Source organism: Roseateles sp. GW835-FHT13E02 (assembly GCF_058794035.1).
Genome location: NZ_JBXAGJ010000003.1, coordinates 279,500 through 334,225 on the forward strand (window position 1 = coordinate 279,500; position 54,726 = coordinate 334,225).

The following is a 54,726-nucleotide window of genomic DNA, read 5'->3' on the forward strand; positions in this document are numbered from 1 at the left end:
TCACCCCTTCACCTTTTCACTTGTTCACGACTCACCGCCGCCCGCCCCGTGTCTGCCACAGCGGCTTCTTGCCCTTCAAGTGGCGCTCGATGCCGTCGTTCAGGCGGCTGCGCAGGTCCACCACCTCGGCCACCTGGCCGTAGACGCCGGGGAAGCGCAGGTCCAGCCAGAGCCAGAGTGTGCAGCTGCGCAGGGCCTGCTCCATGCGGTCGAGGCGGCTGTGTTCGTCCACGTCCTGCAGGAACCAGGGCGAGCCGGCCTTGCCGTTGAGGGCGTGGCGGTGGGCCCAGTCCAGGTACTCCTGCACCTGGGCATCGGTGCGGCTGTCCACCGGCGCTTGCGCGTAGATGAAGCGTTGCTTGAGCGTCAGGCCGCCCGCGGCCTGGTCGAGCTGGGCGGCCAGGTCCAGCATCTGCTCCAGCTCGGCCACGGCGAAGTGGGCGTCGTCCAGGCGCAGCTGTTCCATGAAGACATTGAGCACCTCGCGCAAGCGCTTCAGGCCCAGGCGGCTGGCGATGGTGTTGACATGCCACCAGTTCGGCGCCACCGCGGCCTTGAAGTCGCGCGGTGCCCGTGGCTGCTTGGGCAGCAGCTCCTTCAGCACTTTGGCGGCCTGCGGTTCGGCCTCGCGCAGCACGCCGCAGAAGCCTTCGTCGTGCATGCCATAACGGCCGGCTCGACCGGCGATCTGGTGCACCTCGGAGACGGTCAGCGCGCGGTCGCCCTGGCCGTCGAACTTGCTCATGGTGCTGAACAGCACGCGCCGGATCGGCAGGTTCAGGCCCATGCCGATGGCATCGGTGGCGACCAGGATGTGGGCCGCGCCATTGGCAAAGCGCTCGGCCTCGCGCCGCCGCACCTCGGGCGGCAAGGCGCCGTAGATCACCGAGACCGGGTGACCGGCCTGGGCGATCTGGTCGCGCAGCATCAGCACCTCGCGGCGGCTGAAGGCCACCACGGCGTCGCCTTTTTTCAGCGCGGCGATGGGCACGGGGGCGGGCAGCAGCTGCACCTCCTGCTTGCGCTCGAAATGCCTGACCGTGCAGCGCTCGCCGCACAGGCCCAGCAGGCTCTCGATCGCCGGCACGGCATAGGCGGAACAGATGATGATCACCTCATTGGCCGGCACCGCGACGATGGCCTGGGTCCAGGCCCAGCCGCGGTAGAGGTCGAAGAGCATCTGCGCTTCGTCGATCACCGCCACATCGATGGGCTTGTTGGTGTTGACCATCTCGATGGTGCTGGAGACGACGCGGGCGCCATCGGCCGGCACGTTCTCCTCGCCCGTCAGCAGCGAGCAGGGCACGCCGCGGCCGACCAGACGGTCCCGCCCTTCCAGGGCCAGCAGGCGCAGCGGCGCCAGGTAGGCGCCCTCGTGGGCTTGCGCCAGGCGCTCGAAGGCGGCGTAGGTCTTGCCACTGTTGGGCGGGCCCACGTAGAGCGTGACCGTGCGCTGCAGGCGGCGCGCGGCATCGAAGGTGTCGGGGTAGCCCTGGAAGGCCAGCTCGCTGTTCAGACCGGCCAGGGTGTTGAGCTCGGCAACGCGGTGCTCCCAGCGGTCCTGGGCGCGGGTGCAGCCGGCCTTGAGCAGCTCGAAAGCCTGGGGCATGGCGCACTCGGCCTGCAGGCGCGGCAGCAGGGAATCGAGATGCTCAGGGTGGCCGGCCTCGCTGCGCGCCAGCAGCTGGGCCAGATGGGCTTGCAGCTCGGCCGCGTGGGCATAGGGCGGCTGCTGGCCCAGGGCGGCCTTGAGCGCGTGCAGGTCGCCGTCGCGGTAGAAGGCCCAGACCGGGCCGTCGTCCTCCAGCGGCACGCGGAAGGCCACCGGGATCTGCCAGCCCGGCAGAGCCAGCTTGAGGTTCAAGCGGCAGAGCCGGCTCCAGCCCTGGCCTTCACGGCTCAGGCCCAGGCCGTCCAGGAGCACGGTGCGCTGCTGCATCAGCGCGCGCACGGTGGGCGCGGTGCCGACGACGTCGAGATGCGCCAGGGCCACCGCCATCAGGCGCGGCGCGATCCAGCGGCTGGGGCGTGCACCGGCCACGGCTTTCTGCAGCAGCACCAGGCCAGCGCGGTCCAGCGCCGCCTCCTGGGCGCTGGCCTCGCCACTGGCGGCGCCGAAATCAGCCGGCGTCAGCACCTGGGGCAGTTGGTAGGCCGCCTGGCGGATGCGCAAGAGCTGCTCGGGCCCGATGCCGGCTGGCAGGCGGCTGGCGTGCTGCGGCCGGGGCAGGTTCAGGGGCACAGGCTTGCCGGCAGAGGCCGCCGGCTCGGGCCTGGCGGGCATAGCGGTCGGCGAATCGGCCGGCGAACCGGCGGAAGAAGAAGTCGTAGAAAAAGGATCACTCACCCCGGGAGTTGACCACATGTTCAAGCCGCCCTGGCCGCTCCACAATGCGCGCCAAGCGAGCTTTGCAAGGAACCCCGTGCCATGTCGACCCCGAATCCCGTCTCCGCCACCGTACTCGAGGGCGCGCCGCCCGCCGCTTCGGCCAGTGCCGCCCCGGCCGATTCGTCCTACATGCTCCTGATCGTGGAGCCCCTGGGCCAGCGTCAGGCGCGCGGCCGCGCCGGGGGCGAAGAGGCCTATGCCCGCATGATGGCGTTTGGCGCCGATCTGCAGGCGCGCGGCCTGCTGGAGGCGGCCAACTCCCTGGCCTCCACCCGCCATGCGACGCGACTGCAGGTGCGCGGGGGCCAGACCCAGCTGACCGACGGCCCCTTCGCCGAGGCCAAGGAAATGATCGGCGGCTTCTTCCTGCTCAAGAACTGCAGCCGCGCCCTGGCTCTGGAGATGGCGGCCCGCTGCCCGGCGGCCGAGTGGGCCACGGTGGAGGTGCGCCAGGTCGGCCCCTGTTTCGAGGACGCAGAGCCGGCCTGATCCTCAGCGCTGAGGAGGGAAAGACGAACGGACGCAAGGACAGTTCGTGCGAGCTCCGCCCCGGTGATGTCGAAAGCGCGGGGCCTGCTTCGTCGTGTGGGCAAGGGCGGCCTGAGGGCACGCCTCTGGCCACACGGCCTCATCGCCCAAACCCAGCTCGGAGAAAGAAGCGCTTTATGGTCCTCACCCTGTTCAAACTGATCGGCGGCCTTCTGGTCCTGTTGCTGCTGGTCTTGCTGTTCCAGGCCTCGCGCCAGCCGGACCATTTCAAGGTCGAACGTCAGCTGCGCATCCAGGCCTCGCCCGAGACCTTGTTTGCCCTGATTCAAGACCTGCGCCAGTTCAACCGCTGGAACCCCTACGAGAAGAAAGACCCGCAGATCCAGGGCCAGTACAGCGCCCAGACCGCCGGCCCCGGGGCGCGCTACGCCTGGCAAAGCAAGGAAGTGGGCGAAGGCAGTCTGGAGATCACCGAGCTGCAAGCCCCGCAGCGCGTGGCCATGCGTCTGGATTTCATCAAGCCCTTTGAGGCCCACAACCAGGCCGAGTTCCGCATCGAGGCCCTGCCCGGCGGCGCCTCGCAGGTGAGCTGGTCCATGACGGGCCCCTCGCCCTTTGTCAGCAAGCTGATGGGGGTGATCTTCAATATGGACCGCATGATCGGCCGTGATTTCGAGGCCGGGCTTCACAAGCTCAAGGCCCTGGCCGAGCCGGCGCCCGTCACCCCGGCGAACTGAACCGCCATCAGCACCCAAGCCCAGCCACCGCGAGACCCACCACACCATGCATCAGCAAATCTTCGTCAATCTGCCCATCCGTGACATGGCGCGCTCGCGCGCCTTCTTCGAATCCATGGGCTACGCCTTCAATCCGCAGTTCAGCAACGAGCAGGGCGCCTGCCTGGTGCTCGGTGAAAACCTCTTCGCCATGCTGCTGGTGCATGAGTTCTTCCAGGGCTTCACCGGCAAGCCCATCGTCGATGCGCGCCAAGGCACCGAGCTGCTGCTCTGCTTGTCTTGCAGCAGCCGCGCCGAGGTGGACGATCTGGTGGCCAAGGCTGTCGCCGCCGGCGGCAGCGCCCCCCGCGCGCCGCAGGACCACGGCTTCATGTACGCCCATGGTTTCGAGGACCTGGACGGCCACATCTGGGAGCTCTGCTTCATGGACACCAGCGCCTGTGCCAACCCCAGCAGCGATGCCTGAAGACAGCGCCCTGCGCGACACCGTGGCGGCCATCTGGCGCCAGGAGTCGGCCCGCATCGTCGCCCATGCGGCCCGCCTGGTGCGCGATCTGGACCGCGCCGAGGAGCTGGCGCAAGACGCTCTGCTGGCCGCCCTCGAGACCTGGCCGCGTGACGGCCTGCCCCAGAATCCGGCTGCCTGGCTGATGACCACGGCCAAACACCGCGCCCTTGATCACCTGCGCCGCGTGGCCATGCAGGCGCGCCAGGAGGAAGCCCTGGCCCAGGATCTGCAAAGCCTGCAGGCCGATGTGGAGCCCGATTTCGCGCCCGAGCTGATCCGCAGCCTCGATCAAGCTGCCGACGCCGCCCATATCGATGACGATCTGCTGCGCCTGCTCTTCATCGCCTGCCACCCGGTGCTGCCGCCGGCCAGCCGCCTGGCCCTGACGCTGCGCCTGCTCGGCGGCCTCAGCACGGCCGAAATCGCCCGCGCCTGTCTGCAGCCTGAGCCCACCGTGGCCCAACGCATCGTGCGCGCCAAGCGCACCCTGGCCGACAGCGGCCTGCCTTTCGAGCTGCCCCAGGGCGAGGCGCGCCGCGAGGCCCTGGGCTCGGTGCTGGCCGTGATCTATCTGATGTTCAACGAAGGCCACGCCGCCAGCCAGGGTGAGGACTGGATGCGGCCCACGCTGTGCGAAGAGGCGCTGCGCCTGGCCCGGGTGCTGGCCGGCCTGAGCCCGCAGGAGGCCGAGGTTCATGGCCTGCTGGCTCTGCTGGAGATCCAGGCCTCGCGCCTGGCGGCGCGGCTCGATGAACAAGGCCAGCCCGTGCTGCTGATGGACCAGGACCGGCGCCGCTGGGATGCCTTGCTGATCCGCCGCGGCTTGGGCGCCCTGGCCCGCGCCGAGGCCCTGGCCCAGCATGATGCGGCCGGCCCCGGCCCGTATCAGCTGCAAGCGGCGATTGCCGCCTGCCATGCCCGCGCGGCCACGGCCGAGGCTACCGATTGGGCGGCCATCGTGGCTGGCTATGACGCCTTGATGGCGCGTTATCCCTCGCCCGTGGTGCGACTGAACCGGGCGGTGGCCGTCAGCCGCCAGTCACCCGAGCAAGGTGGCGGGCCGGCCGTGGCCCTGGCCCTGCTGCAGCCGCTGCGCGAGCTGCCGGCCTTGCGCGACTACCCCTGGCTGGCCAGCGCCGAAGGCGATGTGCTGGAGCGGCTGGGGCGGCGCGAGGAAGCCCGGGTTGCCTTCGAGCGCGCGGCGGCCTTGAGCGGCAATGCGCAGGATCAAGCCCTGCTGCGCGCCCGGGCGCAGGCCCTGAAGCCGTGTTGAGGTCGGCGGATTACTTGTCGGCGACCCGCTCGCCCAGCATGCGCTGCATCAGGCTGAAGAAGCGGTCGTAGAAGGCGCCGGCCGGGATGGTCTCGCTGGCCACCTTGACCAGGGACTCGTCGGTCGAGGACATGGGCACCGAGATGGAGCCCAGGGCGCTGACGCCGATGCTGGTGGAGTTGCTGCTCTTCTTCAGCGAGTAACGGTCTTGCTGGGCGGACACAAAGGCGGTGGTCACCTGGTCCTGGCGGCCATCGGGCGCGCACACCACATTGAAGCTGATCTCCACATGGACATCGCCATCGGGCTGGAAATGCTTGCGGCCTGTGACCGAGCTGTTGTTGCTGCTGGGCGGCACGGCATTGGCCGGCGTCGGGCTGATCACATAGCCCTGGCTCAGCAGGGCGCGGCGCGCCGCTTCGCAGGTGTCTTCTACGCTGCCGTCGAACAGGCGCGAAAAGGTCTCGTCGGCCTGGAAGCGCTCGTTCTGGTAGACCGTGGTCTTGCCGGCCTTCTCGGCAGGGGCCTGGAAGGGCATCTGCACCGCACAGCCCGCCAGACTCAGGGCCGCGGCAGCGCCCAGACCGAGCAGGCCGGTCCGGGCCCGCAGGGCCAGGCTTCGCCGTGTCATCGGGCTGGTGGGCAACCGGTCGGGCTGCATCATGGCGGAGCGCTCCTTGTGAGGTGTGGGTGAACGGGGGTATCAGGGGTATCGGGGCTGACGCAGGCCGGGCCTGGCGCGCAGGGGGCATTATCCCGTGAGTGCTGAGCAGGCTTGTTTAGTAGCCCATATGCGGTCTCAGGCCTTGTGCGACCAATAGTCGCGCATCAGCTCATGCGACCAGGGCGGCTGACGCAGCGGCCCGCGTGGCAGGAACTCGGCCATCACCGGCTTGATGTCCAGCACCGGCGTGCCGTCGATCGCATCGAGCTCGGCCACGAAGAGCTGCGTGCCATCCACACGCAAGAGCCGGCAGATGGTGCTGCCGATGCGGTTGGGCCGGTTCTTGGCCCGCTGGGCAAAGATGCCCACGGCCGGCCAGGCCGGGTTGTTGCGCGGGTGGCGGGCGCCGCGCACCACCTTCTCGGGCGCCACACCGTGAAAGATAAAGAGCAGCTCCACATGCGAGAACGCATCCAGGCCCTGCAGGGCCTCCGGGCCAAAGCCCTCGGCCAGGCGGATGCAGGATTCCTCGCCGCCCCAGAAATCATCTTCCGCCGCGGGGCGGCGCGCGTGGACGGTGGCGATGGCTTCGATCTCGGTCTTCATGGGTCCTCCCGGGCTGGCTGGGGTCGTCGTTTGATCGCGTTGAGTGGAGTGGGGTGCGGCTCAGTCTAGCCCCGCCCTTGCCGCGGTCTGCGGCGTTTTACGGTGTCTGCTAGGGCCTGCGCGCTGAACCTGGGCGTATCGAAAGCAAAGCCCGAAGGTCGCCGCGCTTGCGCTTGGCGCGCCAGCCGATCAGCCCCCGCCGCACGGTGCGCGCAGGTGCCGGCAGCGCGCAGCTAACCCAGCGGTAACGCGCAGGGAGCTGGCTACACTGCCCGCCTGGCCGGCCCGCCGCCGGTTTCTCGCTCCCCCCGACTCACGCCCCCGCACCCGCCCATGAATACGACCATCATTTCCCGCCCTCGTCTGCGCAGCCTGGTGGCCAGCCTGGCCTTGCTCGGGAGCCTCAGCGGGGTGCAGGCCGCCGGCGGCCTGGCGCTGGCTGGCGCACAGGCGGCGAGTGCCGCGACCACCGCGGCCGCCGCTGCGCCTTCGGCCGCCAGCCGCGCCTTCGACCGCGAGGTCGATGCCTTTCTGAAAGAGTACTGGCGCCTGGTACCCGAGATGGCGGTGGCCGCCGGCCAGTACGCTGCCGCGGCCCAGCTGCCGGCGCCGACCGAGGCCTTGCGACAGGCCCAGCTGGCCTTCGCCGAGCGCTGGATCCAGCGCCTGCAGGCCCTGCCCACCAAACTGGCGCTCGATGCCGGCCAGCGCAGCGACCTGGCCCTGCTGGACAACCACCTGCGCGGCCTGCAGTGGAGCTTGAGTGAGCTGCGCAGCGACCAGTGGAACCCGTCCGAGTACAACGTGGCCAATGGCTTCTCCGAGCTGCTCAGCAAGGAAGACTTCGCGCCCCTGCCGCATCGCCTGGCCCTGGTGGAGCGTCGCCTGCAGCAGGTGCCGGCCTACTACCGCGCCGCTTTGCTCAAGCTCAAGGACCCCAGCCCCATGCATCTGCGCCTGGCCATCCGCCAGAGCGAGGGCGCGCTGGAGACCTTCCGCAGCAGCATCCCCGAGGCGGCGGCCAAGGCCAAGCTCTCGCCGGCCCGCAAGGCCTATCTGCTGAAACATAACGGGGCCGCACAGCGCAGCCTGGAGCAGTTCATCGCCGAGCTCAAGGCCCTGGATGCGCGCCAGACGGCCGCCGGCACCGGCCGCGATTTCCGCCTCGGCCGCGCCCTGTTCGAGAAGTCTTTTGCCTATGAAATCCAGGCCAGCGTCGATGCCGATGGCCTCTACCAGCGCGCCCTGGCCGAGAAAGCCGCCCTGCACCAGAAGATGGGCGAGCTGGCCCTGGGCCTGTGGCCCCAGCTCTTCCCTGAGGAAGCCGTGCCCGCCGAGCGCCTGGACCTGATCGCCCGCGTCATCGACAAGCTCAGCGAGCGCCACGCCACGCCCGAAGGCTTTGTCGACGAGATCAAGGCCCAGATCCCTGCGCTCTCCGCCTGGGTCACCGAGCATGGTCTGCTGACCCTGGACCCCAGCCGCCCCCTGCTGGTGCGCGAAACCCCGGCTTACATGCGCGGCGTGGCCGGCGCCTCGATCAGCGCACCCGGCCCGCTGGACCCCAAGGGCATGACCTACTACAACGTCGACCCGCTGGACAAATACAGCCCGGCCGAGGCCGAGTCCTTTTTGCGCGAGTACAACCACTGGGCCCTGCAGGTGCTGAGCATCCACGAGGCCGTGCCCGGCCACTATGTGCAGCTGCTGTACTCGAACAAGTCCAGCTCCAAGGTCAAGAGCCTGTTCGGCAACGGCGCCATGATCGAAGGCTGGGCCGTCTACGCCGAGCGCATGATGATGGAAAGCGGCTGGGGCTCCGTCAACGGCCAGCCCAGCCCCGAGATGGGCCTGATGTACGCGAAGTGGAACCTCCGCGTGGTCTGCAATGCCATCCTGGACTATCAAACCCATGTGCTGGGCCAGGGCGAGGCCGAGGCCATCCAGCTGCTGCAACGCGAAGCCTTCCAGGCCCGGACCGAGGCCAAGGAAAAATGGCACCGCTCCCAAGTCAGCGCCGTGCAGCTGAGCAGTTACTTTGCAGGTTTCTCAGAAATCTTGGCCCTGCGCGAGCAGCTCAAACAAGCCCAGGGCCCGGCCTTCAAGCTCAAGGCCTTCCACGAGAACTTCCTCAGCTACGGCAGCGCCCCGGTCAAGGTGGTGAGCGAGGCGATGTTGAAGGCGGCGAGGGCGGCGAAGCCGTGAGTGGAGGTGGCGGGCCTGGCTTTGTCATTCCGGCAGCCGCCGCTCAACGATTGATTCGTCGCTTTCAAAAGCAGATCACCGCTGGGCCTGAATGTCTTGAGGCTCTCAGGCGGCAGGGTGATGCGACGATGGATTGGTGCGCGGCTCGGGTGAAGCTGCACACATAGTAGGGCCCGTCGAGATGCTTACACCCAAGCAGGTCGCCGCCGAAGATCCCTTTGGTTGACTTGGTGTCCATCACCTCGCCCGAGGGGTCGTGAATGACGCCAATCCAGTTGTCCAGAATGCCTTCCCATGGAAATGCCAGATTGGCATTCGAATCGCTCTGGTAGCTGCATGTCTTGGCCGTCACGCATTGCGGAACATGACCCTGTGATGCTTCGAGCACGGCAGCGTCATACGCTGGGCGATCCAGATAAAACTTGACGTAGACGCCTCCAGTTTCAAGGGGAGCAAATACCCACAAAAGCCATGCGACGGTCACGACAACAAGTGCATGTGCATCGCGAGTGGTTCGGAGCTTGATGGCGCGCGAAGCTGCGAAAACCAGGGCAGCGACGCCTGTGCATGCAAGCAGACCCGCAAGCAAAATAGTGCGCCCGAACCTAGGGCATATCGCGCCAGGGAAACCGCCGCCACTCCCGTGCAGAAGATATACGCAAGCTTGGTAGATACATGAATACGCAAGTCTTTGGTTCCCTCTTGTGCAGATGATCGGATTCCGAAGGAAATCCGCTCGAAAAACAAGTTAGTTTTCAGCGTGCACCAGCACTTGAGAGAGTCCGTACCTCGCTGAACCTCCACTCTCCGAGGTCACCTTGGGCGAGAGTCTGACCAGAAGCCACAAGCTTGCGCCAGCGTTCGGCCAGCAATTCGAACACGTCCTTTTCTTCGTGGAATTTGAGGCCCGGTGCTCTCTGCCCGCCCGAAGACCATTGAGATTTTCGTCCACTGGGGACCCATCGACGCGAGCACAGCAGCGTCGAGGCCTGATGCTGTAGCCATGTGCGCTTTAACGTTGAAACCAAGCAGCCAAAGACCGCAGGATGCCCAAGGGCAAGAACGAAGCGAGGCCCGAGGGCATCATGCCGCTGCAGGTTCAGTCGAAACGTGAGTTTGACCGCATCAAAGGCAGGCAAGACCAGAGGGTCTGGCATTAGGGTCAGACAGCCAGAGCTTCGTGTGCTCTGCATTCGATCGCCACACCATATTTGCCCCACGGACAACTACCTCCGCCGGACAGCTTTCAGTCTGCTGAATGTCGGCCACGAGGAGCATCCGAGTCACATTGTCGATAGGGGGTGTGTGCGTTAGGACAACCGAAACACCTTTTTCAAAGGGCTCAACAACGATGGACATGTTCGACTTGCCACGGAACGTAATAGGTGCCCCACCTGCAAACACGGTGTGACTGTAGTCTTTGACGAAGCATTTACCCCACCCGGTTTGGATTCGTTCGGCGGCCTCCCGAACGCTAGTCTGACTGCACGTGGTCAGTGTGGGAGTTTCGGTCTTGCGAACTTCAACCACCGAAGTGGACGCGCATCCGGAGAGGAAAACAGTTAATGCAATGAGTCTCAGCTTAGACATGATCAATGTAGTGAAAAGACTCGCCCGTGCAGGCAAGCGTCAAAGTTCATTGGAAGGCGACGTTGTTCTCAAGAGCGAAGGGTTGAACAGCATTTGCGACACCTCGTTTTGCGAGGGCCAGCGCTGCAATGCCGAAAAATCGACTTTCCAAACGTCGATCTCAAAGAGTTGATCGTAGACATCTACGTTCAGCGAAGCGATGACCGGAGTTCCATCGGCATCCGAGAATTGCGTTTCCGCCACCTTCCGACCCAGCTCCCGTTCAATTGACGATCCTCCAATTCGCAAGCCGCCCATTCCGCCGCCCGAAAGGGGCTCGACCAGCAGTTGCTCCGCACGCTCATGCCTGCATCCAATAGAAAGCAGGTGCTGGGTCAAAGGAATCTCGTGGTCGAGCAATGGCCGCATGACAGTTCAACGATTCAACTGAGCGTCTGTTTAGCGCAGTCTGCCGCAGTGCCGCGGTCGGGCCTAGTTTGATAGATCCCGCTCAGCCTCCAGTTGCTCAAGGTCGGCATTCTTTGGATAGTGGTACCAAGTCTCATGCGGTGAAAGTTCGCCGCACTCGATACATTGAGTTTTCTGCCATTTGTAGGAACACCCAGGACAAACGCCTCGAGTCCAGAATGTATTCCACACAGTTCCGCAGGATGGCATGCAATCCCACCTGTCTTCTGGTCTGGGCCGCCACTTGCAGTGGGGGCAGTAGATTTCTGCTCTATCTTGCATAAGTCAGTCGCCTTGACTGCGAGACGCCAATGTTTGAACTGAGGGGTTCAGGCGTCACGCTCTAAAACTGCGATGACACCCTCTGGTAGAGCTTGACCGCGCTCTATGTCACCGTAGATGTACTCGAAGGACAGCCATTCGAAGCGCGTGAGCCCAACAGCTTCCGCGAACGCCTTAGCAGGCTCAAGCTCAGCAACCTGGTCTAAGTCTTCTGGATCGAGCAGCATACGAAGTCGTGCGGTATCGAATGAGCACAATGCGGAGCCGAGAACGCGATCCGCTGCCTCCACGTCCAGTTTGTTCACGACATTGAGCCTTGGCTCCCATTCGCACTCATGCTGAGTGACCAGGTCGGGCCCCTGATAGACCTCCACGGACCATCCGTAATCCTCGGCATACATGTAGTGAAGCAACACCCCGACATTGCTTTCAATCAGTTGATTGTTGGGCTCAAACATGGGGCCTTCCGCGAGGATCGTGACCCACCCGTTCTCTGCGGGAAAGACATAACCGTCAAGGCCTGCGCGTCGCAGAAGAAATAGACCATCAGTCGTGGTGCTCGATTTCAACTGATAACTGTCGCTGAATTCGCTCATGTGATTGCCGGGTAGGTGCTGGGAACTTGGATGACAAGTATTTACTACAGCGGTGGGCGAAGCCATCCGCTGCAGCAAAGGTCGAGCGGTGCCTCATACATGCAATACACCCTCTGGCCTGCCGTTTCGACTCCGGTTGAGTGATGAGGTAGGCGAATGACTGAATAGGGCAGAGCCAAATGAACGAACGACTTCCCCTACTTGCACCTGACGATTCCCACAATCTTCGGATGTGTTCCAGACACCGGAACCATCAGTCCGCCGACTGGCAAACTCATGCTGAAGGAAGTTGATCCAGGCCCAGAGAGAGTGTGTTCGTAGTCGCCACCACAAAGCTCTCTAGCCCTACGGTGCCAGTACTCTTGAGCCAACTCTCTTGAAACGCCGCCATTGCCAAGAAAGGTGACTTCGTAAACCTTTGGCTCCAACTGCTTCTCGGAATATCCGCCAAGCGACCCAAGTGGTTGATACGGGGTTGCGCATCCAGCAATAACAACAGCAGATAGCGCCAATAGAAGTTTTCGTAGTCTCATTTGCACTTTCGTAGCGATGAATGAAGCTGCCCAATGCCTGAGTTAACTGGCATACGACAGGGTGACGTAGCCGGGAAGCGTGTCCGGTTGAGAGATGGGCTACGGCGCATTGCGTGGACGCATCTCTCTGCCAGTTGGGTCGGTGTCCAACACAGACTCATGCAGGCCAGAAATCGACTCTCCCGTTGGCTCAAAGTCCTCGTTCGTCTCTACCAGCGCCCAACCAAGGTCCTCGACGCCCGGCTCGCGTATTGACGGATCACCCAGCAAGTAGCAGATGTCAAAGAGCAGCCGTGCCTGCATGCCTCGAGTCAAGTCAACGATGTCCTCGCGGGACACACCCATTGCTTGCATTCGCGCAAGTGCATGCCCGACGCCAGCAAATGGCTGACCTGGATTCCGCTGGGAGTTGGCGATCTCCTGATCAATCCATGCGTCGTTATTCTCAGAGACCACTCGCTCCCACGCTTGGCGAATAAACAAAAACCGGTGGAGCTGATTGGCGCCTTCGGACACTTGCGAGGCCGCCCAGCCTTCAGGATCACGGGCCCCAAGCTCCCGGAATAGCTCGACGAGCTTTCTCTCGTCTCTTGGAATAGGCATCAATTCTCCTCTGCACCATTGCGTTGAAGCTGAGCCGCGAGCGGCGGCTCGCCGACGCGAGTCGGCACGAGCGACCAGTTAGGCCGCAACTTGAAACTCCCGCTGCTCCGCGCCGGGAGCACCACGCCTAACGACGACCCTTGCACCTTTGCAAAGAGGGTACTCACGAAGGACTGGCTCTATTCCACGCGCGATTGCTTCTGCGTCGGCGCCGTACAGGAAGACCGTGACCTCGCGGGGGCCAATCTCGTTGCCATCGACGGTGCCAAGGTTTCCAGATTCGAGCGCAGCCTCCAACTTCTCTTCAAGCGTCAGCAGGTCGCATTCGGCGTAAACCTCATCAGGCAAGCCCTGTGTATCCAAGTAGATAAGTACGGCCTGCTCCGCTACCTGCTGCGCGGAGGCTCGACCAATCAATTTTGAAAGGAAGCTCATCGACAATTTCTTTGAATTGAACAGCGCATCCCAAAGCAGAGGCCTTGGATTTTGCGGCCTAACTTCGTTGTATTCGGATCGTTAACGAATTCTGCCCAACATTTGAGCAATCGACCCTCGTGGAGGCCACGGGTTCTCAGCGCCGCAGAGCTTCCATCCGCGAAGGTCAGCCTCTCTGGGTCAGTAACAGACTCGCATTGGATCGTCTACAACTTGCGGTCGAGTTCCTCCTGACGGACGACCTCTTGCGCTTCGGTCCAAGTTGTTAAGGGCTCACGCTCGCATGCCAAGCCGTATGACTGCCTCAGTAGAGGCCGCAACAATCGGCGAGAGCACTTGCGGCCAGAGTCGCCCGCCCCTCAAGTGGGCCGCAGAGTGATCGTGATGCTGCCGCTCGTCTTCGACGATTGCAGAGATGGCCGCCACGGCGGCTTCATCCTTTCCCTGCAGCAGTTCTAGCTGGTGCTCCAGATGGCTTAGAACGACGCGTTCGACTGCGACCGTGGTTGCTGCAATTGCCTTGCGGCCAAGCAGGCCGGTCACGACGCCAAGCACAAAGCCCCCAAGCGCACAGAGCCAGTAGCTGCGACAGCGCCGATGTCCGCGCCGCTCGAGTTCCGACCAGAAGATAGACCTGTGTCGTCGCTCGTGCGACCTGAACTCTTCCAGCTCGGCAACCATGTCTCGGGCAGTCAGTCGAGCGGTGATGATTTGCCCTGTGTAGATGCAAATGGCGCCATGCTCGCCGGCATGGTTGACTTTCAGAATCCGAGATCCAAGTGCGAGTTCGGCGGCCATGGTTGGTCTGCTGTTCTGAGTCAAAAAGCGAAGCTAGGCGGACGCCGCTTGACGCGAACTGCTTGAGTCGAGGGTTAGAACGCGGCATTTGATACCGAGAATGACCAGCAAGACACCACAGAGTACAGCGCCAATGGCAAGCGCCGCCAAGTATGCGATGACCTGCCAAGCGCAGTGCACAGAGTGCACAGGGTCAAGAGTGCACAGGGTCAGGCCTTAAATCTCAGGCATCTCAAAATGTTATGTCTGATCCGGCTGGCCAGATTGATTCCGATTTGGCTTTATCGCGATGCTGGATCAACTGATCGTCAGGAGGCAGTCCGCCGTACTGGCCTTGAGCGACCAATTGCACGCCTTTCAAGTCTCGAGCGCCAAGTCATAGCTGACCAGGAGTCGCTCTGGCTCAGCCGGATCTTCCACGGACCTCGCTCTCAGGCGTCTGTCGAGCTTGTGAATCTCACTGGACACGCACTGAATCGCGACCATGAGGGTGTGTGGCTTCATGTTCGTTGGATCTTCTTCAGTCCGAGCACGGTATGTGCGGCATGAAGGTCAAAGCAGGTATGTCGTCAGGCCCACAGATCCTTAACCCATCGCAATTCAAGGGTAGACCTCGTTGGTGTTTTTCCCGCTTTCGCCCGAGAACCATTGCGACTTCCGTCCGCTGGGGACCAATCGAAGCGAGTGAGGCAACGTCGAGTTCTGGCGAGGGAGCCCTACGAGTTCTTATGTTCTGGCCGAGCCGCGCGTCGGATCAAGCGCCGGCTTGGGCGCCACGGCGGTGTCGCGCGGAAACGAAACCTTAGACAAGCGTGGTTCCATCGTTCGCGGTACCCGGCGGTTCGATGAGGATGAAGTGAGCCTCCTCCGTGGCGACGGGGCGATGCTCAACACCTCGTGGAACGACAAACATTTCCCCCGGACCGAGTCGAACACTGCGATCGCGCATTTCGATGGTGATGGTGCCCTTGAGGACGAAGAAGAGATCGTCTGTGTCTTCATGCTTGTGCCAGGCGTACGAACCCTGGGCCTTGGCAACCATCACTTCATTGCCATTGAAGCGCGCAACCGTTGTAGGTTGCCATGGTTCTGAAACACTGGATAGCACCGCCGAAAGATTGACCGAACTCATCGTGTCGCTCGCCTTCTGTGTGAAATGGGAAATGATGTCCAACTTGCTTGTGTCCGGACCGTTGACGAATTCTGCCCAGTATGAGATCCGTCGATCGACCGATCGGTCGGCGGGCGACAGAGTCCCAGCCCCGCAATGCAGCCAAGCGCCATGGCCAGCGTGGTCTCGTCAGCAGCAGTTTCAATCCAAGAACCGGCGGCTCGCTGAAGCCTCGATCCAGACGTTCAATCAACTCAGAACTGCCGCGCCAACTCAGCGGCATAGCAGAGTATGTCCGGAGCCAACTGGGGGCTGCTGGTCTGCGGCCTTGATGGAACCCGCCAGCGTCTTGATCACCATGGCCGAGCAAATGCCGAGGCGTCGATAACTGGTGCTGGCGGGTGTCAGCGGCGCCTCTCGAAGCTGGCCTCACCATGCGCGTCGATGCCCAGGTAAGTCCAGCCTGTGGCCCGGTAAAAGGCTTCGGCGCGGGTGCCTGGCGCGGTGCCCAGGTTCAGGCGCTCCAGGCCTTGGCTGAACAGCCAGTTGACCATCTCGGTTTGCAAGCGGCGGCCGAAGCCGCGGCCTTCATGGGCGGGGTCCACGAACAGGGCCCAGATATTGCCGGTGCGGGCATTGCCCACGGCAAAGGCCAGAACCTCGCCACTTTCCTGCTCTTCGATCACCCAGCCGCGGCCGGTTTCTTCGATGGCGGGGATGTAATGCTCTTCGCGGATCACATCGCTGGTGAGCGGGTTCTCGCGCACGGCGCGGCGAACGCGGTGCATCCCGGGGATGTCGCTGCGCAAAGCCTGCCGCAGCAGGCAGTGGCCAGCTGCAGTGTTCTCAGGCATGGCTCATTGGGTTTCGAAAAATCGGTAGGCGGCACGGTAGCTGATGCGCGCCTCACGGCCCAGCGTGTCGGCGCCGCAGCCTTCGGCAGGAGCCAGTCCGGCCACGGTGTCGATGCGTTGGATGGCGACGGTCTTGGCAAAGACGCCGCTGCCGCTGTTGGATTTTGCGCTCAAAAGCAGCCAGGGAATGGCCTTGGGATCGGGGCCGGCATCGCGCGCGCGCACTTCGCCGACGACCTTGCTGCCGTCCTGAAACTCCCAGCTCGGGCCGGCGTAATGCTTGCCCACGCTGCGGCCTTTGGCATCGAAGAGTTCGGCTTCGGGTGCTTTGAAGGCCCATTCGAAACGGGCCGGCACGGCATCCTTGACGGCTTTGCATTCATAGATCTGCACGCCGGTGGCTTGCAGTTCCAGGGTCTGCTGCTGCGAGGCCGCGGCTTTCAAGGCCTCGGGCAGCGCGGCTGCGTGAAGCAGGCCGGTGGCGAAGAGCAGGCCGGCGGCAGCCAGGGCCTGGCGGGTGGTGGAGTTCAGGGTATGGGTCATGTGTGCATCCTAGGTGTCGCCATCCGGCGGGGCTGGAAGTCATGAGGCCCGCCTACACTGGCCGCATGAACAGCTGGCTCTGGATCAAGTACCTGCTCACTGCCGCCGTGGTGGTGGCGGTGTCGGAGTTTGCGCGGCGCAATGACAAGCTCGGTGGGCTGGTCGCCGCCCTGCCCTTGATCACGGTGCTGAGTCTGGTGTGGTTGCAGCTGGAGCAGCAGCCGGTCGAGAAGATCGCCAACCATGCGCGCTACACCTTCTGGTATGTGCTGCCGACCCTGCCCATGTTTCTGGTCTTTCCCTGGCTGCTGGCCCGCTGGGGCTTCTGGCCGGCCCTGGGCTCCAGCCTGGTGCTGACGCTGGTCTTGTTCGCGGCGTTTGCCTGGTGCATGGCCCGGCTGGGCGTGGTCGACCTGCTGTGAGTTCTGGCGCCCGGCTGGCCCTGGTTTAAGCTGGCTCTTCTCTTCTAGTCTCTCGGTGTTCTGGAGCGCGGTGATCCCCATGTTTGGCACGCAAGACCTGACCCTGTTCATCGTTTCGGGCCTGCTGCTCAATATCGCGCCTGGGCCGGATTCCCTGCTCATCATGGCCCGCAGCGCCAGCCAGGGCTTTCGGGCCGGTTCGGCCGCGGCGCTGGGCGTGGGCAGTGGCACCTTGGTGCATGTGCTGGCGGCAGCGCTGGGCCTGTCGGCGCTGATGGCGGCGTCGAGCTGGGCTTTCGGCCTGGTCAAGCTGCTGGGCGCGGCCTATCTGGTCTACATCGGCCTGAACTTGCTGCTCCGCCGCGCCGCGGCCGAGGGCCCCCGCGAAGCCGCCGCGATGCTGCCGCGGCAAAGCCTGCGCAGCATTTATCTGCAGGGCCTGCTGACCAATGTGCTCAACCCCAAGGTGGCCTTGTTCTTCCTTGCCTTTGTGCCCCAGTTCATTGCGGCCGATGCGCCGAGCAAGCCGCTGGCCTTTGTCTTCCTCGGCCTGGTCTTCAATCTCAACGGCATGCTCTGGTGCCATTTCCTGGCCTGGAGCACGGCGCAGGCCAGCCGCCGCATCACGGCCAGCCCGCGCGTGGTGAGCTGGCTGAACCGCGCGATCGGTGCCGTGTTCCTGGGTTTTGGCCTGCGCCTGGCGCTGGCCCAGCGCTGAGGGAGGGGCCGCATGAGCATCAGCCGTTTCAAACCCAAGCACTGGCTGCTGGGCGCGCTGGCCCTGGCCGGCCTGGCCTTGTATGCCAGCCCCTACCTGGCCTTGATGCAGATCCGCGAGGCCGCACGCGAGCGCGATGGCGCGGGCCTGGCGGCCTGGGTGGACTTTCCCAGCCTGCGCGCCAGCGTCAAGCAAGGGGTGCACGAGCGCCTGCTCGCCTCCGCCAGCGACCGCACGCAGCCGCCCAGCCCGGCCCGGGCTATGGGCGCAGCCGTGGCGGGCGCCCTGCTCGGCCCCATGGTCGAGGCCTTGATCACGCCGGCCAGCCTGGCGCGCCTGGTGCAAGGCGTGCCACCGGCCAGCGCGGCCCTGCCGCAGCCTTCAGCAGAGGGCTCAGGCGCTCGCCCGCGCGTGGAAACGCGCATGGGCTACGAGCACCCGCAGCGCTTTGTCTTCAGCATCCGCCAGGCCGGCGAAGACGAGGACCCGGTCGAGCTGGTGCTGCACCGTCAAGGCATGTTCCGCTGGCAGATTGCTGAGTTGCGCTTGCCTTGAGTGGTTTCGCTTCGGATCGGGTGTGAAACCACCCACGAAGGGTGATTCTCAAAAGTCCCGATGGTGTGGATACTGCACGCCGCTCGCAGTCTAGGGGTGAAGGCATGCGGGTGCATCTTGGGATGACCTGCTGATCCATGAAATTAGAGGGAGTCTCGCCATGAACAATGGATTCAAGAGGACCGTCTTGGTCCTGTCTTGCGTATGCATGACCGCATGCAGCAGCATGCAACTGACGCCGATCACCAAGGAAATGCCTGAAACTCAGCGCCCGGCGCTTGCAGTCAACGACCAAGTCACCGTCGTTTTGAACTCTGGGGAACAGCTGAAATTACAGGTCACCGCCACTGACAAAGACGCGCTGAGCGGCCGATTGGACGCCAGCGGTGAAATCCACCGCGTGCCTTGGTCAGAGATGCGTCAGGTCGAACACCGTGTGTCTGAACCCATCAAAACGACTTTGCTGGCGGTGACGATCTACGTTGTTCTGGGCGTAGCTTTGGCCAATTCGGTGGCCAGGGGAGTGGCCAAAAGCCTGGGTCTCTGATCCTGGCCGAGCCGCTGGGGCCGTAGCCGGGCTAGGCCCGCCGGATCCAATCGGCTCACACCTCCATCCGCTCCGGCGCCAGGTAGTGCTGGCGGTAGGTCTCGAACGGCAAGGTGTCGGCCTGCTCGATGCGCGTCTGTTCGGCCAGGGATTCGGCCGCTTGCGCGGCGAAGCGCTGGGCCAGTTCGGCGCTGTAGGGCAGGTCCAGCAGCTGGGCACGGGTGGCCTCGGACTGCTGGCGGATGAAACCGATGTAGGAGTCATCGAAGCTGCGCGCCATGGCAGCGAGCACCCGGGCCGAGGGGGTGCTGTCGGGTTCGGCCAGGGTGCGGCGGGCGGCGGCCAGGGCGTCACGGTAGTCGTGGCCGCCATGGGCGGCGTCGAGTGCGGCGGCCATGGGCGCGCAGCCGTCCAGCAGCTCGGTGCCCCAGTCTTGCAGGGTGCGGCTGCCGCCGTCCGGGGTTTGCAGGCGCAGACCCGGCTCGCGGCCGCGAGCGGCCACCAGGTGCTGGTTCTGGCCCAGGGCGCGGATCTCTTCGGGGGTGTCCGGCGGGCTGTCGCTGAGCAGGCAGTGCAGCAGGAAGACATCGAGGAAGCGCACGGTCGGGGCCGCGATGCCCACCGGCACAAAGGGATCGAGGTCCATGCAGCGCACTTCCACATACTCGACGCCGCGCTCGCGCAGCGCATGCAGGGGGCGCTCGCCCGAGCGGATCACGCGCTTGGGGCGGATGGTGCCGTAGAACTCGTTTTCGATCTGCAGCAGGCTGGTGCTGAGCTGGTTGTAGTCGCCGCCGGGGTTCTGCACGCCGATGGCTTCATAGGCCGGATAGGGCCGGGTCAGCGCGTCCTGCAATGAATCGGCATAGCTTTCCAGGCAGTTGTAGCTGACCGCCAGCGAGGCCTGCGCGTCGCTCTGGTAGCCCAGGCGGCCCATGCGCAGCGAGGTGCCATGCGGCATGTAGAGCGTGCCGCCATTGAGCGACAGCAGCTCGTGCTGGCGACCCTGCACAAAGCTGGAGCACAGGGCCGGCGAGGCGCCGAAGAGATACAGCAGCAAGAAGGAATGGCGGCGGAAATTGCGGATCAGGGCGAAGTACTGCTCGCTGCTGACGCCGGGCAGGGACCAGTTGTAGTGGATGCCCGAAATCGTCTGCATGCGCCGACCGTAGCGCTGACCCAGGCCCATGCGGTAGACGCTCTTGCTGCGGCCGACATTGGAGTGGCCATAACGGCCCAGGGGGATGGTCTCGTCGGTGGGCAGGCCGCAAGGCATGGAGCCGACCCAGAGCCGCTCCTCCTCGCTGCTCTGGCCGCAGCAGCTCATCTCGTGCAGGGTCTGGTAGACGGCCTGGTGCACCTCGGTCAGCTCCTGCAGGCAAGACTCGACCCCGGCGTGCACGCCGGTGATCAGCTCGACCTGGGATTCGCTGAAATCGGTGGTGATGTGCGGGTGCGTCAGGGCCGAGCCCAGGGCTGCCGGGTGGGGGGTGAGTGCCAGCTGGCCGTTCGGGCGCGCGCGCAGGCTTTCCTTTTCGATGCCGCGGCGTATGCCCAACAAGTCAGCCGCACTCAGTTGCTCCAGACGCTTGTTGGTTTGGCTGTTCATGCTGTGTGTCCCCGATCACCCTCTTTGCAATCGCGCACGGTACCAGAGGGCAATGAATCTTGTCTCGGCGCGGGACACTTGTCTTTTGTGCTAGGGGCACACACAGGGACCGGGTTTACCCGGCCCCCCAAGGGTGGGCTGGGCGTTGCGGGCGGGCCTGGGTACGCTGCGGCCTCCCATGAAGTCCTACAACCCCGATGCCGCCATCCGCTGGCTGCCCCTGACCGTCGTGCTGGCCCTGGCTTTGCAGCTGGGCGTGTTCTGGGTCGACCAGGCCAGCGAGCCCGACCCGCGCTGGCTGCCCGGCCTGGCCGAGCTGAGCCTGGGCTTCAACCTGGTCCTGGCCCTGTTGGCCACCTTGGCCCTGCGCCGCGCCCGCGAGCGCATCCGCGCTGCCAACCGCAGCCTGGCCGAGGCCATCGATGCCCTGCCGGCCAGCGTCGAGATCTTCGATGCCGACGACCGCCTGGTCGCCTACAACCAGCAGCTGGCCGCCAACTACCCGCATATGGTGCCGGACTTCCAGCGCCACGCCAGCTTCGAGGAGCTGGTGCGCCGCTCGGTGCGCGAAGGCGCCATCCCCGCCGCCGTGGGCCGCGAGGAGGAATGGCTGGCCCAGCGCTTTGCCGACCGTGCGCGCGGCCAGGAGGCCTTGCTGCAGCGTCTCAGCGATGGCCGTTGGCTGCGCATCTTCGAGCGCCGCACGCCTTCGGGCGGCATGGTCGGCGTGCGCCTGGACGTCAGCGACCTGATCCTGGAGCAGCAGCGCCTGGCCGCCAGCCAGGCCCATCTGCAAGCCTTTGTGCGCGCGGCGCCGAACGGCGTGCTGACCCTGGACACCGAAGGCCATGTGCTGGAGCTCAACCCCGCTGGCGAGCGCCTCTTTGGCTTCAGCGCCGCCGAGCTGCGCGGCAGCCACATCGACCTGCTTTTCGGCATCTGCATGGGCGACAGCCCGGTCGAGCTGCTGGGCGAGCCGCGCGAGCTGACCACGCGCCGCCGCGATGGGCAAGAACTGACCCTGCAGCTGAACATGGCCGAGGTGCGCACCGACACCACCCACCGTTTCGTCTGCATCATCACCGACCTGAGCGAACGCAAGCGCCAGGAGGTGGCCCTGCAGCTGGCCAATGCCCAACTGGCCCGCCAGTCCACCACCGATGGCCTCACCGGCGTGGGCAACCGCCGCCATTTCGACCACCTGCTGCAGCAGGAATGGCTGAACAGCGCGCGCGAGGGCCACAGCCTCGCCTGCGTGATGGTCGACATCGACCATTTCAAGCAATACAACGACCACTACGGCCACATCGCCGGTGACGAGACCCTGCGCCGCGTGGCCGAGCTGCTGCACACCTGCGTGGGGCGCAGCGGCGGCACGGTCTGCCGCTTCGGCGGCGAAGAGTTCGTGCTGCTGCTGCCCGACACCGACCTGGCCCAGGCGCAAACCCTGGCCCAGCGCTGCCTGGACAGCCTGCGCCTGGCCGCCATCGAGCATGCCGCCTCGCCGCTGCGCCGCAGCCTGAGCCTCAGCATCGGCCTGGCCGCCTGTGTGGCCGAGTCCCATGCCAGCCCGCTGCGCCTGGTCGAGCAGGCCGATGCGGCGCTCTACGCCGCCAAGCAAAACGGCCGGGCCCGCCTGGTCTGTGCCCCGGCGGTGCGCGCGGCCTGAGCGGAGCCCGCCGCAGCGAGGCGGCCCCGAGCCTGCCCCGAGCCTGACTCATTGCGGTCCAGGCTCGCTACCATCGGGGCTTCTGTCTGCTTTCGTTCCGGCCCTTCGGAACCCCCTGCCATGCCCACTTCTGCCGCCGATGCCGCCATCGGTCACTACCTGCGCAGCCATATCCGCACCGTGCCCGATTGGCCCAGCGCCGGCGTGCAGTTCCGCGACATCACGCCCCTGCTGTCCAACCCGCGGGTGTTCCGGGTGCTGATCGACCAGTTCGTGCACCGCTATTTCGACCTCAAGCCCGATGCCATCGCCGGGCTCGATGCGCGCGGCTTCATCATCGGCTCGGTGCTGGCCTACGAGCTGAACATCGGTTTCATCCCCATCCGCAAGAAAGGCAAGCTGCCCTTCACCACGGTGGAAGAAACCTATGAGCTGGAATACGGCAGCGCCACGGTCGAGATGCACACCGACGCGGTGCGCCCCGGTGAGCGTGTGGTGCTGATCGACGACCTGATCGCCACCGGCGGCACCATGGGCGCCGGCGCCAAGCTGCTGCAGCGCCTGGGCGCCGAGGTGGTGGAGTGCGGTGCCATCGTCGACCTGCCGGAACTGGGCGGTTCGGCCCAGTTGCGGGCGGCGGGACTGCCTTTGTTCACCTTGGTTGACTTCGCGGGCCACTGAACCGGGCTCAAGCAAGGGACAATCGCGCCATGGCCAAACCCATCCCCCGTCTCAGCGCTGAAGAAATCAAGCGCGTCATCGCCACCGCCTGGACCGATCTCCCGCCCTACAGCAAGGTGCTGATGGAGCATGGGCTCGGCCAGGGCGAGCTGGTGCAGCTGATGAAGCGCGAACTCACGCCCACGGCCTACAAGCAGTGGGCCGCCCAGGGCAAGGGCGTGAAAGCGCCGACGCGCAAGGCCCAGTGGCCTTACGGCAAGTAAGTCAGCCGTTTCAGCCGCGGCCGGCTGCTGCCGGCGGGTCCAGCGGGAACTTGGTGCAGCCCAGCCGGGTCGAGATGTCGCGGCTGGCTGCCGTCAGCATGGCGATGATCTCCGGCGCCTTCTCCTCGTCGTAGCGGAAGGTCGGGAAGGAAATGCTCATGCCCGCGATCGGCTGGTTCAGCCGGTCGAAGATGGGGATGCCCAGGCAGCGGATGTGGTCGTCGAACTCTTCGCGGTCTTCGCCGTAACCCTGGGCGCGCACCCGCTCCAGCTCGGCCAGATAGGGGCCGCGCTCGACGATGGTCTTGTCGCGGAAACGCTTGAACTCGGCACCGTCGAGGATGCGATCGCGCCGCTCCGGGTGTTCCCAGGCCATCAGCACCTTGCCGATGGCGGTGCAGTGCAAGGGCGCACGGCGGCCGATCTTGGAGTACATGCCCAGGGTGTGGCGCGAGTCGATCTTGTGCACATAGATGATCTCGCTGTCGATCAAGGTGCCCAGGTGCACGGTCTCGCCGGTCTTGTCGGCCAGCATCTGCATGTGGTGCTTGGCCAGGTCCACCAGGTCGGGGTACTGCAGTGCCTTGGCGCCCAGCTCGAAGGCCTTCATGCTCAGGCCGTAGCGCTCGCTGTCGGCCTGCTGGCGCACATAGCCCAGAGTCATCATGGTCTGCAGGAAACGGTAGACCGTGGCCTTGGGCATGGCCAGGCGCACCGACAGCTCGGAGATGCCGGTTTCGCTGCGCTCGGACAGGGCTTGCAGGATGGCAAACACCTTGAGCACCGCGGCCACCGATTCGGGCTGCTTGCCGCCGCTGTCGACTGAATCGTCATCCATTGTTTTGTTTTCCCCGGGCTGGTGTTTCATTTGAAGTGGATTGTCCACGGCTTGGCGTTTGCGCTCTACCGGGCTAGCCCGGCCCCGGCCCCAGCAAGAACTCGGGCCTCGACCTGCTCGGCCGGCTCGACCGGCGCGGCCACGAGCGGCTGCCAGCCCAGATCGGCGGAAATCACCACGCCCGGGTTGGCCGCGCGCAACTCGGCCAGCAGGTCCACCGGCTGGCCGTTGTGCAAGGAGCCGCGGTCGGCGAAATGCTGGCCCTTCCACCATTTCACCAGCTGCCGGCTCGACAGGCCCGGCCCGCTGCGCCAGACATTGGCCTCGCTGAGGATGCGCGACTGCACGCCCACGCCGATGCTGTAGTCATAGGCTTTCAGGTCCGGCACGCTGAACAGATTGTTGTAGAGGTGCACCTGACCGTAGCGCACGCGCGGGGTGCGCGCCTGCGTGCGTTCCCAGTGGTTGTGGTGGAAGCTGACGCGCAGATGGCCGGCGTCCTCGCTGCGGCTGTCGCTGCTGCCGATCAGATGGGTTTTGTCGTGGTCGCGGAAATGGCTCCAGCTGACCGTCACCAGATCGGATTGCTGGGTGATGTCCAGCAGGCCGTCGTGGTGCTGCATGGGCCGGCCCAGTGCCCAGCGTTCGGCGCGGTCGGGGCGCTCGCCGTCGTCAAAGGTGCAGTGGTCCACCCAGACCCGCCGCGCGCCGCGCAGCGAGAGGTTGTCGTACTCGGAGTTCCACTCGCCGCTGGCATTGTCCTTGGGGTCCCAGGCCGGGAAGAAGTCGTAGGCATCGGAGAAATGCAGGCCGCGCACGATGATGTTCTGCACCCCGTCGAGCAGTAGCATGCCGTTCTTGAAACCGGCCTCCGGGCCCAGGCCGACCAGGGTGGTGTCGGAAGGAATGCGCACCGTGGTGTGGGCCGATTGCCGGCGTGCCGAGCGCAGCCGCGCTTCTTCCAGCGGCCCGCTCGGTGGCACCTTGCCCCAGGTGGCCGGGGCGTAGGCGGCTTCAAAGGCGGGCCAGCTGAAGGCCGGGTCGCGGAAGTCTTCGGCCTGCAGCGGCCGGCCCTGTGCATCGGCGCTGAGGTCGATGCGACCGCGCACCTGGATGATGCGCGGCCTGGCCGGGCCGCTCAGCGCCGCCAGCAGCTCGCCGCGGCTGCTGACGGTGAACACATCGGCCGCGGCGGCATCGGCGCCACCGCGCGTGCCGCCGTTCAAGGAGGCCCAGCCGTCGCCAGGCGCCAGCACGCTGCGGGCCCAGGGGCTGAGTTCGGTGGTGGCGCGCTCGACCGGCAGGACGCTGCAAGCGATCAAGCTGCAGGCCGGCAGGATGAGAAGAAGGCTGCGGCGGAGGGGCTTCATGGCACATCCTGGTTGCGGTGTTCGAGCAGGCGGTTGGCGGCCTCGCCCTCGGTCTGGTGCGGCCGGCGCGCGGTGGAGGGGCCCCAGACGCCCTCGCGCCGTGCGTGGATGTGGGCGCCGATGCGGCTCTCGCGCACCACGGCCAGGCCATTCGGCGCCGAGGGGCCGGCGCGCCACGCGCCCTTGGCCACGCCCTGGTCCCAGGCGCGGCCGAGCCAGACGCTGCCCGGCGCCAGGCCAGGTTCGGCGAGGAAGCGGCTGTCCTGCACGATGAAACCGATCGACTCGTTCGCCGCCGTGCTCGGCGCCAGCACGATGCCGCCCTCGCCCGGCGTGCGCCGCCCGGCGCGGCTGAGCACGGTGCAGCGCTCCAGCAGCAGGCGGGCATCGCCAAAGATGAAATCGACATCGCCGGCGATCAGGCTGTCATGGACCCAGACGCGGCTCAAGCCCTCACCCTGACGGCGGCTGGCATAGAAGGTGTCCTGATGGCCCCAGAGCTGAACCCGGTCCAGCTCGATGCGGTCACCGCGCGTCATCAAGGCCACGGCCTGGGCGCCGCCGCCCTCGCTCACCTCAGGCGGGTAGCCTTGGCCGGCGCGCACCCCGTCCATGGCGCTGTTGACGATGCTGAGATGGCGCAGCGTGACCTCGTCGCTGAACACCGCCACGCTGGCGCTGCCGGCCGTGCCGTGGCGGGGCGCGCTGCTGGCCGGAAAGCAGGGCGAGGCGCTGCCGGCTTCGCGCGGCTGGGCGGCAAAGCGGCCGGCCACCACGCGCACTTCGCCGGGTTCGCCGCCGGCGCCGTAAATCGTCAGCGGCGGCTTGTCATGGATGCAGACGTTCTCGACGTAGCGGCCTGGCGCCAGGCGGATGAAGTAACGCGCCGGTGCACCGGCCACGGATGCTGCGCTGCGCGAGGGCAGGGCATCAATGGCCGCTTGCAGGCTGCGGTGGCTGCCGCTGCCATCGGCCGCCACGCTGAAATGGGCGGGCAGCTCGGCGAGTGGCGCGGCCGCTGCGGGCTGCCAATCCGCGAAGAGGGCGGCGCGGGTCTGCAGCTTGGCTTGGCCTTCGCTCAGCTGCGGACGCAGCTCAGGGTTGGCCTGCCCGCTGCCGGCCAGCAAGGCAAGGGCCAGTGCAATTGCACGTTGACCCATACGTATTACCTTCACTCCAGATCAGCCAAATACAGCGCCGGCTCGCCCTCGGCGTCCGAGCTGAACAGCACCTGGCGCTGGTCGGGCGTGAACGAGGGGTGCGGGTGGGTGACCTGGCGGTTGCCCTTGTGCACGCGCCAGGAGCTGTTGTGCCGGGCGATGGGCCGGGTGCTTCCGGCGCGCAGATCGAAGAGGTGGAGAAAGGGGTCGTTCTGGATCTCGTGGCCGCGTGTGTTGGCCACATCGGTGGGTGTGCCGCTGCCGTCGCCCACCAGCAGGCTGCCGTCGCCATTGCTCATCAGGTGCGAGCAGGGCGGCATGGCGCTGAGGCGCTGGCTCTCCAGCGTCACCGGGTCGAGCGAGCAGATCCAGCGGTCCGTCTGACCTTCGAGGTAGGAGACAAACATCATGGACGAGCCATCGGGCACCCAGAACTCGTGCGTGATGCTCTCGCCCGGCTCATGCGTGCGGCCGCAGCGCAGGCCGCTGCCGTCCTCGTTGATGAACCAGATGCGGGCGTCGATCAGGTCGTGCGGGCCCTCGTGGCAGAAGGCCACCGTGTGGTCGTCGAAGGGGCGGTACTGCGGGTGGCCGAGCCAGCCCTTCTTCTCGAGGATCACCTGGCGCTCGCCGGTGGCCAGATCGATGCGGAACAGGCGGCAGCGTGGCTGCGCGTGGTACATCTGGTGGAACTTCTGCCAGTCCGACAGCGGGAACCAATCGTCGGCATGGATCTCGATGCCCACCATCTGCGTGCAGGCGCTGTTGGACACCCAGGTGCCGTAGCCCACCCAGTCCTGGGGCACGGTGTAGACCACCTCCTCGCTGAGGTCACCCAGATCCAGGCGGATCAGCTGGCGCTCGGCGCGCACGAAGTAGAGGTGGCGGTCGTCGGGGCTGAGGAAGCCGCCGAAGGTGTTTTCCCCCGCACCATCGCTGAGCTGGGTGGCGACCTGGCTTTGCAGGTCCAGCAGGTGGTAGTTCCAGTCCGTGCCCGGGCCGAACTCGGCGCCGAAGATCAGGCGCTGGCCGTCATTCGTGAAGCACTTTTGGTAGAAGTAGTTGCGATGGCAGGTGATGTCGGTCGGTGTCAGGCGGGTGACGCGGCCGCCCGCGCTGGCGCTCAGGCGCAGCTGGGGGCAGTCGGTGAAGTGGAGCTGGCGTTCGGTGCGTTTCATCGGGTCGTTCCAGGCAGGGGCGGGGTCACTTGATGCGCTGCAGCAGGGCATTGCCCTCGGTGATCAGGCGGCGCGCGGCGTCTTCGTCGCCGGTCTTGCCGTAGGCGATGGTCTCGAACACCTCGCGCATGAATTTGTGCAGGCGGGCATGTTCGAACAAGGGCGCCGGCAGGGCGATCTGGCCGGCCGCGCGCTGCTGGCGGATCTGCTCATGCGCTTGCAGCTCCAGCGGAGGCAGCTTCTTGGCGGCCAGCAGCACCTCGACCTGGGCCTTGGCCACGGGCACGCCGCGGGTGCGGCCGAGGATCAGCGCCGCCTCGCGGCTGGTCAGCAGATAACTGAGCAGCTCGGCGGCCAGCGCGGCATTCTTGCTGTTGCGGCCCACGGCCAGCATCACGGTGGGGCGGCCGAACATGCCGCTGTTCTTGGCACCAGGCAGGGTCGGGTAGTCGCCCAGCACCAGGCGCTGCTTCTTGTCCAGCGTGGCAGCGCGCAGGCCGATCACCGAATCCCAGGTGTAGTTGCCGGCCCAGTTGCCGACCACCCAGTCCTGTTGCTGCTCGGTGGCCTTGTCGGCGCCGCCCAGGCTGGCGCGCAGCTTCAGCGGCGTGGCGACATGGCCGTCCACCAGGCGGCGGTAGGTGCGCACCCAGTCCAGCGCGGCGGCGAAATCCATGGCCACGCGCGGTGAGGCTGGGTCAACGTAAGGCGTGCCATGCTTTTGCTGCACATAGCTTTGCGACAGCAGCATCATGTCGTAGAGCTCGCCATCCAGCGGGTAGGCCTGCGGGCCCAGGCGGGCGCGCATCAGGGCGCCGGCGGCGAAGAGCTCGTCCCAGGTTTTGGGCAGGGGCATGTTGGCGCGATCAAACGCCGCCTGGTTCCAGAGCAGCACGCGGGCGCTGTAGCTGACCGGCAGGGCGTTCAGGTGGCCGGCCACCATGCCGGTCTGCACGTCTTCGGCTTCGAACTGGTCCAGGGCCAGGTGCTGGCGCTGCTGCAGCAGGTCGGCAAAGCCATTGCCGCGCTTGGAGAACATGGCCAGCCAGGCCCAGTTGATCTGCATGAGGTCGGGCTCGGAGCCACCGGCGATCTGGGTCGTCAGGCGCTCCAGATACCCATTGAAACCCATGTACTCGCACTTGATCTTGACGCCCGGGTGCGCAGCCTCGAAAGCGGCCACGGCCTTGAGCGTGGCCTCATGCCGGCTGGCGCCGCCCCACCAGGCGAAGCGCAGCACGGTTGGCGCCTGGGCGTCCGGCGCGCTCGGCGAGCAGCCGGGCAGCAGGCTGCTGGCGGCACTGGCCATGCCGGCGGCCAGCACCGTTCGCCGTTGCAGCAGGGCGGGCTTCACAGCAGCAGGTTCGCGCCGGTGTCGGCGTCGAACAGGTGGGCGCAGGCCATCTGCAGATGAAAGAGGTGGCTGTCGCCGCGTTGCTTGTCGGCCAGGCCGTTGAGCTGGTCGGCCGGCACGCGCGCCGTCAACGGCTGATCGCCGATGGACAGATGCACAAAGACTTCGCTGCCCATATGCTCCATGAAGCGCAGCGTGGCCGGCACGGCCAGGCTGTCGCCCTGCGGCCGGGCCTGGGCGCTGATGTGTTCGGGCCGCAGGCCGAACTTGATGGCGGCGGCGCGGCCGCGCAGGCGTGCGGCCTTGGCCGGCGGCAGCGGCAGGCGCTGGCCGCCGAGCAGCACAGCCAGGCCGTCTTCGCCGGCATCGCCGCCGATGGCTTGCAGCTGGGCCTCGAGGATGTTCATCTCGGGCGAGCCGATGAAGCTGGCCACAAAGGCATTGGCCGGCCGGTCGTAGAGCGCGGTGGGTGTGTCCACCTGCTGGATCACGCCGTCCTTGAGCACGCAGATGCGCTGGCCCATGGTCATGGCCTCGACCTGGTCATGGGTCACGTAGATGACGGTGGCCGGCTGGCCGGATTCGCGCAGGGTGCGGTGCAGCTCGGTCAGGCGCACGCGCATGGAGGCGCGCAGCTTGGCATCGAGGTTGGAGAGCGGCTCGTCGAAGAGAAAGACCTCGGGCTTTTTGACGATGGCACGGCCCACGGCCACGCGCTGGGCCTGGCCGCCGGAGAGCTGCTTGGGGTAGCGATCCAGCAGATGCTCCATCTCCAGCAGCTGGGCGGCCTGGCGCACGCGCTGGTCGACCTCGGCCTTGGGCGTGCCCGCCAGCTTGAGGCCGAAGGCCAGGTTGTCGTACACCTTCATATGCGGGTAGAGCGCATAGTTCTGGAACACCATGGCGATGCCGCGCTGCTTGGGCGCCAGATCGTTGACGCGCCGGCCGCCAATCTGCAGCTCGCCGCCCGAGATGGTCTCCAGGCCAGCGATCATGCGCAGCAGCGTGGACTTGGCGCAGCCCGAGGGCCCGACAAAGACCATGAACTCGCCGTCCTGCACTTCCAGGTCCACGCCATGCACGGCCTTGAAGCCATTGGGGTAGACCTTCTCGATTTTCTTCAGGCTCAGGTGGGCCACTGTTGTCTCCGTCAGATTTCTATTCGGTCGATTTGTGAAAGGTCTGGACGGCAGGGCGCCCTATTCCGCTCATGTCCCCCGGCCTTCGGCCTCCTCCTTTACTTCGCTTCATAGGACCCCCTGCCGTCCAGCCCCGCGACGCTTCGGCCTTTCCGGGCCCGAGTACGAGCAGTCCATCGGGGGCATGGGGTGGGCGGTGAAGCGAAGTAAAGGAGGAATGGCCGGGCGCAGCCCGGACAGGGGGACATGAGCGGAACCGCCCGCCCCATGCTCCCGAAGCGCGCCACTCATCCCTTCACCCCACTCGAAGTCGCCCCTTCGATGAAGTGCTTCTGCGCCAGGAAGAACACCGTCACCGAGGGCAGCAGGGCCAGCACGGAGATGGCGATGACGCTGGCCCACTCGACCTCTTCGGTGGCGCCGATGCTCATCTTCAGTGCCAGAGAGACCGGGTACTTTTCGACCGTGGAGAGGTAGATCAGCGGGCCCATGAAGTCGTTCATGGTCCAGATGAACTGGAAGACGATGACCGAGATGATGGCCGGCTTGAGCAGGGGCACGATGATGTGCCAGAGCAGCTGCAGGGCGTTGCAGCCGTCGATCTGCGCGGCCTCTTCCATGTCACGCGGGATGCCGCGCAGGAACTGCACCAGCATGAAGACGAAGAAGGTGTCGGTGGCGAAGGCCGAGGGCACGATCAGGGGCAGGTAGGAATCCAGCCAGCCCACCTCCTTGAACACCAGGTACTGAGGCAGGCGCAGGATGATGAGCGGCAGCATCATGGTGCCCACCATCACCGAGAACAGCAGCTTCTTGCCCCAGAACTCGAAACGGGCAAAGGCGTAGGCGACCAGCACGCAGGAAATCACCGTCACGAGGATGCGCGGGATGGTGATCAGAAAGCTGTTCAGGAAGTAGGTGGCGAAGGTGTACTCGGTGCTGGTCTTCCAGCCCTTGGCGTAGGCGCCGAAATCGAAGCGGGCCGGCCAGAAGCCGATCTCGGTGTAGATCTCGGTGTTGCTCTTGAACGAAGCGCCGACCAGCCAGAGCAGCGGGTAGAGCATGACGATGGCCACGGCGCCCAGCGCCAGATAGCGCAGCCAGGGCCGGCCGCGCTCGCGCACCAGGATCAGTTCGGAGGCACCGCTCATCGCTTGCTCTCCTTCTCACCGGCGTAGAACACCCAGTAGCGCGAGCTCCAGAAGGACAGGCCGCTCAAGGCCGCCACCAGGGCGAAGAGCACCCAGCTCAGCGCCGCGCCGTAACCCAGGTTGAAGAAGCGGAAGCTCTGGTCGTAGATGTAGAGCGCCAGCACATAGGTGGAGCTCAGCGGCCCGCCCTCGGTGATCATGTAGGGGCCGTTGAACTCCTGGAAGGCGTGCACCATCTGCATGATCATGTTGAAGAAGATCACCGGCGTGATCAGGGGCACGGTGATGCGGAAAAACTGCTGGCGCTTGCTGGCGCCGTCGCACTCGGCCGCCTCGTAGAGCGCGATCGGCACGTTCTGCAGCGCTGCCAGAAAGATCACCATGGCCGAGCCGAACTGCCAGGTGAAGAGCAGCACGATGGTCCACATCGAGAAATGCTCGTCGGCCAGCCAGGAGATCGGCTCGATGCCGAACTTGCCCAGGGCGATATTGACCAGGCCATGCTGGGAAAAGATGAAGCGCCAGAGCACGGCCACCGCGATCGAGCCGCCCAGGATGGAGGGCAGGTAGAAGGCCGAGCGGAAGAAGTTGATGCCGCGCATGCGGAAGTTCAGCACATGGGCGATGAAGAGCGCGAAGCCCACGCGCAGCGGCACGGCCAGCAGGGCGAACAGCAGGGTCACACCCAGCGATTTGCGGAACAGCGGGTCCTGCGTGGCCAGCTCGCGGTAGTTGTCCAGGCCGACGAACTCGGGCGGGTTGATGATGTCGTACTGCGTGAAGCTGAGCGCCAGGCTCATCACGAAGGGAAACAGCTTGAACAGCAGCACGCCCAGCACGAATGGCAGGACGAACAGAAAGCCCAGCTTCTTGTTCTCATACATACGCAGCCACTCCGTGACCCTAGGGATATAAAACGTGGAGCCGTGATTGGAGGCTGAGTGCTTTTCGTAGCGAGCGCTTGTCAGGCTAGGCGGACGGAGCGTAGGGACCGGAACGTACTTGGGGTACGTGAGGATCCCGAAGCGACGGCCAACGACGCATGGCAAGCGCGCAGTAGAAAAGCAGTCCAGCTCAGCGGGCGAGCCAGCCGCCGTCGACTGCGACGGTATAACCATTCACATAATCGGACGCTTTCGAGGCCAGAAACACCACTGGCCCGGCCAGATCCTCGGGCAGGCCCCAGCGGCCGGCGGGGATGCGCTCCAGGATGGCGGCGCTGCGGCCTTCGTCGGCGCGCAGCGGTGCGGTGTTGTTGGTGGCCATGTAGCCGGGCGCGATGGCATTGACATTGATGCCATGGTTGGCCCATTCATTGGCCATGGCCCGGGTGATGCCCATGACCGCGCTCTTGGAGGCGGTGTAGGAGGGCACGCGCACGCCGCCCTGGTAGGACAGCATTGAGGCGACATTGATGATCTTGCCGCCGCTGCCCTGGGCCATGAAGCAGCGCGCCACGGCTTGCGAGAAGAAGAACACCGACTTGAGGTTGAGGTCGATGACATCGTCCCAGTCGGCTTCGCTGAACTTGATCGCGTCTTCGCGGCGGATGATGCCGGCGTTGTTGACCAGGATGTCGACGCGGCCGGTCAGGCTCTTGGCCTGGCTGAGCAGGCCATCGATGCAGCCGATGTCGCTGAGGTTGGCGCGCAGGTCGAGGAAGCGGCGGCCGGTGGCTTCGACCTGGGCGCGCGTGTCGGCCGGGTCGGTGACGTTGACGCCGACGATGTCAGCCCCGGCTTCGGCCAGAGCCACGGCCATGCCCTGGCCCAGGCCGGTGTTGCAGCCGGAGACGATGGCCACACGGCCCTGCAGTTGAAATTGATCGAGGATCATGGGGTGCTTTCGTGAGGGGTGGACCCGTGGGTCGGTCGATGTCGCGTGGGTCCGCTCAACGCAGCGCAGTCATGGGCACATGGTCCATGTCCTTGAAGACCTGGTTCTCGCCCACCATGCCCCAGATGAATGTGTAGGCCTGGGTGCCGACGCCGGAGTGGATGCTCCAGCTCGGGCTGATCACTGCCTGCTCGTTGCGCACCACCAGGTGCCGGGTCTGGCTCGGCTCGCCCATCATGTGGAAGACGGCGGCGTTCTCGTTCATGTCGAAGTAGAAGTACACCTCCATGCGCCGGTCGTGCGTGTGGCAGGGCATGGTGTTCCACAGGCTGCCGGGCTCCAGCTGGGTCATGCCCATCAGCAGCTGGCAGGTGGGCAGCACATCGGGCACCAGGAATTTGTAGATGGTGCGGCGGTTGCTGGTCTCGGGCGCGCCCAGGGTCTCGGGTGAGGCCTCGGCCAGCGTCACCTTGCGGTGCGGGTAGGCGGTGTGGGCCGGCGCGCAATTGAAGTAGAGCTTGGCCGCTTGCGCCGGGTCCACGCTGCTGAAGGCCAGCTCGCGGGCGCCCTGGCCCACGTACAAGGCCTCGCGCGGGCCGATCTCGAAGACCTGCTCATCGACGCTGACGCGGGCGGCACCGCCGATATTGATCAGGCCCAGCTCGCGGCGCTGCAGGAAGAAATCGGTGCCAGTGTGCTTGCCCAGCTCGGGTGCAAAGCGCACGGCCTGGCCGACCGGCATGATGCCGCCGACGATGATGCGGTCGATCTGGCTGTAGGTCAGCGTGGCCTGGTCGGGCTGGAACAGGTCCTGAACCAGGAAATGGCGGCGCAGGCCCTCGGTGTCCAGGGTTCGTGCGTGTTCGCTGTGGATGGGTTGGCGGATGTCCATGGCTGGGGTCCTAGCGGTCGGGCGGGAGGCCGGCGAAGCCGCGCGCGTCAGGCGGCGGTCGGGGTGCGGGGGGGTTGGCAAGCCCAGGCAGAAGGCCTGTGGCGCTGCGAATGGGTGCAAGCCTAACGCAGCTCAGGACTTTCCCGGAATTATGGTTTCTATTTAGTGAACCGCTGTTTCATTTATCAAGCGGAACGCTATAGTCTGAGCCATCGATGCGTGAAATGGCCCTTGGCGCCGCAGCAGGAGACCTCCCCGATGAGCACACCGTACTTCGACAACGCCAGCAGCGCCTGGACCGAGCTGGGCGATGGCATCCGCCGCAAGATCGTGGGCCACACGCCGGAGCTGATGTCGGTGCTGGTGCAGTTCGACCAGGGCGCCATCGGCAGCGTCCATGCCCACGATGCGCATGACCAGATCGCCTTTGTGCTCAGCGGCTCGTTCGAAGCCGATGTGGCCGGCATCAAGAAGATTCTGCGCGTCGGTGATGCCTTCACCGCGCCGCGCCTGACCCCGCATGGTGTGGTGGCCCTCGAAGCCGGCAGCACCTTGCTCGACCAGTTTTCCCCGCCTCGGCAGGACTACCTCTAAAGAAAGAGGCCAGACCCCTGCCACCGGAGGCGGCCGCACTGCAGCGGCCGCCCCGGCTCTCCCGATGTAGCGGTGCCCTGCGTGCGCCCTCCAAGCCAGAACCGAACCGGCCAAGCCGCACAGACGGCGCCGGCTCGTGCGAACCCCGCATCAGAGCGTCAGCCGGCCCCGACCGAGCGACGCCGCCCCAAACCATTGGAGACAAGCCATGACCTCGCGCCCCGCCTCGCCGCAGACGCCCCGATTCACCTGCCGCCGCAGCCTGCTCTCGCTCGCCTCGCTGGCGGCCCTGAGCACCCTGGCCGCCGGCGCCCAGGCGCAGAGCGCGCCGCCAGCCGCCACACAGGCCGCTCCGGCCGCGCCCTCCAAGGCCAGCCTGGAGGCCGTGACCGTCACCGGCCTGCGTGCCTCGCTGGAAAGTGCGCTGCGCGCCAAGCGCGATGACAACAGCATCGTCGATGTCATCAAGGCCGAGGACATGGGCAAGTTCCCCGACACCAACCTGGCCGAATCGCTGCAGCGCGTGCCCGGCGTGGTGATCGACCGCGACGCCGGCGAGGGCCGCAACATCACCGTGCGCGGCCTGGGCCAGGATTTCACCCGCGTGCGCATCAATGGCATCGAAGGCCTGGCCACCACCGGCGGTACCGACAGCTCGGGCGGCGCCAACCGCTCACGCGGCTTTGACTTCAATGTCTTCGCCTCCGAGCTGTTCAACTCGTTGATCGTGCGCAAGAGCAGCTCCGCCGATGTGGACGAAGGCTCGCTGGGCGCCACGGTGGACCTGCAAACCACCCGGCCCTTCGACCTGAAGGGCTTCACCGGCATGGTGTCTCTCAAGGGCGGCTACAACGATCTGTCCGGCAAAACCACGCCGCGCGCCGCCTTCCTGCTGTCCAACACCTTTGCCGACAAGAAGCTCGGCGTGCTGATCTCGGGCGCCTACTCGCAGCGCAAGGTGCTGGAAGAAGGCTTCAGCACCGTGCGCTGGGACAACGGCCCCTCCTCGGGCGGTTGGTGCGCCCCGCAGGGCGTGACGCCGGCCAACCCGAGCAACTCCACCGCCACCACCTGCGGCCCTGCCGCCCAGGGCGTGCTGCGTCTGCCCAACACCGCCGCCAATATCGCGGCTTACAACGAGGCCAGCAAGGCCGAGAACTTCCACCCCCGCCTGCCCCGTTACGGCCGCCTGACCCATGAGCAGGACCGCCTGGGTGTGACCGCCGCCGTGCAGTTTAAGCCGGCCGATGGCACCCTGCTGACCCTGGACCTGCTCTATTCCAAGCTCGACGCCACCCGCCAGGAAGACTTCCTGGAAGTGATCTCCTTCAGCCGCAACGCCGGCCAGGGCGGCAAGCCGCAGACCAGCGTGGTCTCGGCCAGCTATGCGCCCAACGGCGCCCTGATCAAGGGCGTGTTCAACGGCGTGGATGTGCGCGCCGAGTCGCGTTTCGACGAGCTCTCCACCACCTTCACCCAGCCCACCCTGACCCTGGAGCAGGACTTTGGCGAGCATGTGCGCATGACCGCCCGCGCTGGCCGCGCCACCAGCAAGTTCCGCAATCCGGTGCAGACCACCACCACGCTGGACGCGCTCAATGTCAACGGCTACAGCATCGACTTCAGCGCCGACGACCGCGCCCCGGCCATCAGCTACCCCTTCGACCCCACGCAGGCCGGCGGCGCCCTGACCCTGGTCGGTGTGCCGGTGGCCAGCAGCGGCACCCAGGCCGGCACCATCGCCAACACCACCAGCAGCGAGATCCGCATCCGCCCGCAAGGTGCCAGCAACACCAACGATGTGTTCCACCTGGACCTGGCCTGGGATGTGATGCCCAACAAGCTCATGCTCAAAGGCGGGGTTGATTACAAAAAGTACAGCTTCGACTCCTACGAGTTCCGCCGCGTCAACCAGAACGACACCATCTTCCCGGTGCCGGCCGGCAGCACGGTGGCCAGCCTGACAACCAGCCTGACCGGCTTCGGCAAGGGCCAGAACCTGCCCGCCGGCACGGCCACCAGCTGGGTCATCCCCAATCTGGCCGCCATCGCCCAGGCCTACGACATCTATTGCAACTGCATCAAGAGCGGCCCGGCCGGCGGCCCCGGTGACTTCACGCTCTCGTCCATCACCAACGGCAATGCGCGCGGCAACAACCGCAGCGTCACCGAGCAGGACGAGGCGGCCTTCTTCCAGCTGGACTTCAACACCCGCCTGGGCGACATCCCGGTGCGCGGCAATATCGGCACCCGCTATGTCAAGACCAAGCTGGCGGCCACCGGCTACCAGGCCACCGGCGGCGGCACCGCTGTGACGGTGGACCATGTTTACGACGACCTGCTGCCCGCCGCCAACCTGGCCGCCACCTTGAGCAAGGATGTGATCGTGCGCTTCGCCGCGGCCAAGGTCATGGCCCGGCCGCAGCTGGGCAATCTGAGCCCGGGCGGCACCATCTCCACCACCGGCACCTTGTCGGTCACCAGCGGCAACCCCCTGCTCAAGCCCTTCCGTGCCACCACCTTCGATTCCAGCATCGAGTGGTACTTTGCCAAGAACGCCTTCCTGGGCCTGGGCCTGTTCCAGAAGAACATCAGCACCTACATCCAGAGCATCCGCAACAACGTCCCGTTCAAGCAGACCGGCCTGCCCATGAGCCTGCTGCCCAGCAACTTCAGCGGCGACGAGGTCTTCCAGGTCACCGCCCCGATCAACACCGAGGGCGGCAAGCTGCAGGGCTTCGAACTCGACTACCAGCAGCCCTTCAGCTTCCTGCCCGGCTGGGGCAAGAACTTCGGCGCGCTGCTGAACTACACCTATGTGAAGAGCAAGATCGAGTACGTGGTCTCGCCCACCAGCACGGCCACCATCACCGACGACTTGATCAACCTCTCGCCCAAGTCCTGGAACGCCACGCTGTACTACGACGACGGCGCCTTCAGCGCCCGCATCTCGGGCTCGCAGCGTTCCGGCTTCGTCACCCGTGTGCCGGGCCAGAACAACAACGATGTCGAGGGCAAGAACAAGACCTTCAACGTCGATGTGTCGCTGAGCTACAAGGTCAATGACAAGCTGGAAGTGACGCTGGAAGGCGTCAATCTGACCAACCAGCCCAACGACCAGTTCATCAGCCGGGCGCGCGACAGCGTGGTGGTCAACAACGTCACCGGCCGCGAGCTGATGGCCGGTTTCCGCTACCGCTTCTGAGGTGGCGATGCGCCAGGTCTGGGGACTGGGGCTGCTGGCGCTGGCCAGCACTCACGCGTGGGCCGAGCCTGAGGCAAGTCGGGCGCCCCAGGCCCGCGTGGTCCTGGTGGGTGACTCCACTCTGGCCACGCGCAGCGGCTATGGCGACGCCCTCTGCGCCCGCTTCAGGCCGGAGTTGCAATGCCTGAACCTGGCGCGCGGCGGCCGCAGCAGTGCCAGCTTCCGGGCCGAAGGTCTGTGGGATGCCCTGCGTGAGCGCCTGCGCCAGGAACCGTTGCGGCCGACCTGGGTGCTGATCCAGTTCGGTCACAACGACCAGCCTGGCAAGCCCGGCCGCTCCACCGATCTGGCGACCGAGTTCCCCGTCAATCTGGCCCGTTACTTGAGTGAGCTGCTCGAGCTGGGCGCTACGCCGGTGCTGCTGACTCCGCTGACCCGGCGCAGCTTCCGCGAGGGCCAGCTGCTCAATGAGCTGCGGCCCTGGGCTGAGGCCACGCTGCGGGTGGCGGCCGAGGCCACGCCGCCCGTCGCCGCGATCGACCTCAATGCCCTGAGCCATGCCCGGGTGCAGGCCATGGGCGAGGACGAGGCCGACCGCCTGGCCATGGCGCCCAAGCCCAGCGCGGCCGAGCCCGTGGCTTCGGCCGCGTCGGCGGAGCGTGCCGGCGCTGCCAAGAGCGCGTTTGATCGCACCCATGTGGGCGAGCGGGGCGCGCAGCTGTTCTCGGCCCTGGTGCTGCGCGAGTTGCTGCGTGTGCAGCCTGCGCTGGCGCCCTATGCCTTGAGCCCAGCCGCCGCCGAGTGAGACGCCAAAGCCGCGGCAAGGGGGAGACAGCCCAGGCCGCGCAGACTGTGCGCCACCGCCTCGTCGAGCGGTGTGTGCGGCTCCTCGCCGAGCACCGCGCGCAGGCGCGCGTTGTCCATGCTTACGGGCTGGCGCCAGAGGTAGCGCATCTCCTGCATCTCGCGCAGCGTGGCCTTGAACGGCGCGAGCACACGCATCAGCCACCAGGGAAAGGCGCGCAGCCGCGGTGTCGGCAGGCCGTGCTGCACCATCACGCGCAGAATGGCCTCGCCCATCTGGCGCCCGTCGGCGTCCCAGTGGCCGGCCATGTGGAAGCTTGCAAAGGCCGGTAGTTCGGCGCGCCGCTGCACCAGGGCCACCATGGTGCGCGCCACATCGGGCAGAAAAGCCCACTGGTGGCCCACGCCTGGCGTGGACGGCAGCAGCACGTGCGAGGGCGGCCGGCCCGGCTGGATCAAGCCTTGTGAAAACCAGCTGTTGCCCGGCTGGGGGCCAAAGAAATCGCCAGCGCGCACGATCAGCACCTGGCAGGGGCGCTCGGCAGCTTCGCTGGCGGCTTCCTGCAGGCGCCGCTCCATCTCCACGCGGATGGCTCCTTTGCGGCTGGGCGGCTGCTGCGGCGCGTCCTCGCGCAGCGGCATGGGGGCGTCCGGCGCATAGTTGTAGACCGTGCCGGGCAGCAGCAGGCAAGCGCCCTGCTCGCGCGCCGCAGCGATGCTGTGCTCCAGCATGGGCAGCACCAGCTCGGCCCAGCGCAGATAACCGGGCGGGTTGACGGCATGCACGATCAGCTGGCAGCCCTGGGCGGCATGGCGCACGGCTGCGCCGTCCAGCGCATCGCCGCGCTGCCAGGCGATGCCGCTGCGGGCCTGGGCCTCGCTGGGCGGCTCGCGCTTGAGGCCGCGCACCTGCCAGCCGGTTGCCAGCAACTGGCGGGCGACCTCGCCGCCGATGCCGCCGCTGGCGCCAAGGACCAGGGCGGTGCCGGTGTTTGTGAAGGGAGTGACGGAGGTGGGGTTGTGTGCGCTGTTCATGGCCGCCAGTCTCGGCCGGCCAGGCCGCGCGCGGAACTGCCGACGATGTGCCAGCGGCTATACAGTTCTGCATGGACTCCAAGAACAAAGACCTCGATAGCAGCATCAGCAGCAGCAACAAACCCGGCAAGGACATCGGCTGGGAGCTGTACCGCACCTTCCTCGGCGTGCTGGAGGAGGGCTCGCAATCGGGCGCCGCGCGCGCCCTGGGCCTGGCCCAGCCGACCGTGGGCCGGCACATCGAAGCGCTGGAGCAGGCCCTGGGCCTGCCGCTTTTCACCCGCTCGCAGCAAGGCCTCTTGCCCACCGAGGCGGCGCTGACCTTGCGAGAAGGCGCCGAGGCCATGGCCCATCAGGCGGCCTCGCTGCAGCGCCTGGCACAAGAGCGTCAGCTCGGCGCCCAGGGCCAGCTGCGCGGCGTGGTGCGGGTGACGGCCAGCGAGGTCATGGGCGTGGAAGTGTTGCCGCCCATCCTGGCCCGGCTGGCGCAGGAGGAGCCCGGCCTGGTGGTCGAGCTGGTGCTCAGCAACCGCATGCAGGACCTGCTGCAGCGCGAGGCCGACATCGCCGTGCGCATGACCGCGCCCACGCAGGAGCAGCTGATCGCGCGCCGACTGGGTACGGTGGAGCTGGGGCTGTTCGCCCGCAGCGACTACCTGGACCGCGCCGGCCGCCCGGCCACGCTGGAGGATCTGGCCACGCACCGCCTGGTCGGCTATGACCAGGAAACGCCATTCATTCGCGCCGCCCGCCAGGGCTTCCCAAGCTGGCGCCGCGAGGCCTTTGCCCTGCGCAGCGACAGCGATCTGGCCCAGCTCGCCCTGCTGCGCGCCGGCGCCGGGATCGGCGTCTGCCAGGTCGCCCTGGCGCGGCGCAGCCCGGGTCTGGAGCGCGTGCTGCCCGAGCAGCTCAGCCTGCCGCTGGACACCTGGCTGGCCATGCACGAGGACCTGCGCCAAAGCCTGGCCTGCAAGCGCGTGTTCGAGGCCCTGGCCGAGGGCTTGAGCAAAATGATGGTGGCCCCGGCATGAGCGGGCGGCGCCAAATCGCGGAAAATGCCGGCATCCAGCCCCGCCCCGGGGCCTTTTGTTTTTTTGACGATTGCTGCCGCCATGACTGACTCCGCCGCCTCTACCGCCGCTCCCACCGACCGCCCCGCCATCCCCGACCATCTGTCCATCGACCCGCGCAGCCCGCACCACGATGCCGCCGTGTTCCAGCACGACATCGGCATCCGCCTGAACGGCAAGGAGCGCTTCGATGTGGCCGAGTACTGCATCAGCGAAGGCTGGGTCAAGGTGCCGGCTGGCCGCACTGTGGACCGCAAGGGCAACCCGGTGATGATCAAGCTCAAGGGCACGGTGGAAGCGTTCTACCGCTGAAGCCTCTACGGCCAGGCCGCGCGCCGCCCGCATGCTGGACCCCGCGTATTTTTCAGCCGCGCAGATTTTTGGTTATGTCGCGTTTGCCTGCGGCGTGGCTTGTTTTGCGCAGACCGACGATCGCCGCTTCAAGGTCTTCATGGCCCTGGAGTGCTTTGCGTATGTGCTGCACTTCTGGCTGCTGGGTCAGCCCACGGCTGTAGCCAGCAGCCTGGTTTCGCTGGGCCGTTCGCTGGCCTCGCTGCGCAGCCGCTCGCCCTGGGTGGGCCTGGGCATCATCGGCCTGAGCGCCGGCCTGGGCCTGTGGCTGCAGCAGGGCTGGCTCTCGCTGCTGCCGATTGCGGCCTCCTGCATCGGCACGACGGCGCTGTTTTTCTTGAGCGGGCTGCGCATGCGCCTGCTGATGCTGCTGGGCACTTTGCTCTGGTTGGTCAACAACCTGACGGTGGGCTCGGTGGGCGGCAGCTTGCTCGAAGCCACCATCGCTCTGACCAACAGCTGGACGCTGTGGCGGCTCTGGCGCCGCCCGCCGGAGGCCGCTCAGGCCACGTGAGCTTCAACCCGATTCAGCGCCCGCGGCGGAACAGCGAGGCCCAGCCGGCGCGCGGGCTCATGTCCTCCAGATTCCAGGCCTCGGGCTGAAACGCCTGCTGGCTGGGCGCGTAGCGCGGGTAGCCGCTGGCGTTCTGCAGCTCGCTGTCGATGATCTGGCCACGGCCCTCGGCCACATCAGACAGCAGCTTGAAATCAATCGGGTCGCGGTCCCAGGGCCGGGCGCCCACGGCCAGGGGCAGTTCCGCCTCCAGGCGCCGTGCCGGCAAGATGCGGCTCAGCGGCAGGTCGGCGGGCAGCTCGGGCGCCGGCAGTTGCAGGATGCGCGCCTGGCCAGCACTGTAGACGCCGGTCTGGGCCACGGCGGCGCCGTACTCGTCCACCGCCAGGTTGTCGTGCAGGAACAGCGCCACATCGCCGTGGCCGCCGAGTGCGAACAAGGGCGTGTTGGGCCGGGTGTCCGGCCCCTGGCGGTAGGCATTGCCGATCAGGCTGATGCGGCCGGTCAGCCAGGGGTGGGGCGCCCACTCGTGCGCGACCAGGTTGTAGTGCACCGCCTTGTTGCCGGGGTTGTAGATCAGGTTGTTGACCATGGCCGCCTGCACGCCACCTTTGAACAAGGCATTGCGCTCGCGGTTGGATGCATAGAGATTGGCGTAGAGGAGGATGCCGCTGGCGTTGTCGTGCACCAGGGTGCCCTTGGAGTGCTCGCCCTTCTCGTGCACCGAAGTGCCCAGGCCTTCGTAGATCAGGTTGTGGCTGTAGGTGATGGCGTGGGAGGTGTTGCGGCGCCAATCCTCGGGCGTGGCGCCCTCGAAACGCGGGCCGCCGACCGACAGGTTTTCGTCCGTGGCCCAGGACAGGCTGCAGTGGTCGACGATGACGTGGTGGGCCGCGCCCTGCGTGGAGATGCCGTCCTGGTCGGCGCCGCTTTTCTTGGCGCGGCCGAACTCACCAGGCCGGAACATCAGGTGCTGGATGATCACCTGGTGGGTGGCGATATTGGTCTCGCCTTTGATCACGGTGATGCCGGGCTTGGGGGCGGTTTGGCCGGCGATGGTCAGGTAAGGGTGGCGGATGTTGATCGTCTGGCCGGCCAGGTCGATGACGCCGCCGACCTCGAAGACCACGATGCGCGGCCCCTCGGCCTCCAGCGCTTCGCGCAGCGAGCCGGGCCCGGATTCGTTCAAATTGCTGACCCGCAGGATGCGCCCGCCGCGGCCGCCCACGGTGCCGGCGGCCCAGCCTTGCACGCTGATGCCGGCAGGGTCCAGCTGGGGCATTGCTGGGCTCTCAGCGCTGGCAGGGAAAGGCAACAGGGACAGCAGGCAGGCGCTGGCGAGCAGGTGGCGACGACGCATGGCGGTGCTCATGACTGGGGCTGCAGCAGATCGGCCATCAGGGCCGGCTCGATCAAGGCGCCGCGGTGCTGGATCACGCGCGCGGCCAGGCGGTTGCCGAAGCGTGCCGATTCCAGCGCCGGGCGCCCGCGCAGGCGCTGGCTCAGGTAGCCGCCGGCAAAGGAGTCGCCGGCCGCGGTGGTGTCGACTACGCGCTCGACGCGCTCGGTGGCGGCTTCCCGCCAATCCGGGGCGCCGGCTGCGGGCGCGCGCACCAGGGTGGATTCGGCGCCGCGCTTGATCAGCAGCTCGCGCGGGGCCAGGTCTTGCGCGGCGGCCACCGCCTCGGCCAGGCTGGGCAGTTCGAACAAGGCCTGGTGGTCGTCGGCCGTGATCAGGCCGACGCTGGCCAGGTCCAGGGCGCGGCGGAAGACCGCCTGCGCCTCGGCGCGGCTGGCCCAGAGCCGCGGCCGGTAGTTGTTGTCGAACACCACCATGGCGCCCCGTGCGCGCAGCGCCTCCATCAAGGCGAACACGCGCTCGCGCCCGGCCGCCGGCAGGATGGCCAGGCTGATGCCGCTCAGGTAGAACAGGTCCCAGTCGGCGGCCTGGTCCTCCAAAGGTGTGCGCTCGCTCTCAAAGTAGGCCTTGGCGGCGCTTGTATCGCGCCAGTAGTTGAAGCTGCGTTCGCCGCGCACATCGACCTCGATCATGTAGAGCCCGGGCATGCGGCCGGGGATCTGGCGCACCAAATCCAGGGCCAGGCCTTCGGCCGCCCAGCGCTCCATCAGGCCCCAGCTGAGGCGGTCATCGCCCAGGCCGGTGGCGTAGTGAACGGTGTAGGGCGCGGCGGTCTTGGCCTCGTTCTGGCCCGGGTCCGCAGCACAGCGCGCCAGATAGACGGCGGTGTTCAGGGTGTCGCCGCCAAAGCCTTGTTGCAGCGCGCCAAAGGCTGGGCCGACCAGTTCCAGCATGCATTCGCCGAGCACCGCCACCTGCTTTGTTGAAGCTACCCTCATGGAATCCCTTAGTGATTTGGAACGCTGTTTCGTTATTCTATTTGCGAGCGAACGAATTTCGAAACAAGGGCTGACCCTGATGCGCCAAGGCTGAGGCCGCGCGCGGGCCGGGGCAGACCCTCACTCACTCGCCAGGAGACGCCCCCCATGTTTTGCCCCCGCTTCAAGATCCTGCCCGCCGCCGCCTTGCTGGCCTTGGCGCTGAGCCAGTCGGCCGCCCAGGCCCTGACCCTGCGCGCCGCCGATGTGCACAACAGCAATGAGTACCCGACCGTGCTGGCGCTCAAGCGCATGGGCGAGCTGCTGGAGCAGCGCAGCGCCGGGCGCATCAAGCTCAAGGTTTTCAACAAGGGCGCACTGGGCACCGAGAAGGAAACCATCGACCAGCTCAAGATCGGCGCGCTCGAGCTCACCCGCGTGCACATCAGCCCCATGAACGCCATCTGCCCGCAGACCCAGGTGCCGACCATGCCTTTTCTCTTCCGCTCGGTCTCGCAGATGCGCCGCGCGCTGGACGGCCCGGCCGGCGAGGAGATCCTGCGCGCCTGCGAGCCCCAGGGTTTCATCGGCCTGGCTTTCTACGACAGCGGCGCCCGCTCCATCTATGCCCGCAAGCCGATCAAGATCCCGGCCGATGCCAAGGGCTTGAAGATCCGCGTGCCGCAGTCGGACCTCTGGGTGGCGGTGGCCGCGGCCCTGGGCGCCAATGCCACGCCCATGCCGGTGGGCGAGGTCTACACCGGGCTCAAGACCGGCCTGGTCGATGCGGCCGAAAACAATCTGCCCTCGTTCGAAGGCTTCAAGCATTTCGAGGCGGTCAAGTTCTATTCCCGCACCGAGCATTCCATGGCGCCCGAGCTGCTGCTGATGAGCAAAAAGGTCTACGGCGGCCTGCCGCCCGCCGATCAGCAGCTGATCCGCGCCGCGGCCAAGGAATCGGTCGCCTTCCAGCGCCTGCGCTGGGATGAGCAGGAGGCCAAATCCCTGGCCCTGGTGAAAGCCGGCGGCGCGCAGATCGTCGAGGTGGACAAGAGCGCCTTCCAGGCCTTGATGCCGCCGGTCTACGCCCGCTTCATGAACACGCCCGAGCTGCAGCGCCTGGTCAAGACCCTGCAGGAGACACCGTGAACGTCCCCGCATTCACGCGCTTGTGCGCCGCCCTGTCCAAGCTGGCGCTGGTGGCCGCGGTGGTCTGCCTGATCGCGGTGCTGCTCTGCGTGCAGTTGCAGGTGCTGGGCCGTTATGTCTTCAACGACACGCCCACCTGGACCGAGGGCCTGGCCATGCTGCTGGTGCTCTATGTCACGGCCTTCGGCGTGGCCGTGGGCGTGCGTGATGCCGGCCACATCGGCCTGGAGTCCATTCTGGTGCTGCTGCCCGAACGCTGGCGCCTGCGCCTGGAGTTGCTGGTCCATGCCTTGGTGGCGGGCTTTGGCGCGCTGATGGCGCAGTCGGGCTGGGTCTGGACGCAGCTGAAGTGGAGCGAGCCCAAGCCCATGTTGGGCGTGCCCGAGGGGCTGGACTACCTGCCGTTGCTGATCGCCGGCGTGCTGATCGTGCTGTTCTCGCTGGAGCACATGCGTGCGCTCTGGCGCGGTGAGGCGGTACGCCCGTCCTGGTACTGAACCCAGCGCAGCGCGCCGCCTGGCGAAGCCTGCCCCCCCTTTTGATTCACAAGGATTTGATGCGATGGAACTCTGGGTTCTGGGCCTGAGCTTTGCCCTCTTGCTGCTGCTGGGCGTGCCGGTGGCCTTTGCCATCGGCCTGTCCTCGGTGGCCACCATGCTGGCGGCCGATCTGCCACTGGCCCTGGTCTTTCAGAAGATGGTCGGCGGCATGCAGGTCTTCTCCTTCCTGGCCATCCCCTTCTTCGTGTTCGCCGGCGAGCTGATGCTCTACGGCGGCATTGCTGATCGCATCGTGCGCTTCGCCAACAGCCTGATCGGCCATGTGCGCGGCGGCCTGGGCATGAGCAATGTGCTGGGCTGCACCTTGTTCGGCGGGGTGGCGGGTTCGCCGCTGGCCGATGTCTCAGCCATGGGCTCGGTGATGATTCCGCTGATGAAGAAGGAGGGCTACCACGCCGACTACGCGGTCAATGTGACCACGCATGCGGCCCTGGTCGGCGCCCTGATGCCGACCTCGCACAACCTCATCATCTTCGTGCTGGCCGCCTCCGGCATCGCCTCGGTCAGTGTCTTCGGCCTGATCCTGGCGGCGCTGATCCCGGCCCTGCTGCTGACCCTGGCCAATCTGGCCGCGGCCTACGGTGTGGCCGTGCGGCGCGGCTATCCCACGCATGGCGCCTTCCCCGGCTGGGCGGCGGTAGGCCGCGCTTTTGTCGGCGCCCTGCCGGGCCTGCTGGTGGTGGTGATCATCCTGGCCGGCATCCTCAGCGGGGTCTTCACCGCCACCGAGTCGGCCGCCACGGCGGTGTTCTGGGCCCTGGGGGTGACGGTCTTCGTCTACCGCTCGCTGAGCTGGCAGAACTTCCTCAAGGCCTGCGCCAAGGCCTGCAAGACCACGGGCGTGGTGCTGCTGCTGATCGGCATCTCCTCGGCCTTCGGCTACTTCATGGCCTTGTACGAGGTGCCGCAGCGCACCGGGGAGCTGATGCAAAGCGTCAGCCAGAGCCCCTGGGTGATCTTTCTGATGGTCAACCTGCTGCTCTTCGTGCTCGGCACCTTCCTGGACATGGCAGCCACCATCCTGATCTGCACGCCGATCTTTCTGCCCATCTGCCAGCAGTACGGCATGGACCCGCTGCAGTTCGGCATCCTGATGCTGATCAACTGCGCCCTGGGCCTCAACACCCCCCCGGTCGGCAGCACCCAGTTTGTCGGCTGCGCCATTGGTGGCATCTCGGTCGGTCAGGTCATGCGCTCGATCTGGCCCTTCTACGGCGCCTTGCTGGCCACGCTGGCGCTGGTGACTTTTGTGCCGGCGATCTCGCTCTGGCTGCCGGCGCTCATGAAGTGAGCGGGCCCCTCACTTGCCAATACAAAACTTGCTGAAGATTTCTCCCAGCAAGTCGTCGGCCGAGAAGGCCCCGGTGATCTCGCCCAGCGCATCGTGGGCCAGGCGAAGTTCTTCGGCCAGCAGGTCCAGTGCCGGCGGCTGCTGGTGGGCCACGGCCTGGGCCATGTCCAGGTGTTCGCGGGTGCGGCGCAGGGCCTGCACATGGCGCTCGCGGGCGATGTAGAGGCCTTCGGGCGTGGCTTGCCAGCCCACTTGCTGCAGCAGGCGCTGGCGCAGGGCCTGCAGGCCGGCGCCGGACTTGGCGGACAGGCTCAACGCGCCCTCGGGCACCGGCGCGGCATTCTGCGCATCGCTCTTGTTGAACACTTGCAGGATGCGCTCGGATGACACGTTATCCAGTCGGGCCGAAATCAAACGGTCTTCAGCCTCGTAGTCGGCCTGGCCAACACGGGTCAGGTCGTGCAGGAAGAGGATCACATCGGCATCGGCAATCGCCTCCCAGCTGCGCGCCACGCCGATGCGTTCGACCTCGTCCTCGGTGTCGCGCAGGCCGGCCGTGTCGCTGATGTGCAGGGGCACGCCTTCGATCTGTATGGTCTGGCTGACCTTGTCGCGCGTGGTGCCCGGGATGGGCGTGACGATGGCCAGCTCGGCGCCGGCCAGGGCGTTCAGCAGCGAGCTCTTGCCCACATTGGGCTGGCCCGCCAGCACCACCTTGATGCCCTCGCGCAGCAGGGCGCCTTGGCGGGTGCGGTCCAGCACGGCGTCCAGGCGCTGCTGCAGGCGGATCAGGCGGCCGAGTGCATCGGCCTGCTGCAGGAAATCGATCTCTTCCTCGGGGAAGTCCAGGGTCGCCTCGACCAGCATGCGCAGCTTGATCAGCGCGTCGCGCAGCTCGCCCACCTCGCCCGAGAGCGCGCCGCCCAGGGCCCGGCTGGCGCTGCGGGCCGCGGCCTCGGTGCTGGCGTCGATCAGGTCGCTGACGGCCTCGGCCTGGGCCAGATCCAGCTTGCCGTTGAGAAAGGCGCGCTGGGTGAACTCACCCGGCTCGGCCAGGCGCAGGGCCAGGCCCTGCTCGCGCCCCGCTTCCAGGCAGCGCGCCAGCAAGAGCTGCAGCACCACCGGGCCGCCGTGGGCCTGCAGCTCCAGCACATGCTCGCCGGTGTAGGAATGCGGCGCCGGAAACAGCAGGGCCAGGCCCTGATCGATGGCCGCGCCGGCCGCGTCGCGAAACGGCAGATACGTCGCCTCGCGCGCCTTCAGGGCCTTGCCGCAGACGGCGGCCACCAAGGGGGTCAGGTCTTGCGGAGAGGACACCCGGACAATGCCGACGGCGCCTCGACCCGGTGCGGTGGCAATGGCGGCGATGGGGTCGTGGTGGCGAGACAGCATGGCGGAATTATCGGGCTGCCGCAGCGGGCAAAAAAATGCCGGCGCTGAACGGCAGATCAGCGCCGGCTCGGGGCCTGGCGGCTTGCGCCGCGACGGCGCGGCGCGCTGGGCCCAAGATATGGCGCGGGGGAGGCCGGGTTCCAGCGCTCGCGTGAGGCTGGATCTCGGGCCTGGGTTCACCGACCGGTGTGGCGATGAAGCACTCTGCCCCGCATGACTCGATTGAAGGCTTGTTTCGCCCAAGAAAAAAGCCCTCAGTTACGGGGTAACTGGGGGCTTCGTGAACTATTGCAAGTGCCGGGCACTTGCGAAAGGCGGGGGCAGCTCTAGTTCTGCACGCCCAGTTTCTTGTTGATGTACCACTGCTGGGCGATCGACAGGATGTTGTTCACCAGCCAGTACAGCACCAGGCCCGAGGGGAAGATGAAGAACATGAAGCTGAAGGCCAGCGGCATGATCCACATCATCTTGGCCTGCATCGGGTCCGGCGGGGTCGGGTTCAGCCAGACCTGGAACAGGCTGGAGGCCGTCATCAGCAGAGGCAGGATGAAGTAGGGGTCCTTGACCGAGAGGTCGGTGATCCAGCCCAGCCAGGGCGCGCCACGCATTTCCACGGTGGACAGCAGCACCCAGTACAGGCCCATGAAGAAAGGCATCTGCAAGAAGATGGGCAGGCAACCACCGATGGGGTTGACCTTCTCCTCGCGGTAGATCTTCATCATCTCCTGCTGCATCTGCTGCGGCTTGTCCTTCAGGCGCTCACGCATTTCCTGAATCTTGGGGCCGACGGCCTTCATCTTCGCCATGCTCTTGTAGGCGCTGGCGTTCAGCCAGTAGAAGGCGATCTTCAGCAGCACGACCAGGGCGATGATGGCCCAGCCCCAGTTGCCCAGGATGGAGTGCAGCTTCTCCAGCAGCCAGAACAGCGGCTTGGCCAGGATGGCGAAGATGCCGTAGTCCTTCACCAGCTCCAGGCCCGGGGCCAGAGCGGCGAGCTTGTTTTCTTCCTGCGGGCCGACGAAGAGTTGGTCCAGCTTGGTGGCGGTGGCGCCCGGAGCCAGCTGGGGCAGGGTGAAGACCATGCCGACGGCGAACTGCTCGGGCACGGCGCCCTTGAGCTTGTTGACGAAGAACTCGCGCGGTGCGGCATCGTTGTGCAGCCAGGCGCTGGCGAAGTAATGCTGCACCATGGCCACCCAACCGTCATTGGCGGTCTTCTCGTGCTCGGCCTTGCCCTTGGCCAGGTCGCTGAACTCGAACTTTTGGAACTTGTTCTTGTCGGTGTAGATGGCCGGGCCGGTGAAGGTGCCGGTGAAGGCCGTGCCGCCAGGGCCGGCCACGCCGTCGCGCACCAGCTGCACATAGACCTGCGGGGTCAGTGCGGCCGCGCCCTTGTTGATGACCTCGTGCTTGACGCCGATGACATAGTCGCCGCGCTTGAAGCTGTAGGTCTTCACATAGGTCACACCGCCGACTTCGGCCGATTCCAGGCGCACCAGCAGCTCGTTGGCGCCGTCGGCCAGCTTGCGCTCGGGCGTGGTCACCGTCATCAGCGTGTTGTGCGTGGGCAGCTGCTCTCCGCGCGTGCCCACCAGGCCGGTCTGGGCCTTGTAGCTTTGCGAAGCAGCATCCAGCAGCACGATGGGCGTGGGCTCCACCTTGGGCTTGTCCTTCAGGCCCACGGCTTGCAGCAGCGGGTCGAACAGGCCCGGTTCGGGCGAGTGCAGGTACTTGGGCAGCTCGACGCGGGTGACATCACCGCCCTGGGTGTCCAGGGTGACGGTCAGCACATCGGTGGTGATGGTCAGCTTCTCGCTCTTGGCGGCGAGCGGCGCACCCGGCACGGCCGTGGCACCCGCGGCCTGGCCGGCGGCGGCTGGCACGCCCGCTTGCGCGGCCGACCCGGCGGCCGCCACAGGCTTGGCAGCCGGCGGGCTGAACATCGACGGGTGTCCGTTGTGCTTTTGCCAACCGTCCCAGAGCAGGACGAGAGACATGGTGAACACCACCCACAGGACGGTGCGGCGAATATCAGTCATGAGGAGGCTTCTGATTGGGTGGAATTGCGGGGGGAAGGGGAAGGCGAATTCGGCGCGCACAGCCCGAGTCGGCTGAACAGCGCAGGCGGATTGTCAGGCACAGCGTCATGGCCACCGGCGCAAAAGGGGTGGCAGCGCAACAGACGGTGCACGGTGAGATAGCTGCCGGCCGCGGCGCCGTGGCGCTGCAAGGCTTCGATCGAGTAGGCCGAACAGGTCGGCTCGAAACGGCAGGCGCTGCCCAGCCAGGGGCTCAGCAGCAGGCGATAGCCACGCACCAATCCGACCAAGGCGCGCTGGGCGATCGAGGGAGCGGTGGGGTCGTGGGCCATGGCGGGTGGAGTGGCAAGGCAGACCGGGTGGAAGGCGAAGCGCTTCAGGGCTGGGCCGCAGCAGGCGCCGCTGCGCTGGCCGCGGGCGGCGTCGGCGTGGTTCTGGGCAGCAGCCGACCCACCAGCTGGCTCAGTTCGGCGCGCGCAGCAGCGCGCAGCGCATCAGAGGCAGCGCTGGGGAACAGCTTGCGATCGAAAGGCGTGCGCAAACGCACCACCCACAGACCGGGCGGCAACTGCGGCTGGTCGGCAAAGGCGGCGCGAATCTGGCGCTTCAGCAGGGAGCGCGTCACGGAGCGGCGGGCGTGGCGCTTGGGCACGATGACCCCCAGCCACTGGCCGTCCGGCCGTGCTTCATCCACAGGGCTGTGGGCTTCTTGTGCATCGCCTGTTGATAACTTGGCTGCGTCGGTGGATAAGACCTTGGCAGGCAGGCTCGGCGAGGCCGACAGATGGTGCACGGCGAAGTGGGGGCTGCGCACGCGGCTGGGGCGACCCAGCACGCGTTCAAAGTCGGCCGATCGCACGATGCGGCCGATCATGATTCAGGAAGAAAGAACCTGAATTAGACAGCCAGACGCTTGCGGCCCTTGGCGCGGCGCGCAGCGATGACGGCACGGCCACCGCGGGTCTTCATGCGGACCAGGAAGCCATGGGTGCGGGCGCGACGGGTCTTGGATGCTTGGTAAGTACGTTTCATGATGGAGGCCTCTTGAGAAGGTCTAAGGACGTCGGATGACGCTTTAGCTGTGGTTGGCGATCAATCGCCGGGTGCAAAACGAGTTGCGGATTGCACCTCAAGCGTCGGCTGGATCGGGGGCTGGTGCTCTGCGGGGCGGATCGCCCGGCGGTTTACAGCTCTTTCACCAACAGCCACTGATGTGTGCCGCGCCGGGGCGCCGCTCATGCGTTTGCAACAACAAACCCTGAGCCAGTCGCTGACCTGTGAACAAGTCGGCGGCCCCGCCTGGGGTTTGATGCTGCGACGATCGCCAAGTTCGGCCCAAGCCAAAGTCAGCCAAAGCCAGCCTGGTCACGAGGATGATTGCCTGGCGCCGGCTCTGGGCTTGAGCCCACCGGGGCAGCGTGCTGCGCCCGAGAGTTGGCACCAAACACCCGACCCAAGGTCCGCAGCGTCCGGAAAACCCGCGATTACACCAAAGAATGCCCCTTCGGTCAATGCCCGGGGATTTGCCAGCCGGGTTTGCCGGGGATTGACCGCGCCGAAAAATCTGTGGATAACCTCTAAATTTGCGGCCCCGAACCCGTACAATCCGGCCGCTCAAGAACAAGTTTTCCACAATGAGCGCAGACATGTTTGGGGCAGATGGCCTGAGCCCGCAACCGATGCAGCAAGACCCGGGTTTCGACCTGTGGCAGCGCGGTTGCGAGAGGTTGGCCGCCGAGTTGCCCGAGCAACAATTCAACACCTGGATCCGCCCCTTGCCGCCCGCCGTGGTGGCCGATGGCGCGGGTGCCGAGGGCCTGGTCGTGTCCCTGCGGGTGCCCAACCGCTTCAAGCTGGACTGGATCCGCAACCAGTACGCCGGCCGCATCGAATCCATCCTCAGCGAACTCGCTGGCAAGCCCGCCCGCCTGGAGCTGGCCCTGGCCGCGCGTGAGCCGCTGGCACCGATGAGCCGCTCGGCCGCGGTGAGCTCGCCGTCCAGCCAGCCCATCACCGTGGGCCAGGTGCTGCACAACGGCCTGCGCCCGGTCAGCCACCCTTCTGCCTCCCCCGCCGCGCCGGCTGCGGGCCCCGTGGTGGCCGGCCAGCCGCTTGCGGCCGCGCCGCAGCAGGCGCCTTCCGCCGCTGCCAACCTGCCGCCGAGCGCCAGCCGCCACCGCATCAACAGCGCGCTGACCTTTGACAACCTCGTGCCCGGCCGCGCCAACCAGATGGCACGCACCGCCGCCCTGCATGTGGCTGGCGCCCCGGGCCAGATGTACAACCCGCTGTTCATCTACGGCGGTGTCGGCCTGGGCAAGACCCATTTGATCCACGCCGTGGGCAACGCCCTGCTCAAGGACAAGCCCGATGCGCGCGTGCTCTACCTGCACGCCGAGCAGTTCATCTCCGACGTGGTGAAGAATTACCAGCGCAAGACCTTTGACGAGCTCAAGGCCAAGTACCACTCGCTCGACCTGCTGCTGATCGACGATGTGCAGTTCTTCGCCGGCAAGGAACGCACGCAGGAGGAGTTCTTCAACGCCTTCGAAGCCCTGCTGGCCAAGCGCGCCCACATCATCATGACCAGCGACACCTACCCCAAGGGCCTGGCCGACATCGATGAGCGCCTGACCAGCCGTTTCGACGCCGGCCTGACGGTGGCCATCGAGCCGCCCGAGCTGGAAATGCGCGTCGCCATCTTGATCAAGAAGGCCGAGGCCGAACAAACGCCCATGCCCGAGGACGTGGCCTTCTTCATCGCCAAGAACGTGCGCGCCAATGTGCGCGAGCTGGAAGGCGCCCTGCGCAAGGTGCTGGCCTACAGCCGCTTCAGCCACAAGGAAATCAACATCCAGCTGGCGCGCGAGGCGCTGAAAGACCTGCTCTCGATCCAGAACCGCCAGATCTCGGTCGAGAACATCCAGAAGACGGTGGCCGATTTTTACAAGATCAAGATCGCCGACATGTACAGCAAGAAGCGCCCGGCCAGCATTGCCCGGCCGCGCCAGATCGCCATGTACCTGGCCAAGGAGCTGACGCAGAAGAGCCTGCCCGAGATCGGCGAGCTCTTCGGCGGCCGCGACCACACCACCGTGCTGCACGCCGTGCGCAAGATCGGTGGCGAGCGCCAGAAGAATACCGAGCTGAACCAGCAGCTCCACGTGCTCGAGCAGACCCTGAAGGGTTGAAAAACCGCCGGGAGCGGCCCGCGCTTCGGGCCTCAACCCCTCCCGGCGCCCCCACTGTGCAAAGACAGGGTTCCCACCCCCGGGAAAGACCCCAATCCTGGGTCAAAATGCGAGGTGTTTCCGCGCGCGCGACTGACTGGTGAAGGATGGAGCCCATCGCGCCGCCTGAGCCCGTTCAGAGCTCTTGGCCCGGAAACGCCGTAACGACGAACAGACAGACTGACAAGCAAACAAGCGACAGAGCGAGGTTGACATGATTGTGTTGAAAGCCACCCAGGACAAGGTGCTGAGCGCCCTGCAGGCGGTCGCCGGCATTGTGGAGCGGCGCCACACCCTGCCCATCCTCGCCAATGTGCTGATCCGCAAGACCGGCGGCCAGCTGGAGCTGACCACCTCCGACCTGGAAATCCAGGTCCGCACCTCGGCCGAACTCGGCGGCGATGCCGGCGACTTCAGCACCACCGTCGGTGCCCGCAAGCTGATCGACATCCTGCGCTCCATGCCCGCGGACCAGACCGTCTCGCTGACGGCCAATGGCTCCAAGCTGACTCTGCAAGGCGGCAAGAGCCGCTTCACCCTGCAGACCCTGCCCTCGGATGACTTCCCCCTGGTGCAAGAAGCCGCCGATTTCGGCCCCGCCTTTGCCGTGCCGCAGAAGACGCTCAAGCACCTGATCAACCAGGTGCACTTCGCCATGGCGGTGCACGACATCCGCTACTACCTGAACGGCATCCTGTTCGTGGCCGAAAGCAAGAGCCTGACCCTGGTCGCCACCGACGGCCACCGCCTCGCCCTGGCCCAGGCCGAGCTGGAAACCGAAATCCCCAAGCAGGAAGTCATCCTGCCGCGCAAGACCGTGCTCGAGCTGATGCGCTTGCTGAAAGACGGCGCCAAGGCCGACAAGAGTGGCGACAGCGAAGAAGCCCCGATCGAGATGCGCTTCGCCGGCAACCAGGCCAAGTTCAGCTTCTCGGGCATGGAGTTTGTGACCAAGCTGGTCGAGGGCAAGTTCCCTGACTACAACCGCGTCATCCCCAAGAACCACAAGTTCAACGTCACCCTGGGCCGGGTGCAGCTGCTGTCCAGCCTGCAGCGTGCCGCCATCCTGACCAGCGAGAAGTTCAAGGCCGTGCGCCTGTCCTTCGAGCC

At 66.2% G+C, this 54,726-nt stretch carries 56 protein-coding genes (1 of these 56 running past the window's edge); 23 read left to right on the forward strand and 33 right to left on the reverse strand.

Annotated features, from left to right (window positions below):
- Nucleotides 1-31: 31 nt before the first annotated feature.
- Nucleotides 32-2,284: a helicase-related protein gene (locus tag AC1Q6P_RS04665; protein WP_492663438.1), complete on the reverse strand. Its 2,253-nt coding sequence runs from the start codon at nt 2,282-2,284 to the stop codon at nt 32-34.
- A 234-nt stretch (nt 2,285-2,518) separates the two neighbouring features.
- On the opposite strand from AC1Q6P_RS04665, the gene AC1Q6P_RS04670 reads away from it, so the two are divergent.
- From AC1Q6P_RS04670 to AC1Q6P_RS04685, 4 genes are all read left to right on the forward strand, one after another.
- Entirely contained in the window at nt 2,519-2,878 is a 360-nt protein-coding gene (locus AC1Q6P_RS04670; protein ID WP_492663494.1) for a YciI family protein, read from the forward strand.
- Between the two features lie 176 nt (nt 2,879-3,054).
- Nucleotides 3,055-3,615 (forward strand): SRPBCC family protein, encoded by a 561-nt coding sequence (locus tag AC1Q6P_RS04675; RefSeq protein WP_492663439.1) that lies wholly within the window; start codon nt 3,055-3,057, stop codon nt 3,613-3,615.
- Nucleotides 3,616-3,661: 46 nt separating this feature from the next.
- Nucleotides 3,662-4,081: a VOC family protein gene (locus AC1Q6P_RS04680; protein WP_492663440.1), complete on the forward strand. Its 420-nt coding sequence runs from the start codon at nt 3,662-3,664 to the stop codon at nt 4,079-4,081.
- A complete protein-coding gene (locus tag AC1Q6P_RS04685; protein WP_492663441.1) occupies nt 4,074-5,396 on the forward strand; it encodes an RNA polymerase sigma factor in 1,323 nt (440 codons plus the stop codon). Before AC1Q6P_RS04680 ends, AC1Q6P_RS04685 begins: the two co-directional genes overlap by 8 nt.
- Before the next feature lie 10 nt (nt 5,397-5,406).
- Here the strand turns inward: AC1Q6P_RS04685 and AC1Q6P_RS04690 are convergent, their stop codons facing one another.
- On the reverse strand, nt 5,407-6,060 hold the full coding sequence (locus AC1Q6P_RS04690; RefSeq protein WP_492663442.1) for a DUF2242 domain-containing protein: 654 nt from the start codon (nt 6,058-6,060) through the stop codon (nt 5,407-5,409).
- Between the two features lie 135 nt (nt 6,061-6,195).
- Nucleotides 6,196-6,666 (reverse strand): SAM-dependent methyltransferase, encoded by a 471-nt coding sequence (locus AC1Q6P_RS04695; protein WP_492663443.1) that lies wholly within the window; start codon nt 6,664-6,666, stop codon nt 6,196-6,198.
- Nucleotides 6,667-6,999: 333 nt separating this feature from the next.
- Between AC1Q6P_RS04695 and AC1Q6P_RS04700 the strand changes: the two genes are divergently transcribed.
- On the forward strand, nt 7,000-8,871 hold the full coding sequence (locus tag AC1Q6P_RS04700; protein WP_492663444.1) for a DUF885 domain-containing protein: 1,872 nt from the start codon (nt 7,000-7,002) through the stop codon (nt 8,869-8,871).
- 64 nt (nt 8,872-8,935) lie between these two features.
- Here AC1Q6P_RS04700 and AC1Q6P_RS04705 read toward each other — a convergent pair whose 3' ends face one another.
- The 11 genes from AC1Q6P_RS04705 to AC1Q6P_RS04755 all read right to left on the reverse strand — a co-directional run bounded on the left by AC1Q6P_RS04705 (nt 8,936) and on the right by AC1Q6P_RS04755 (nt 16,663).
- Complete coding sequence (locus AC1Q6P_RS04705; protein WP_492663445.1) at nt 8,936-9,355, reverse strand: hypothetical protein; 420 nt, start codon at nt 9,353-9,355, stop codon at nt 8,936-8,938.
- A gap of 1,145 nt (nt 9,356-10,500) precedes the next feature.
- Nucleotides 10,501-10,869, reverse strand: coding sequence for a DUF6984 family protein (locus AC1Q6P_RS04710; protein ID WP_492663446.1), 369 nt, complete (start codon nt 10,867-10,869; stop codon nt 10,501-10,503).
- Nucleotides 10,870-11,237: 368 nt separating this feature from the next.
- Nucleotides 11,238-11,786: a hypothetical protein gene (locus AC1Q6P_RS04715; RefSeq protein WP_492663447.1), complete on the reverse strand. Its 549-nt coding sequence runs from the start codon at nt 11,784-11,786 to the stop codon at nt 11,238-11,240.
- Between the two features lie 197 nt (nt 11,787-11,983).
- Nucleotides 11,984-12,319: a CC0125/CC1285 family lipoprotein gene (locus tag AC1Q6P_RS04720; RefSeq protein WP_442952987.1), complete on the reverse strand. Its 336-nt coding sequence runs from the start codon at nt 12,317-12,319 to the stop codon at nt 11,984-11,986.
- Nucleotides 12,320-12,418: 99 nt separating this feature from the next.
- Entirely contained in the window at nt 12,419-12,922 is a 504-nt protein-coding gene (locus tag AC1Q6P_RS04725; protein ID WP_492663448.1) for a hypothetical protein, read from the reverse strand.
- Between the two features lie 78 nt (nt 12,923-13,000).
- Nucleotides 13,001-13,357 carry a hypothetical protein gene (locus AC1Q6P_RS04730; RefSeq protein ID WP_492663449.1) on the reverse strand — a complete coding sequence of 119 codons (357 nt, stop codon included), beginning with the start codon at nt 13,355-13,357 and terminating at the stop codon, nt 13,001-13,003.
- 273 nt (nt 13,358-13,630) lie between these two features.
- Nucleotides 13,631-14,155 (reverse strand): demethoxyubiquinone hydroxylase family protein, encoded by a 525-nt coding sequence (locus AC1Q6P_RS04735; RefSeq protein ID WP_492663450.1) that lies wholly within the window; start codon nt 14,153-14,155, stop codon nt 13,631-13,633.
- 357 nt (nt 14,156-14,512) lie between these two features.
- The gene (locus AC1Q6P_RS04740; protein WP_492663451.1) at nt 14,513-14,659 is read right to left on the reverse strand and encodes a hypothetical protein; all 147 of its coding nucleotides are present in this window, start codon (nt 14,657-14,659) and stop codon (nt 14,513-14,515) included.
- Between the two features lie 298 nt (nt 14,660-14,957).
- Nucleotides 14,958-15,329: a cupin domain-containing protein gene (locus tag AC1Q6P_RS04745; RefSeq protein ID WP_492663452.1), complete on the reverse strand. Its 372-nt coding sequence runs from the start codon at nt 15,327-15,329 to the stop codon at nt 14,958-14,960.
- Nucleotides 15,330-15,670: 341 nt separating this feature from the next.
- Nucleotides 15,671-16,120 (reverse strand): GNAT family N-acetyltransferase, encoded by a 450-nt coding sequence (locus AC1Q6P_RS04750; protein WP_171828537.1) that lies wholly within the window; start codon nt 16,118-16,120, stop codon nt 15,671-15,673.
- Nucleotides 16,121-16,123: 3 nt separating this feature from the next.
- The gene (locus AC1Q6P_RS04755) at nt 16,124-16,663 is read right to left on the reverse strand and encodes a DUF3455 domain-containing protein (RefSeq protein WP_492663453.1); all 540 of its coding nucleotides are present in this window, start codon (nt 16,661-16,663) and stop codon (nt 16,124-16,126) included.
- Between the two features lie 65 nt (nt 16,664-16,728).
- Between AC1Q6P_RS04755 and AC1Q6P_RS04760 the strand changes: the two genes are divergently transcribed.
- From AC1Q6P_RS04760 to AC1Q6P_RS04775, 4 genes are all read left to right on the forward strand, one after another.
- Nucleotides 16,729-17,085 carry a DUF3147 family protein gene (locus tag AC1Q6P_RS04760; RefSeq protein ID WP_171828539.1) on the forward strand — a complete coding sequence of 119 codons (357 nt, stop codon included), beginning with the start codon at nt 16,729-16,731 and terminating at the stop codon, nt 17,083-17,085.
- Nucleotides 17,086-17,164: 79 nt separating this feature from the next.
- Nucleotides 17,165-17,803: a LysE family translocator gene (locus AC1Q6P_RS04765; RefSeq protein WP_492663454.1), complete on the forward strand. Its 639-nt coding sequence runs from the start codon at nt 17,165-17,167 to the stop codon at nt 17,801-17,803.
- 12 nt (nt 17,804-17,815) lie between these two features.
- Nucleotides 17,816-18,358, forward strand: coding sequence for a DUF2939 domain-containing protein (locus AC1Q6P_RS04770; RefSeq protein ID WP_492663455.1), 543 nt, complete (start codon nt 17,816-17,818; stop codon nt 18,356-18,358).
- A gap of 226 nt (nt 18,359-18,584) precedes the next feature.
- Nucleotides 18,585-18,905, forward strand: coding sequence for a hypothetical protein (locus AC1Q6P_RS04775; protein ID WP_133155241.1), 321 nt, complete (start codon nt 18,585-18,587; stop codon nt 18,903-18,905).
- Nucleotides 18,906-18,960: 55 nt separating this feature from the next.
- On the opposite strand, the gene gshA is transcribed toward AC1Q6P_RS04775, so the two are convergent.
- A complete protein-coding gene (gene gshA / locus AC1Q6P_RS04780) occupies nt 18,961-20,514 on the reverse strand; it encodes a glutamate--cysteine ligase (RefSeq protein WP_492663456.1) in 1,554 nt (517 codons plus the stop codon).
- Nucleotides 20,515-20,692: 178 nt separating this feature from the next.
- Between gshA and AC1Q6P_RS04785 the strand changes: the two genes are divergently transcribed.
- The 3 genes from AC1Q6P_RS04785 to AC1Q6P_RS04795 all read left to right on the forward strand — a co-directional run bounded on the left by AC1Q6P_RS04785 (nt 20,693) and on the right by AC1Q6P_RS04795 (nt 23,127).
- Nucleotides 20,693-22,183, forward strand: a complete 1,491-nt coding sequence (locus tag AC1Q6P_RS04785) for a GGDEF domain-containing protein (protein ID WP_492663457.1) — start codon at nt 20,693-20,695, stop codon at nt 22,181-22,183.
- 120 nt (nt 22,184-22,303) lie between these two features.
- Nucleotides 22,304-22,864: an adenine phosphoribosyltransferase gene (locus AC1Q6P_RS04790; RefSeq protein ID WP_102768756.1), complete on the forward strand. Its 561-nt coding sequence runs from the start codon at nt 22,304-22,306 to the stop codon at nt 22,862-22,864.
- A gap of 29 nt (nt 22,865-22,893) precedes the next feature.
- On the forward strand, nt 22,894-23,127 hold the full coding sequence (locus AC1Q6P_RS04795) for a DUF2805 domain-containing protein (protein ID WP_102768755.1): 234 nt from the start codon (nt 22,894-22,896) through the stop codon (nt 23,125-23,127).
- 10 nt (nt 23,128-23,137) lie between these two features.
- On the opposite strand, the gene kdgR is transcribed toward AC1Q6P_RS04795, so the two are convergent.
- The 10 genes from kdgR to kduI all read right to left on the reverse strand — a co-directional run bounded on the left by kdgR (nt 23,138) and on the right by kduI (nt 34,045).
- Entirely contained in the window at nt 23,138-23,965 is an 828-nt protein-coding gene (kdgR, locus tag AC1Q6P_RS04800) for a DNA-binding transcriptional regulator KdgR (RefSeq protein WP_492663458.1), read from the reverse strand.
- A gap of 65 nt (nt 23,966-24,030) precedes the next feature.
- Nucleotides 24,031-25,335, reverse strand: a complete 1,305-nt coding sequence (locus AC1Q6P_RS04805) for a pectate lyase family protein (RefSeq protein ID WP_492663459.1) — start codon at nt 25,333-25,335, stop codon at nt 24,031-24,033.
- Entirely contained in the window at nt 25,332-26,495 is a 1,164-nt protein-coding gene (locus AC1Q6P_RS04810; RefSeq protein ID WP_492663460.1) for a pectinesterase family protein, read from the reverse strand. Before AC1Q6P_RS04810 ends, AC1Q6P_RS04805 begins: the two co-directional genes overlap by 4 nt.
- An 11-nt stretch (nt 26,496-26,506) precedes the next feature.
- Complete coding sequence (locus AC1Q6P_RS04815; protein WP_492663461.1) at nt 26,507-27,673, reverse strand: oligogalacturonate lyase family protein; 1,167 nt, start codon at nt 27,671-27,673, stop codon at nt 26,507-26,509.
- 25 nt (nt 27,674-27,698) lie between these two features.
- Nucleotides 27,699-29,027 (reverse strand): ABC transporter substrate-binding protein, encoded by a 1,329-nt coding sequence (locus tag AC1Q6P_RS04820; protein WP_492663462.1) that lies wholly within the window; start codon nt 29,025-29,027, stop codon nt 27,699-27,701.
- A complete protein-coding gene (locus tag AC1Q6P_RS04825) occupies nt 29,024-30,166 on the reverse strand; it encodes an ABC transporter ATP-binding protein (protein WP_492663463.1) in 1,143 nt (380 codons plus the stop codon). Before AC1Q6P_RS04825 ends, AC1Q6P_RS04820 begins: the two co-directional genes overlap by 4 nt.
- A 287-nt stretch (nt 30,167-30,453) precedes the next feature.
- Nucleotides 30,454-31,317 carry a carbohydrate ABC transporter permease gene (locus AC1Q6P_RS04830; protein WP_492663464.1) on the reverse strand — a complete coding sequence of 288 codons (864 nt, stop codon included), beginning with the start codon at nt 31,315-31,317 and terminating at the stop codon, nt 30,454-30,456.
- Entirely contained in the window at nt 31,314-32,201 is an 888-nt protein-coding gene (locus tag AC1Q6P_RS04835) for a carbohydrate ABC transporter permease (protein ID WP_263562227.1), read from the reverse strand. The genes AC1Q6P_RS04830 and AC1Q6P_RS04835 overlap by 4 nt, the downstream gene beginning before the upstream one ends.
- Before the next feature lie 190 nt (nt 32,202-32,391).
- Nucleotides 32,392-33,153, reverse strand: a complete 762-nt coding sequence (kduD, locus tag AC1Q6P_RS04840; RefSeq protein ID WP_171828551.1) for a 2-dehydro-3-deoxy-D-gluconate 5-dehydrogenase KduD — start codon at nt 33,151-33,153, stop codon at nt 32,392-32,394.
- Nucleotides 33,154-33,208: 55 nt separating this feature from the next.
- Entirely contained in the window at nt 33,209-34,045 is an 837-nt protein-coding gene (gene kduI / locus AC1Q6P_RS04845) for a 5-dehydro-4-deoxy-D-glucuronate isomerase (protein ID WP_492663465.1), read from the reverse strand.
- 258 nt (nt 34,046-34,303) lie between these two features.
- Here kduI and AC1Q6P_RS04850 point away from each other — a divergent pair, with 258 nt between their 5' ends.
- From AC1Q6P_RS04850 to AC1Q6P_RS04860, 3 genes are all read left to right on the forward strand, one after another.
- Nucleotides 34,304-34,639, forward strand: coding sequence for a cupin domain-containing protein (locus AC1Q6P_RS04850; RefSeq protein WP_492663466.1), 336 nt, complete (start codon nt 34,304-34,306; stop codon nt 34,637-34,639).
- 208 nt (nt 34,640-34,847) lie between these two features.
- A complete protein-coding gene (locus AC1Q6P_RS04855) occupies nt 34,848-37,844 on the forward strand; it encodes a TonB-dependent receptor (protein WP_492663467.1) in 2,997 nt (998 codons plus the stop codon).
- Nucleotides 37,845-37,851: 7 nt separating this feature from the next.
- Nucleotides 37,852-38,649 (forward strand): rhamnogalacturonan acetylesterase, encoded by a 798-nt coding sequence (locus tag AC1Q6P_RS04860; RefSeq protein WP_492663468.1) that lies wholly within the window; start codon nt 37,852-37,854, stop codon nt 38,647-38,649.
- Here the strand turns inward: AC1Q6P_RS04860 and AC1Q6P_RS04865 are convergent.
- On the reverse strand, nt 38,619-39,683 hold the full coding sequence (locus tag AC1Q6P_RS04865) for an NAD-dependent epimerase/dehydratase family protein (protein WP_492663469.1): 1,065 nt from the start codon (nt 39,681-39,683) through the stop codon (nt 38,619-38,621). The two genes, AC1Q6P_RS04860 and AC1Q6P_RS04865, sit on opposite strands and share 31 nt — an antisense overlap.
- 71 nt (nt 39,684-39,754) lie before the next feature.
- Here AC1Q6P_RS04865 and AC1Q6P_RS04870 point away from each other — a divergent pair, with 71 nt between their 5' ends.
- From AC1Q6P_RS04870 to AC1Q6P_RS04880, 3 genes are all read left to right on the forward strand, one after another.
- On the forward strand, nt 39,755-40,714 hold the full coding sequence (locus AC1Q6P_RS04870) for a LysR family transcriptional regulator (protein ID WP_492663470.1): 960 nt from the start codon (nt 39,755-39,757) through the stop codon (nt 40,712-40,714).
- A gap of 81 nt (nt 40,715-40,795) precedes the next feature.
- On the forward strand, nt 40,796-41,065 hold the full coding sequence (locus AC1Q6P_RS04875) for a DUF3297 family protein (protein WP_171828557.1): 270 nt from the start codon (nt 40,796-40,798) through the stop codon (nt 41,063-41,065).
- 31 nt (nt 41,066-41,096) lie between these two features.
- Nucleotides 41,097-41,618, forward strand: coding sequence for a YgjV family protein (locus tag AC1Q6P_RS04880; RefSeq protein ID WP_492663471.1), 522 nt, complete (start codon nt 41,097-41,099; stop codon nt 41,616-41,618).
- A 13-nt stretch (nt 41,619-41,631) separates the two neighbouring features.
- On the opposite strand, the gene AC1Q6P_RS04885 is transcribed toward AC1Q6P_RS04880, so the two are convergent.
- Together AC1Q6P_RS04885 and AC1Q6P_RS04890 are read right to left on the reverse strand one after the other, a co-directional pair.
- Nucleotides 41,632-42,990, reverse strand: coding sequence for a pectate lyase family protein (locus tag AC1Q6P_RS04885; RefSeq protein ID WP_492703066.1), 1,359 nt, complete (start codon nt 42,988-42,990; stop codon nt 41,632-41,634).
- Nucleotides 42,987-43,976, reverse strand: coding sequence for a sugar kinase (locus tag AC1Q6P_RS04890; RefSeq protein ID WP_492663473.1), 990 nt, complete (start codon nt 43,974-43,976; stop codon nt 42,987-42,989). The genes AC1Q6P_RS04885 and AC1Q6P_RS04890 overlap by 4 nt, the downstream gene beginning before the upstream one ends.
- A gap of 147 nt (nt 43,977-44,123) precedes the next feature.
- Here AC1Q6P_RS04890 and AC1Q6P_RS04895 point away from each other — a divergent pair, with 147 nt between their 5' ends.
- The 3 genes from AC1Q6P_RS04895 to AC1Q6P_RS04905 all read left to right on the forward strand — a co-directional run bounded on the left by AC1Q6P_RS04895 (nt 44,124) and on the right by AC1Q6P_RS04905 (nt 46,955).
- On the forward strand, nt 44,124-45,104 hold the full coding sequence (locus AC1Q6P_RS04895) for a TRAP transporter substrate-binding protein (protein ID WP_492663474.1): 981 nt from the start codon (nt 44,124-44,126) through the stop codon (nt 45,102-45,104).
- Nucleotides 45,101-45,601, forward strand: coding sequence for a TRAP transporter small permease (locus AC1Q6P_RS04900; protein ID WP_492663475.1), 501 nt, complete (start codon nt 45,101-45,103; stop codon nt 45,599-45,601). Before AC1Q6P_RS04895 ends, AC1Q6P_RS04900 begins: the two co-directional genes overlap by 4 nt.
- A 64-nt stretch (nt 45,602-45,665) precedes the next feature.
- The gene (locus tag AC1Q6P_RS04905) at nt 45,666-46,955 is read left to right on the forward strand and encodes a TRAP transporter large permease (protein ID WP_171828563.1); all 1,290 of its coding nucleotides are present in this window, start codon (nt 45,666-45,668) and stop codon (nt 46,953-46,955) included.
- Between the two features lie 9 nt (nt 46,956-46,964).
- On the opposite strand, the gene mnmE is transcribed toward AC1Q6P_RS04905, so the two are convergent.
- From mnmE to rpmH, 5 genes are all read right to left on the reverse strand, one after another.
- Complete coding sequence (gene mnmE, locus AC1Q6P_RS04910) at nt 46,965-48,347, reverse strand: tRNA uridine-5-carboxymethylaminomethyl(34) synthesis GTPase MnmE (RefSeq protein ID WP_492663476.1); 1,383 nt, start codon at nt 48,345-48,347, stop codon at nt 46,965-46,967.
- Nucleotides 48,348-48,673: 326 nt separating this feature from the next.
- A complete protein-coding gene (yidC, locus tag AC1Q6P_RS04915; protein WP_171828565.1) occupies nt 48,674-50,386 on the reverse strand; it encodes a membrane protein insertase YidC in 1,713 nt (570 codons plus the stop codon).
- Complete coding sequence (gene yidD / locus AC1Q6P_RS04920) at nt 50,383-50,691, reverse strand: membrane protein insertion efficiency factor YidD (protein WP_492663495.1); 309 nt, start codon at nt 50,689-50,691, stop codon at nt 50,383-50,385. The genes yidC and yidD overlap by 4 nt, the downstream gene beginning before the upstream one ends.
- A gap of 71 nt (nt 50,692-50,762) precedes the next feature.
- Nucleotides 50,763-51,260 carry a ribonuclease P protein component gene (locus tag AC1Q6P_RS04925; protein ID WP_492663477.1) on the reverse strand — a complete coding sequence of 166 codons (498 nt, stop codon included), beginning with the start codon at nt 51,258-51,260 and terminating at the stop codon, nt 50,763-50,765.
- Between the two features lie 23 nt (nt 51,261-51,283).
- Nucleotides 51,284-51,418, reverse strand: a complete 135-nt coding sequence (gene rpmH, locus AC1Q6P_RS04930) for a 50S ribosomal protein L34 (RefSeq protein WP_054021782.1) — start codon at nt 51,416-51,418, stop codon at nt 51,284-51,286.
- A gap of 647 nt (nt 51,419-52,065) precedes the next feature.
- Here rpmH and dnaA point away from each other — a divergent pair.
- Nucleotides 52,066-53,577: a chromosomal replication initiator protein DnaA gene (dnaA, locus tag AC1Q6P_RS04935; RefSeq protein WP_102769684.1), complete on the forward strand. Its 1,512-nt coding sequence runs from the start codon at nt 52,066-52,068 to the stop codon at nt 53,575-53,577.
- Between the two features lie 253 nt (nt 53,578-53,830).
- On the forward strand, nt 53,831-54,726 hold the 5' portion of the coding sequence (gene dnaN, locus AC1Q6P_RS04940; RefSeq protein ID WP_492663478.1) for a DNA polymerase III subunit beta. The gene runs 241 nt beyond the window's last position; 896 of the gene's 1,137 nt are visible here — the first part of the coding sequence; it begins with the start codon at nt 53,831-53,833; its stop codon lies off the right edge, out of view.

Coding starts and splice junctions, on each gene's coding strand:
- AC1Q6P_RS04735 (WP_492663450.1), bottom strand. CDS start 14,155: ATGGCCGCCGAACTCGCACTTGGATCTCGGATTCTGAAAGTCAACCAT.
- AC1Q6P_RS04680 (WP_492663440.1), top strand. CDS start 3,662: ATGCATCAGCAAATCTTCGTCAATCTGCCCATCCGTGACATGGCGCGC.
- AC1Q6P_RS04685 (WP_492663441.1), top strand. CDS start 4,074: ATGCCTGAAGACAGCGCCCTGCGCGACACCGTGGCGGCCATCTGGCGC.
- AC1Q6P_RS04895 (WP_492663474.1), top strand. CDS start 44,124: ATGTTTTGCCCCCGCTTCAAGATCCTGCCCGCCGCCGCCTTGCTGGCC.
- AC1Q6P_RS04770 (WP_492663455.1), top strand. CDS start 17,816: ATGAGCATCAGCCGTTTCAAACCCAAGCACTGGCTGCTGGGCGCGCTG.
- AC1Q6P_RS04805 (WP_492663459.1), bottom strand. CDS start 25,335: ATGAAGCCCCTCCGCCGCAGCCTTCTTCTCATCCTGCCGGCCTGCAGC.
- kdgR (WP_492663458.1), bottom strand. CDS start 23,965: ATGGATGACGATTCAGTCGACAGCGGCGGCAAGCAGCCCGAATCGGTG.
- AC1Q6P_RS04870 (WP_492663470.1), top strand. CDS start 39,755: ATGGACTCCAAGAACAAAGACCTCGATAGCAGCATCAGCAGCAGCAAC.
- AC1Q6P_RS04665 (WP_492663438.1), bottom strand. CDS start 2,284: ATGCCCGCCAGGCCCGAGCCGGCGGCCTCTGCCGGCAAGCCTGTGCCC.
- AC1Q6P_RS04875 (WP_171828557.1), top strand. CDS start 40,796: ATGACTGACTCCGCCGCCTCTACCGCCGCTCCCACCGACCGCCCCGCC.
- gshA (WP_492663456.1), bottom strand. CDS start 20,514: ATGAACAGCCAAACCAACAAGCGTCTGGAGCAACTGAGTGCGGCTGAC.
- AC1Q6P_RS04850 (WP_492663466.1), top strand. CDS start 34,304: ATGAGCACACCGTACTTCGACAACGCCAGCAGCGCCTGGACCGAGCTG.
- AC1Q6P_RS04775 (WP_133155241.1), top strand. CDS start 18,585: ATGCAACTGACGCCGATCACCAAGGAAATGCCTGAAACTCAGCGCCCG.
- AC1Q6P_RS04670 (WP_492663494.1), top strand. CDS start 2,519: ATGCTCCTGATCGTGGAGCCCCTGGGCCAGCGTCAGGCGCGCGGCCGC.
- AC1Q6P_RS04700 (WP_492663444.1), top strand. CDS start 7,000: ATGAATACGACCATCATTTCCCGCCCTCGTCTGCGCAGCCTGGTGGCC.
- AC1Q6P_RS04860 (WP_492663468.1), top strand. CDS start 37,852: ATGCGCCAGGTCTGGGGACTGGGGCTGCTGGCGCTGGCCAGCACTCAC.
- AC1Q6P_RS04865 (WP_492663469.1), bottom strand. CDS start 39,683: ATGAACAGCGCACACAACCCCACCTCCGTCACTCCCTTCACAAACACC.
- AC1Q6P_RS04810 (WP_492663460.1), bottom strand. CDS start 26,495: ATGGGTCAACGTGCAATTGCACTGGCCCTTGCCTTGCTGGCCGGCAGC.
- AC1Q6P_RS04695 (WP_492663443.1), bottom strand. CDS start 6,666: ATGAAGACCGAGATCGAAGCCATCGCCACCGTCCACGCGCGCCGCCCC.
- AC1Q6P_RS04905 (WP_171828563.1), top strand. CDS start 45,666: ATGGAACTCTGGGTTCTGGGCCTGAGCTTTGCCCTCTTGCTGCTGCTG.
- AC1Q6P_RS04885 (WP_492703066.1), bottom strand. CDS start 42,990: ATGAGCACCGCCATGCGTCGTCGCCACCTGCTCGCCAGCGCCTGCCTG.
- AC1Q6P_RS04675 (WP_492663439.1), top strand. CDS start 3,055: ATGGTCCTCACCCTGTTCAAACTGATCGGCGGCCTTCTGGTCCTGTTG.
- AC1Q6P_RS04795 (WP_102768755.1), top strand. CDS start 22,894: ATGGCCAAACCCATCCCCCGTCTCAGCGCTGAAGAAATCAAGCGCGTC.
- AC1Q6P_RS04790 (WP_102768756.1), top strand. CDS start 22,304: ATGCCCACTTCTGCCGCCGATGCCGCCATCGGTCACTACCTGCGCAGC.
- AC1Q6P_RS04890 (WP_492663473.1), bottom strand. CDS start 43,976: ATGAGGGTAGCTTCAACAAAGCAGGTGGCGGTGCTCGGCGAATGCATG.
- AC1Q6P_RS04755 (WP_492663453.1), bottom strand. CDS start 16,663: ATGACCCATACCCTGAACTCCACCACCCGCCAGGCCCTGGCTGCCGCC.
- AC1Q6P_RS04715 (WP_492663447.1), bottom strand. CDS start 11,786: ATGAGCGAATTCAGCGACAGTTATCAGTTGAAATCGAGCACCACGACT.
- AC1Q6P_RS04925 (WP_492663477.1), bottom strand. CDS start 51,260: ATGATCGGCCGCATCGTGCGATCGGCCGACTTTGAACGCGTGCTGGGT.
- AC1Q6P_RS04785 (WP_492663457.1), top strand. CDS start 20,693: ATGAAGTCCTACAACCCCGATGCCGCCATCCGCTGGCTGCCCCTGACC.
- AC1Q6P_RS04725 (WP_492663448.1), bottom strand. CDS start 12,922: ATGCCTATTCCAAGAGACGAGAGAAAGCTCGTCGAGCTATTCCGGGAG.
- AC1Q6P_RS04690 (WP_492663442.1), bottom strand. CDS start 6,060: ATGATGCAGCCCGACCGGTTGCCCACCAGCCCGATGACACGGCGAAGC.
- AC1Q6P_RS04750 (WP_171828537.1), bottom strand. CDS start 16,120: ATGCCTGAGAACACTGCAGCTGGCCACTGCCTGCTGCGGCAGGCTTTG.
- rpmH (WP_054021782.1), bottom strand. CDS start 51,418: ATGAAACGTACTTACCAAGCATCCAAGACCCGTCGCGCCCGCACCCAT.
- kduI (WP_492663465.1), bottom strand. CDS start 34,045: ATGGACATCCGCCAACCCATCCACAGCGAACACGCACGAACCCTGGAC.
- dnaA (WP_102769684.1), top strand. CDS start 52,066: ATGCAGCAAGACCCGGGTTTCGACCTGTGGCAGCGCGGTTGCGAGAGG.
- AC1Q6P_RS04815 (WP_492663461.1), bottom strand. CDS start 27,673: ATGAAACGCACCGAACGCCAGCTCCACTTCACCGACTGCCCCCAGCTG.
- yidC (WP_171828565.1), bottom strand. CDS start 50,386: ATGACTGATATTCGCCGCACCGTCCTGTGGGTGGTGTTCACCATGTCT.
- AC1Q6P_RS04710 (WP_492663446.1), bottom strand. CDS start 10,869: ATGCGGCCATTGCTCGACCACGAGATTCCTTTGACCCAGCACCTGCTT.
- AC1Q6P_RS04760 (WP_171828539.1), top strand. CDS start 16,729: ATGAACAGCTGGCTCTGGATCAAGTACCTGCTCACTGCCGCCGTGGTG.
- AC1Q6P_RS04720 (WP_442952987.1), bottom strand. CDS start 12,319: ATGAGACTACGAAAACTTCTATTGGCGCTATCTGCTGTTGTTATTGCT.
- mnmE (WP_492663476.1), bottom strand. CDS start 48,347: ATGCTGTCTCGCCACCACGACCCCATCGCCGCCATTGCCACCGCACCG.
- AC1Q6P_RS04830 (WP_492663464.1), bottom strand. CDS start 31,317: ATGAGCGGTGCCTCCGAACTGATCCTGGTGCGCGAGCGCGGCCGGCCC.
- kduD (WP_171828551.1), bottom strand. CDS start 33,153: ATGATCCTCGATCAATTTCAACTGCAGGGCCGTGTGGCCATCGTCTCC.
- AC1Q6P_RS04855 (WP_492663467.1), top strand. CDS start 34,848: ATGACCTCGCGCCCCGCCTCGCCGCAGACGCCCCGATTCACCTGCCGC.
- AC1Q6P_RS04835 (WP_263562227.1), bottom strand. CDS start 32,201: ATGTATGAGAACAAGAAGCTGGGCTTTCTGTTCGTCCTGCCATTCGTG.
- AC1Q6P_RS04730 (WP_492663449.1), bottom strand. CDS start 13,357: ATGAGCTTCCTTTCAAAATTGATTGGTCGAGCCTCCGCGCAGCAGGTA.
- AC1Q6P_RS04880 (WP_492663471.1), top strand. CDS start 41,097: ATGCTGGACCCCGCGTATTTTTCAGCCGCGCAGATTTTTGGTTATGTC.
- AC1Q6P_RS04740 (WP_492663451.1), bottom strand. CDS start 14,659: ATGAAGCCACACACCCTCATGGTCGCGATTCAGTGCGTGTCCAGTGAG.
- AC1Q6P_RS04765 (WP_492663454.1), top strand. CDS start 17,165: ATGTTTGGCACGCAAGACCTGACCCTGTTCATCGTTTCGGGCCTGCTG.